The sequence below is a fragment of the Methylobacterium sp. Leaf100 genome, assembly GCF_001422845.1.
In the GTDB taxonomy this organism is placed as follows: Bacteria; Pseudomonadota; Alphaproteobacteria; order Rhizobiales; family Beijerinckiaceae; genus Methylobacterium.
On the sequence record NZ_LMMW01000003.1, the window covers coordinates 1 to 57,671 of the forward strand.

Annotated in this window: 48 protein-coding genes and 1 pseudogene (1 of these 49 running past the window's edge); 24 read left to right on the forward strand and 25 right to left on the reverse strand. The window is 68.3% G+C overall.

Annotation, left to right across the window (positions count from 1 at the left end):
- Positions 1–87 precede the first annotated feature (87 nt).
- From ASF25_RS23970 to ASF25_RS03720, 9 genes are all read right to left on the reverse strand, one after another.
- Complete coding sequence (locus tag ASF25_RS23970) at positions 88–591, reverse strand: toll/interleukin-1 receptor domain-containing protein (protein ID WP_348271321.1); 504 nt, start codon at positions 589–591, stop codon at positions 88–90.
- 269 nt (positions 592–860) lie between these two features.
- Complete coding sequence (locus tag ASF25_RS21755) at positions 861–1,598, reverse strand: tyrosine-type recombinase/integrase (RefSeq protein WP_210168819.1); 738 nt, start codon at positions 1,596–1,598, stop codon at positions 861–863.
- Between the two features lie 893 nt (positions 1,599–2,491).
- Positions 2,492–3,361, reverse strand: coding sequence for a DUF4336 domain-containing protein (locus ASF25_RS03695; protein ID WP_348271322.1), 870 nt, complete (start codon positions 3,359–3,361; stop codon positions 2,492–2,494).
- A gap of 94 nt (positions 3,362–3,455) precedes the next feature.
- Positions 3,456–4,283, reverse strand: a complete 828-nt coding sequence (locus ASF25_RS03700; protein WP_082502467.1) for a WecB/TagA/CpsF family glycosyltransferase — start codon at positions 4,281–4,283, stop codon at positions 3,456–3,458.
- A gap of 83 nt (positions 4,284–4,366) precedes the next feature.
- Positions 4,367–5,935: a GumC family protein gene (locus ASF25_RS03705; protein ID WP_056303337.1), complete on the reverse strand. Its 1,569-nt coding sequence runs from the start codon at positions 5,933–5,935 to the stop codon at positions 4,367–4,369.
- A 188-nt stretch (positions 5,936–6,123) separates the two neighbouring features.
- Positions 6,124–6,948 carry a polysaccharide deacetylase family protein gene (locus ASF25_RS03710; RefSeq protein WP_056303339.1) on the reverse strand — a complete coding sequence of 275 codons (825 nt, stop codon included), beginning with the start codon at positions 6,946–6,948 and terminating at the stop codon, positions 6,124–6,126.
- Between the two features lie 4 nt (positions 6,949–6,952).
- Positions 6,953–7,102: a hypothetical protein gene (locus ASF25_RS23060; RefSeq protein ID WP_162238659.1), complete on the reverse strand. Its 150-nt coding sequence runs from the start codon at positions 7,100–7,102 to the stop codon at positions 6,953–6,955.
- A gap of 200 nt (positions 7,103–7,302) precedes the next feature.
- On the reverse strand, positions 7,303–8,259 hold the full coding sequence (locus ASF25_RS03715; RefSeq protein ID WP_056303341.1) for a DUF6492 family protein: 957 nt from the start codon (positions 8,257–8,259) through the stop codon (positions 7,303–7,305).
- Positions 8,260–8,336: 77 nt separating this feature from the next.
- On the reverse strand, positions 8,337–9,698 hold the full coding sequence (locus ASF25_RS03720) for an oligosaccharide flippase family protein (protein ID WP_056174568.1): 1,362 nt from the start codon (positions 9,696–9,698) through the stop codon (positions 8,337–8,339).
- Between the two features lie 204 nt (positions 9,699–9,902).
- Between ASF25_RS03720 and ASF25_RS03725 the strand changes: the two genes are divergently transcribed.
- Genes ASF25_RS03725 through ASF25_RS03735 form a run of 3 tightly spaced genes read left to right on the forward strand, consistent with a single transcriptional unit; the run spans position 9,903 to position 13,362 of the window.
- Entirely contained in the window at positions 9,903–10,994 is a 1,092-nt protein-coding gene (locus ASF25_RS03725; protein WP_056303343.1) for an endo-1,4-beta-xylanase, read from the forward strand.
- The gene (locus tag ASF25_RS03730) at positions 10,991–11,947 is read left to right on the forward strand and encodes a glycosyltransferase (RefSeq protein ID WP_244472886.1); all 957 of its coding nucleotides are present in this window, start codon (positions 10,991–10,993) and stop codon (positions 11,945–11,947) included. The genes ASF25_RS03725 and ASF25_RS03730 overlap by 4 nt, the downstream gene beginning before the upstream one ends.
- Positions 11,944–13,362 (forward strand): O-antigen ligase, encoded by a 1,419-nt coding sequence (locus ASF25_RS03735; RefSeq protein ID WP_244472887.1) that lies wholly within the window; start codon positions 11,944–11,946, stop codon positions 13,360–13,362. Before ASF25_RS03730 ends, ASF25_RS03735 begins: the two co-directional genes overlap by 4 nt.
- Positions 13,363–13,477: 115 nt before the next feature.
- On the opposite strand, the gene ASF25_RS03740 is transcribed toward ASF25_RS03735, so the two are convergent.
- The 4 genes from ASF25_RS03740 to ASF25_RS03750 form a co-directional block, all read right to left on the reverse strand.
- Positions 13,478–14,665 carry a glycosyltransferase gene (locus ASF25_RS03740; protein ID WP_082502470.1) on the reverse strand — a complete coding sequence of 396 codons (1,188 nt, stop codon included), beginning with the start codon at positions 14,663–14,665 and terminating at the stop codon, positions 13,478–13,480.
- A 53-nt stretch (positions 14,666–14,718) separates the two neighbouring features.
- Positions 14,719–15,672: a hypothetical protein gene (locus ASF25_RS03745; RefSeq protein ID WP_244472888.1), complete on the reverse strand. Its 954-nt coding sequence runs from the start codon at positions 15,670–15,672 to the stop codon at positions 14,719–14,721.
- A 545-nt stretch (positions 15,673–16,217) separates the two neighbouring features.
- Entirely contained in the window at positions 16,218–16,430 is a 213-nt protein-coding gene (locus tag ASF25_RS22520; RefSeq protein ID WP_156368852.1) for a hypothetical protein, read from the reverse strand.
- 512 nt (positions 16,431–16,942) lie between these two features.
- Positions 16,943–17,362 carry a hypothetical protein gene (locus ASF25_RS03750; RefSeq protein WP_056303344.1) on the reverse strand — a complete coding sequence of 140 codons (420 nt, stop codon included), beginning with the start codon at positions 17,360–17,362 and terminating at the stop codon, positions 16,943–16,945.
- A gap of 182 nt (positions 17,363–17,544) precedes the next feature.
- Between ASF25_RS03750 and ASF25_RS03755 the strand changes: the two genes are divergently transcribed.
- The 3 genes from ASF25_RS03755 (at position 17,545) to ASF25_RS22525 (ending at position 19,585) form a co-directional block, all read left to right on the forward strand.
- The gene (locus ASF25_RS03755; RefSeq protein WP_056303346.1) at positions 17,545–18,675 is read left to right on the forward strand and encodes an HWE histidine kinase domain-containing protein; all 1,131 of its coding nucleotides are present in this window, start codon (positions 17,545–17,547) and stop codon (positions 18,673–18,675) included.
- A complete protein-coding gene (locus ASF25_RS23485; protein WP_244472889.1) occupies positions 18,657–19,145 on the forward strand; it encodes a response regulator in 489 nt (162 codons plus the stop codon). The genes ASF25_RS03755 and ASF25_RS23485 overlap by 19 nt, the downstream gene beginning before the upstream one ends.
- A 164-nt stretch (positions 19,146–19,309) precedes the next feature.
- Positions 19,310–19,585 (forward strand): hypothetical protein, encoded by a 276-nt coding sequence (locus ASF25_RS22525; protein ID WP_156368853.1) that lies wholly within the window; start codon positions 19,310–19,312, stop codon positions 19,583–19,585.
- A 54-nt stretch (positions 19,586–19,639) separates the two neighbouring features.
- On the opposite strand, the gene ASF25_RS03770 is transcribed toward ASF25_RS22525, so the two are convergent.
- The 4 genes and pseudogenes from ASF25_RS03770 to ASF25_RS23490 form a co-directional block, all read right to left on the reverse strand.
- Positions 19,640–21,418, reverse strand: a complete 1,779-nt coding sequence (locus tag ASF25_RS03770) for an ABC transporter ATP-binding protein (protein WP_056303350.1) — start codon at positions 21,416–21,418, stop codon at positions 19,640–19,642.
- 323 nt (positions 21,419–21,741) lie between these two features.
- Positions 21,742–22,185, reverse strand: coding sequence for a hypothetical protein (locus tag ASF25_RS03775; protein WP_056303352.1), 444 nt, complete (start codon positions 22,183–22,185; stop codon positions 21,742–21,744).
- A gap of 98 nt (positions 22,186–22,283) precedes the next feature.
- Positions 22,284–22,793, reverse strand: a complete 510-nt coding sequence (locus tag ASF25_RS03780; RefSeq protein ID WP_056303354.1) for a CinA family protein — start codon at positions 22,791–22,793, stop codon at positions 22,284–22,286.
- Positions 22,790–24,113: pseudogene (locus ASF25_RS23490) on the reverse strand (bifunctional 2-C-methyl-D-erythritol 4-phosphate cytidylyltransferase/2-C-methyl-D-erythritol 2,4-cyclodiphosphate synthase). The gene ASF25_RS03780 and the pseudogene ASF25_RS23490 overlap by 4 nt, the downstream one beginning before the upstream one ends.
- Before the next feature lie 142 nt (positions 24,114–24,255).
- Between ASF25_RS23490 and dusB the strand changes: the two are divergent.
- The 6 genes from dusB to ASF25_RS23865 all read left to right on the forward strand — a co-directional run bounded on the left by dusB (position 24,256) and on the right by ASF25_RS23865 (position 30,008).
- Positions 24,256–25,332, forward strand: a complete 1,077-nt coding sequence (gene dusB, locus ASF25_RS03795) for a tRNA dihydrouridine synthase DusB (RefSeq protein WP_056303360.1) — start codon at positions 24,256–24,258, stop codon at positions 25,330–25,332.
- Positions 25,329–26,468, forward strand: a complete 1,140-nt coding sequence (locus tag ASF25_RS03800) for an ATP-binding protein (protein WP_056268354.1) — start codon at positions 25,329–25,331, stop codon at positions 26,466–26,468. The genes dusB and ASF25_RS03800 overlap by 4 nt, the downstream gene beginning before the upstream one ends.
- A gap of 9 nt (positions 26,469–26,477) precedes the next feature.
- Entirely contained in the window at positions 26,478–27,938 is a 1,461-nt protein-coding gene (ntrC, locus tag ASF25_RS03805; protein WP_056174598.1) for a nitrogen regulation protein NR(I), read from the forward strand.
- Between the two features lie 198 nt (positions 27,939–28,136).
- Entirely contained in the window at positions 28,137–29,483 is a 1,347-nt protein-coding gene (locus ASF25_RS03810) for an adenylate/guanylate cyclase domain-containing protein (protein ID WP_082502473.1), read from the forward strand.
- A gap of 145 nt (positions 29,484–29,628) precedes the next feature.
- On the forward strand, positions 29,629–29,886 hold the full coding sequence (locus tag ASF25_RS03815; RefSeq protein WP_056174601.1) for a hypothetical protein: 258 nt from the start codon (positions 29,629–29,631) through the stop codon (positions 29,884–29,886).
- Positions 29,880–30,008, forward strand: coding sequence for a hypothetical protein (locus tag ASF25_RS23865; protein WP_277996228.1), 129 nt, complete (start codon positions 29,880–29,882; stop codon positions 30,006–30,008). The genes ASF25_RS03815 and ASF25_RS23865 overlap by 7 nt, the downstream gene beginning before the upstream one ends.
- Positions 30,009–30,092: 84 nt before the next feature.
- On the opposite strand, the gene oxlT is transcribed toward ASF25_RS23865, so the two are convergent.
- The 3 genes from oxlT to ASF25_RS03830 form a co-directional block, all read right to left on the reverse strand.
- Positions 30,093–31,367 (reverse strand): oxalate/formate MFS antiporter, encoded by a 1,275-nt coding sequence (gene oxlT, locus ASF25_RS03820; protein ID WP_056303362.1) that lies wholly within the window; start codon positions 31,365–31,367, stop codon positions 30,093–30,095.
- A gap of 73 nt (positions 31,368–31,440) precedes the next feature.
- The gene (locus ASF25_RS03825) at positions 31,441–32,313 is read right to left on the reverse strand and encodes a class I SAM-dependent methyltransferase (RefSeq protein ID WP_056303364.1); all 873 of its coding nucleotides are present in this window, start codon (positions 32,311–32,313) and stop codon (positions 31,441–31,443) included.
- Between the two features lie 58 nt (positions 32,314–32,371).
- Complete coding sequence (locus tag ASF25_RS03830; protein WP_056303366.1) at positions 32,372–33,970, reverse strand: gamma-glutamyltransferase family protein; 1,599 nt, start codon at positions 33,968–33,970, stop codon at positions 32,372–32,374.
- A 131-nt stretch (positions 33,971–34,101) separates the two neighbouring features.
- Between ASF25_RS03830 and ASF25_RS03835 the strand changes: the two genes are divergently transcribed.
- From ASF25_RS03835 to hflX, 6 genes are all read left to right on the forward strand, one after another.
- The gene (locus ASF25_RS03835; protein WP_056174609.1) at positions 34,102–34,368 is read left to right on the forward strand and encodes a hypothetical protein; all 267 of its coding nucleotides are present in this window, start codon (positions 34,102–34,104) and stop codon (positions 34,366–34,368) included.
- The gene (locus tag ASF25_RS03840; protein WP_082502474.1) at positions 34,365–34,787 is read left to right on the forward strand and encodes a type II toxin-antitoxin system VapC family toxin; all 423 of its coding nucleotides are present in this window, start codon (positions 34,365–34,367) and stop codon (positions 34,785–34,787) included. The genes ASF25_RS03835 and ASF25_RS03840 overlap by 4 nt, the downstream gene beginning before the upstream one ends.
- Before the next feature lie 118 nt (positions 34,788–34,905).
- Positions 34,906–37,254: a PAS domain-containing sensor histidine kinase gene (locus ASF25_RS03845; RefSeq protein ID WP_056268343.1), complete on the forward strand. Its 2,349-nt coding sequence runs from the start codon at positions 34,906–34,908 to the stop codon at positions 37,252–37,254.
- A complete protein-coding gene (locus ASF25_RS03850) occupies positions 37,251–38,621 on the forward strand; it encodes a sigma-54 dependent transcriptional regulator (protein ID WP_056268340.1) in 1,371 nt (456 codons plus the stop codon). The genes ASF25_RS03845 and ASF25_RS03850 overlap by 4 nt, the downstream gene beginning before the upstream one ends.
- A 249-nt stretch (positions 38,622–38,870) precedes the next feature.
- The gene (hfq, locus tag ASF25_RS03855; protein WP_056268336.1) at positions 38,871–39,134 is read left to right on the forward strand and encodes an RNA chaperone Hfq; all 264 of its coding nucleotides are present in this window, start codon (positions 38,871–38,873) and stop codon (positions 39,132–39,134) included.
- Between the two features lie 345 nt (positions 39,135–39,479).
- Positions 39,480–40,892: a GTPase HflX gene (hflX, locus tag ASF25_RS03860; RefSeq protein WP_056268333.1), complete on the forward strand. Its 1,413-nt coding sequence runs from the start codon at positions 39,480–39,482 to the stop codon at positions 40,890–40,892.
- Positions 40,893–40,924: 32 nt separating this feature from the next.
- On the opposite strand, the gene ASF25_RS03865 is transcribed toward hflX, so the two are convergent.
- The 3 genes from ASF25_RS03865 to uvrA all read right to left on the reverse strand — a co-directional run bounded on the left by ASF25_RS03865 (position 40,925) and on the right by uvrA (position 47,928).
- Positions 40,925–43,162 carry a fused MFS/spermidine synthase gene (locus tag ASF25_RS03865; RefSeq protein WP_056303368.1) on the reverse strand — a complete coding sequence of 746 codons (2,238 nt, stop codon included), beginning with the start codon at positions 43,160–43,162 and terminating at the stop codon, positions 40,925–40,927.
- Positions 43,163–43,449: 287 nt separating this feature from the next.
- Complete coding sequence (locus tag ASF25_RS03870) at positions 43,450–44,421, reverse strand: transporter (RefSeq protein WP_056174619.1); 972 nt, start codon at positions 44,419–44,421, stop codon at positions 43,450–43,452.
- A gap of 528 nt (positions 44,422–44,949) precedes the next feature.
- Complete coding sequence (uvrA, locus tag ASF25_RS03875) at positions 44,950–47,928, reverse strand: excinuclease ABC subunit UvrA (protein WP_056303370.1); 2,979 nt, start codon at positions 47,926–47,928, stop codon at positions 44,950–44,952.
- Between the two features lie 914 nt (positions 47,929–48,842).
- On the opposite strand from uvrA, the gene ASF25_RS03880 reads away from it, so the two are divergent.
- The 5 genes from ASF25_RS03880 to ASF25_RS03895 all read left to right on the forward strand — a co-directional run bounded on the left by ASF25_RS03880 (position 48,843) and on the right by ASF25_RS03895 (position 53,304).
- Positions 48,843–50,000, forward strand: coding sequence for a Gfo/Idh/MocA family oxidoreductase (locus ASF25_RS03880; protein ID WP_056303372.1), 1,158 nt, complete (start codon positions 48,843–48,845; stop codon positions 49,998–50,000).
- 22 nt (positions 50,001–50,022) lie between these two features.
- On the forward strand, positions 50,023–51,885 hold the full coding sequence (locus ASF25_RS03885; protein ID WP_244472890.1) for a glycoside hydrolase family 15 protein: 1,863 nt from the start codon (positions 50,023–50,025) through the stop codon (positions 51,883–51,885).
- Positions 51,886–52,060: 175 nt separating this feature from the next.
- Complete coding sequence (locus ASF25_RS03890) at positions 52,061–52,558, forward strand: ferritin-like domain-containing protein (RefSeq protein ID WP_056174624.1); 498 nt, start codon at positions 52,061–52,063, stop codon at positions 52,556–52,558.
- 163 nt (positions 52,559–52,721) lie between these two features.
- Positions 52,722–52,871: a hypothetical protein gene (locus ASF25_RS22530; RefSeq protein ID WP_156368854.1), complete on the forward strand. Its 150-nt coding sequence runs from the start codon at positions 52,722–52,724 to the stop codon at positions 52,869–52,871.
- Positions 52,872–52,902: 31 nt separating this feature from the next.
- Positions 52,903–53,304 carry an STAS/SEC14 domain-containing protein gene (locus tag ASF25_RS03895; protein ID WP_056303375.1) on the forward strand — a complete coding sequence of 134 codons (402 nt, stop codon included), beginning with the start codon at positions 52,903–52,905 and terminating at the stop codon, positions 53,302–53,304.
- 54 nt (positions 53,305–53,358) lie between these two features.
- On the opposite strand, the gene ASF25_RS03900 is transcribed toward ASF25_RS03895, so the two are convergent.
- Positions 53,359–53,607 (reverse strand): hypothetical protein, encoded by a 249-nt coding sequence (locus ASF25_RS03900; RefSeq protein WP_056303376.1) that lies wholly within the window; start codon positions 53,605–53,607, stop codon positions 53,359–53,361.
- Between the two features lie 713 nt (positions 53,608–54,320).
- On the opposite strand from ASF25_RS03900, the gene ASF25_RS03905 reads away from it, so the two are divergent.
- The gene (locus ASF25_RS03905; RefSeq protein ID WP_056303559.1) at positions 54,321–56,372 is read left to right on the forward strand and encodes a nitrate- and nitrite sensing domain-containing protein; all 2,052 of its coding nucleotides are present in this window, start codon (positions 54,321–54,323) and stop codon (positions 56,370–56,372) included.
- A gap of 255 nt (positions 56,373–56,627) precedes the next feature.
- Here the strand turns inward: ASF25_RS03905 and ASF25_RS03910 are convergent, their stop codons facing one another.
- Positions 56,628–57,671: the 3' portion of a hypothetical protein gene (locus ASF25_RS03910; protein WP_156368855.1), read on the reverse strand. It continues 42 nt past the right edge of the window; only the last 1,044 of its 1,086 coding nucleotides appear in the window; the start codon falls outside the window, past its right edge — the gene reads right to left on this strand; the stop codon is at positions 56,628–56,630.

The window sequence follows — 57,671 nt, forward strand, 5'->3', positions numbered from 1 at the left end:
ACCGAAAGCCAAAACCCTTCGTCTGGACCAAACCCGCCGCCGCTATCTTCGACGCCCTCAACCGAGCCCCTGAACCATCTGTCTGAGTCAGTGCACTAGCACTAGGCCGATGCGCGAGTTCGCCAAGCCCCTATCGATAGCGCGCATCAATGGCACGCCAAGACTTATATCCTTTTCGCTGAACCAAACTTTAACCCCCCGTGCCTCAAGTAAATCATGCAGTTCTTTAGCCGGACCGTTCCGGTCATCCCACGCGTGACAAAGAAAGACGTCGCGGAGATCGAGAGCTGCTTGTTTTTCCACGCTATCGCGGATCGGTGAAAGCGCCTGCATCTGGACAGGGGTGTAAGTGACGGTGGAGCCGAATCGCGACCACCGTGGCCTTGTACTGCTGGATCCGCCACCACTACGCGCCCCCCCCGCTGATTCCCGACGGTGCATAGGATGGAGAGTAGGACGGCGGCGAATACGACCCGTAGCTGCTACTTGAGCGGCCAAAGCGACCGCGTCCACGACATGCAGGGCACGCTGCCGCCGCAGATGCGGAGCGATGACCCTCTTTTGGTGCTGTGCATCTAGCCATGACGCCATTATTGGTTGTGTTACCTTCTTACGGGAAGAGGCATCACTTATCTGGCTTCATTTTCTGTGGATAACTTATTCTTCCTAACAAACTATCGGGAGGCTTCATACACAACCAAATGTTGATGATGATCGAAAACCCGTCCCGGAATTGCTTAAACTGCTAGTTTCCACATAAGCATAATTATCTAGCGTCGGCCGCAAACAAAAGATACTCCAATTAGATCAGTAATACCAATATAAATCTATATTATAATACTAATATAAAAGTAATGAGATCAATAGCCGATCTCATCAACCCACCGTTTTAATACGTTCATTTGATGCCCCCTGCCGTAGCCACTTGCAACTGTAACCTCTTCGTGACCAAGCAACTCGTATTGTACCTCCAAAGGACATCCGGCAGCTCTGAGTTTGTCTTTCGCCCTGTGTCGCAATGAATGGATAACCTTGGATGGATCACCTGTTCCTTTAGAACGATCGTAACTAATACCTAACTTCCTTAGAAAATACCGTATCCTCTTTCCGGCAGTTTCCGCATTACCTTCAAATAAAGGCTTGGTTATCGAACTTTGAGCGAATGAAAGGACAGACTCGGGTATGGGAACACGCCTTAAGCTACTTTGTGTTTTCTTTCCTACTATTACATATCGAATACCATTTTCAATCTTATCATTTGTAATATGGAAAGGCTCGTCCAATCTCATACCAGTAGTAGCTAGCCAAACCCACAGATGCTGATCGGACACCCTAAGCAAATCAAATGATGCACGAACACAATTCATATCGCTATCATCGAGTGGAACCCGACGAAGACTATCATCAATTGATGGAACAACATCCTCAAAAGGATTGATTGCTATCTTACCTTCTTGTTTAGCTATATTAAAAGCAGCCCTCAGGTGGCCAATCTTCTTCTTAGCAGTCTTGCTAGTCAAACCTTGAGCGATTAACTCCTGAGCGAGCAGCCGTCCATCGGCTCGAGTGAGCTTTTCGTAAGGCTTGTCTTGTGTCAACCGTACCAATAAACTCCATGCCTGCTCAGCATCACTTCTGACGTACTTTGTTATGCTTCGATGGTCGAACCATGTCTTCAAGATGGAGAACCCATTGCGAGCAGGCCGGGAGACCGTAAGATAACTATCAAGTATCTTTATGTCGTCCTCAGATCGAATTATAGGTTCATGCATTACAATGTTTCTATTCGGTCTTTGCTCCGTCATTCTACCGGACGAGTCAAGGAATATTAGCTCAGTTTCGGATGCATATACGCTTGTCCCATCATCGAGACCGTGCAACTTACCGGCTTCGAATTCTTTTTGGAGAGTATAGTTGCTTTTCAAAGCGTTCTGCTTATTCCAGAACCGAAGCCTTCAATGCTCGAGTATTCTTTCATTCGCTCGGATAAGAGCAAGATCGCGATCCGGCGTCTTGAGTGAACACTCATATTTCTTATGGAATACGCCGTTAACACTCGTATTCTGCAACCTCAGCCACCAGTTCGCTGAGCCCTTCCGCTTAAACAGGTAATCGCCCTTGCGAGACATGTCGGTCCTATAGCGACATCGGATAGCGACATTCGATTAGCGGCAGTTATAGCGACAGTCCATATCAAAGATATCAATCAGTTAGGGATGTGTCTTACGTGTGGTGCAGATTCCCGCCGTCCGCACCATTTCGTAGACATCGTGACAGCCACTCTGGGAAGCCAGGCTGACGCAGGTCGCGGGACGATGACGTCCGACGATCCTTGTTTAGACGGAGACCTCAGGGTCGTACGAGCGTCGAGACTCGAAGTCGATCCGTGTTCGTTGTACGGGCGGCGCGACGACATTCCACGCATCGCGCGTCGGGAACATGCGCGGGGTGTCGGGTGGACGAACGGGCGTCGTCGGGGCGGTCGACCACCTCAGCGACGCCTGCGGTCCGCATAGACCAGCGCGGCGATCATCCCGACGACGGCGACGCTCGCCAGGACCGTGGAGATCCTCGGTGCGGGGCTGTGCGCTGCGGGGGAGCCGGAAGTCCGCGCCGGGCCGCTCGCTTGTCCGAGGGCCCATCGCAGTGAACGCCGCAAATCCCCTGCCGCGTCGTGGCGGAACCACTGCCCGTGCGCGAAGATCACCCGGTCCGGTTCGAAGGCCACGAGCCGCTGGGCGGCCCGCGCCACCGCGCGGCGGTTCGCGCCGAGAAGCAGCCTGAGGTAGAGCGGCGCCCGGCCATCCGGCGCCACGATCCCCAGGGCATGGGCGAGGGGGCGCACCGGGATCGGGAGTAGATCGGCCTCCAGGTTGATCACGAGGTCGGTCAGAAGCAGCGTCCGGCTCGGACGGTGGAACAAGCAGATCTCCCGGAACACCGGCCCGGCGACCAGGACCTGGTCGATTTCGCCCGCCCAGACGCGGGGTGGGATGTTCGACAGATCGGCATCGATCCGGACGCCGGAGCGGCGAACCTGGCCCCGGTCCCGGAGGCCGGGCACTGCCCAGGTGACGGCGTTGGGGCACGCCGCCTGCCAGTTTTGAAGGAACATCCAGTGGCCGACGCTCGGGGCGACGAGATGTCCGATGCGCCCGAGCCGTTCCAAGGCGCGCTGGAGGAGCGGATCGTGGGGAACCGGCGAATGCAGCAGCAGCTCACCGCCTGCGAGGCGCAGCACCGTCATGCGGATCGGCAGCGGCATGCCCCCCGGATGGACGGGCGGCGCGTCGACGATCCAGACGCCTTCGGCGACCTGTTTGGGCGTGTTCAGCGGCGGATAGCTGATTTCGTGCGCCACGCGTCAAGACTCCCGTCGACGTTCCCGGTCTTGAAGAAACGTGGGCTCGCGCCGATGGCTCCGCCAAGCGGCGAAACCCGGCAACGAAACCCGGTCAGGGAACGCGCCCGAGGCTCGGTATGCGGGCGATCACGGCGCGATACAGGCCCGTGCGCGCCCGCAGGAACGGCCGGCTGTGCGCGATCATCAGGAAGATCGCGTGCGGGTTCGTGGTGACGTAGCGCCAGAAAAGCCGCGACGGCTCCTCCTTGATTCGCCAGAGCCATTCCAAGCTCCAGCGCTGCATCCAGTGTGGCGCGCGCGTGCGGCTCCCCGACAGGAAGTTGAACAGCCCCCCGGAGGTCTTGATCATCCCGACATGGATGAGCAGCGGGCTGAACTCGTAGACGAAAAGCTGCTCGCGCGGCACCCCGAGGGCGAGCCAGAGGATGTCCGGCCTGAGGGCGTCGATCTCGCGGACCTTGTCGCGGAGCGCTTCGCCATGGAGATACCCGTGCGAATGTCCGACGATGCGGATGCCGGGATGGCGACGCCGGACGTTCTCGACGGCGCGTTGGTTCTCAGCCTCGCTCGATCCGAACAGGTAGAAGGTCAGGTTCCGGCGGATCGCGCCCACGGCGACGCTGTGGAAGAGATCCGTCGTCGCCACCCGCTCCGGGAGGGCATGCGTCCCGATGAAGCGGGACGCCACCACCATGGGCTGGCCGTCGGCATTGATGAGATCGGCCTGCGCCATGATGCGGGCGAAGTCGCGATCCCGGGCGAAGCGCGACAGGACCTCGCCGTTGGCCGAGGTCAGAAAAAGCGGAAGGTTCGGGCGCGGGCGTCCCTCGGCGGCGGTGAGCATCAGCTCGGCCGTTTCCGCCATGCTGAGGACGGCGATCGGCATGCCGCCCAGGGGGGTCGTCTGCACCACTTTCATGGGATCCGTCGCCAGATCCGGTGATGGGTCGTCGGACAAACCGGGGGCCGGGCCGGTTGCGTACTGTGCCACGGGATCGGTTCTCACGGGTGACCTCCGACCGCGGCGGACAGCCGCTTCGTACCGGTGTCGGTGATCGCCCGCGCCGTCGGCGGACGCTGCCGCGCGACCGTGATCGCGTCGAGGGTACCCGGTTCGGCCTCGGCGGGCGGGCGCATCTCGCCCTTCAGCCAATCTCCCCCGAGGGTGAGGGCGACGCCGACGAGAAGCCCCGCGACGAGCCCGAACAGCGCGAGGGTGATGGCCGGCGGCGGATAGCTTCGGTAGATCGGCTTGACGGCCTGCGTGATCACGCGGGCATTGCCGACATCGAGGCGGGCCTGCTGGCCGATTTCCCGCGCGCGCAGCAGGAATGCCTCGTAGACCGCGCGGCTGGCTTCGACCTCGCGGTCGAGTTCGCGCAGCCGGATCGATGCCTGGGCGAGGCCCACGGTGTTGCCCTTGGCCGCATCGAAGCTCCTCTCCAAGGCGGTCACCGTCGCGAGGGCGCGGGCGAGATCGGTGCGGGCGGCCTGTCCGTATCGCGTGATCTCCTGTTCGATGAGCTGGCGCGACAGCCGGATCTGCGAGGCGATGGAGGTGACCTGGGGGTGACGGGGCCCGAGGTCGTTGGCGAGTTCGGCCTGCTTGCGCGAGAGTTCGGCATACTGGGCACGCAGGGCGGCGATGGCCGGGGAGGCGAGGGCGGCTTCCGTCGCGCCAGCGTCGATGCGGGCTTCCTTCATGCGCTGGACCCCGTCGACGCGGGCCTGGGCGTCGGCGGCGCGCACGCGGGCTCCGGCGAGCTGGGCGTTGAGCTGCGTCAGCTGCTGGTCGGTCACCAGCACGTCGCGGGTGCCGATCAGGCCGTTCTCGGCCTTGTAGGCCTGGACCCGGCTCTCGGCCCGGTTGACGTCCTCGCGCAGCTCCACGAGCCGGGCCGAGAGGCCGGCGGTGGCGCGGTTGGCCGCCTCGGCCCGGTTCGCGGCGCCTACGGCCAAGTAGGACTCGACCACGGCGTTCGCGATCAGGGCCGCCTTGGCGGCCTCGCGCGACGTGGCCTCGACGTCGACGATGAAGGTCTTGCCGGTGCGACGCACGGCGATGCGCTTCGTCAGGGCAGCGAGGGCGGGCGTGGCCCCGGTCTCCGCTTCCGGAGGGAGCGGGGAAGACAGCCCGAGGCCCTCGATCAGAGATCCGAACAAGCCGGGTGCCTTGCTGGTCCCACCGAATTCGGGATCGTTGTCGAGATCGAGCTTCTCGACGACACGGCCGAGCACGCTGCTCGACGTGATCACCTGTGCCTGGCTCTCGACGATGGTGAGGAGCCCGGCGGAATCCTGCCCGACCGTCGTCAATTCCTTGTCCAAGAGGCGCAGTTCGCGCGGGTCGATGTAGATCTGCGCCACCGCGGTGAAGCGGGGCGTCGCCGCCTTGCCGACCGCGAAGGCGAGCAGGGCGCAGACCAGAGCGCAGCCGGCGATCGCCAACGCCCTCCGGCGCAGCAGGGCGTAGACGTGACGGACGGACAACGGACGGCCACCTGCGTTGCCGGCTTGGCTTCGCAGCGCAGGCCGGCGGTCGCTCGGATGATCTTCGTCGTAGACCAGCATCGAAGGGCTCCGTCGAGACCGGCCGCGGAACATGTCCCGCACCGGATTGCCGGTGTCATTCCCGGACCGATCCGACCCATTCCGGGACGGAAGCCGTTCTCGGGGGATGTCTCACCGAAGAGGTCGCAACCGGCGCACCATCGGATGGAAAGGAGGGCGGCCGGCCCGACCATCGTACCTCGGCCCGGTTAACGGGTCGGGTGCGTGGGGCGCGGGGATCGGTCGGCGGGCGAAGGGGCGGGGAGGGCGCGGCGCAAGCCCTCCGCGACGGTGACGCAGGGGATGCCGCGAGCCGCGGCGAGGCGCAGGGCCGCCGAGAGGAGGCCCGGCGTGCATCCGTAGGGACTGGGACGGTCGACGACGTCGTGTCCGTAGAAGATCAGCCAGGCACGGCGGGCCAGAGCCGCATCCATCAACCCGGCGATCCGCGCCGGATCGGTCCAGACCTCCATGAGCGGGTTCGCGCGCAGGAACTGCAGGTCCGTGCGACCGACGTTGAGGCCCGGCACGATGCCCCGGCTCGAGCGGTAGAGGCCCGCCAGGGTACGCTTGGCCGTCACCGATCCGAATCCGTAGGGGAACGCGAAGCTCTCCAGGGGCAGGCCCGGCACGGTGGCCCGCAGCCGATCGCGGTTGCGGCGGGATTCGGCGACGAGCGCGGCTCGGTCCAGGCCCGGCACGAAGGCGTGACCGTAGGTGTGGCTGCCGATCTCATGGCCGTTCGTGTGCAAAGCCGCGATCTCGGCGTCGTCCGCCACGGTCCAGTACCGGTCGCGCTGGCCGATCAGCCCGCCCGAGATGTAGTAGGTGCCCTTGGCGCCATGGTCGTCGAGCATCGCCGCCCCGGTGGTGCAGGCGCAGGTCGGGGCGTCGTCGAAGGTGAAGCTCACCAGCGGTGTATCTGGGGCGACCAGGGCCGGGGCCGTCCGCAGATGCCGTGCGAGGCGCTGCTGCAGACGCGTGCGCACGCTGGCGACGGGTTCGACGGTCCCATCGGGCAGAACCGAAAGCATGGCGCTAGACCGCCGCATGCGGACCGCCCTGCCTGCGCAGGACGAAATCGTCATCGCCGTATCGCGCATTCGTCGGATTCAGGATTTCGGTATCGAAGGAGAGGTCACAGGCGGCAAGTCGTGCTTCGCCTGCCGCCGCCATGATTTGATTCACCGTCCCCTCCGTCGTCGTACAAAGCCTGCCCTGGAATGGGACGACTCCAGGGCCGCCGCGTCCCCTTCCGGACAGATGCCCCACCGTCATTCTTTCCAATGGGGTAGTCATACCCTAAAGGTGCCCAACGGGATTATGCACGACTCGTGGGATAGTTTTACAACTCTCTTTTCTCTGTGACTGATTCAGGGATATTTTACTCACACTTCTACGCTGTTATGCTTAATATCGTTCTGTTTTTCCGTCGCCTCGGCATAGAACGTACTCAGTGCCGCTCGAATCGTCGCAACCGGTGTCGAGCCGAACGACTGTATACAGAACGCCCGCTCGCGCGGGGTCGAAGTCCGCAGCATTGCGAGGATGTCGGGAAGGCTCAGTTCATCGGCTTCCCAGTGGGTCCGCGTGAAACTCTCGTGCGTGACCGCGTGGCGCGATCCGGCGATGGCCGACGCCGCGACGAAGGCGCCGTAGATCATGTACTCCGAGAAATCCCGGTCCCGGCACATGGCCGCCACCCAATCGCGGCGCGACACCGTCTCGATCCGGGCGGTCATGTCCCGAACGGTGGCCTGATCCCAGACGATGATCTGATCGATGTAGTCGTCGGCGGGCAAGGCGGGCACCGGCGTCGCCAGGAGGCGGGCGGCGGTGGCGACCCACAGCTTGTGCCGCGGCCGATTCTCCGTAACTCCGCCTGCATGGACATGGAACGGCGTCGGGTTCGGATGCGCGATCCGGCCGAGGTCGAAATCCTTGAAGAAGCAGACATCGGAATCGATGATGCAGAAGCGTGCCTCAGGGAGCGAGCGTGCGGCCTCGATCTTCACGAATTGTTGGACGTGCCAGCCACTGACCGGCCGACCGTGGAGGGACCACCAGTAGCGGCGCCCGCGCCAGCGCAGGCCGAAGATCGGCCGCAGCCAGGAGGGCATGAACTGCGATTTGGGCAGGATCTGCCGATCGGCGCGGGCACAGGGCGCGAAGAGCTGCAGGTCCTCGTCATCGACGATGACGTAGTGCCGGCCGCGTCTCGGCATATGACGGTCGATGCTGTCGAAGAGCACGGTGCAGCGATCGAGATCCCCGCGGTGGCTGATGGTGATCAAGCCGACCGATTCGGGCCGTCCGGGAATGGCGACTTCGCCTTGGTCGCGCATATGTGCCTCCGTCGAACCCGCCCTGCAACCTCGGGCTGGCCCCGTCTCGGAGACCGGGGGCCTCCTGCTCGCGATCATCATGCGGCGTTCCGAGTCAACAAGCCGTACACGGCGAGGAACGAGAGCCCGTAAATCAGCGCGGAGGCCGCATTCAGCCCCAGGGTCCAGGATTCGGGGGCCGGGAACAGGGTGATGAGGGCCGCAACAGAGAGGGCCTTGATCAGCACGAGGGTGCCGGTGATGGCCGCGCGCAGGCCGAGATTGCCGAAGCCGAACAGCAGTTCGCTGTGGAACTCAAGAAGGTTGCGCACCGCCGGTACCACGAGGACGACCGTGAGCATTCCGTAGGCGGCCGAGACGTTGGTCCCGAGAATGTTCGGCCAGATCGACAATAGGGCGATGAGGGCGAGGAGGCCGCCGGTGGAAATGCCGGCGATCACCACCTCGATCCGCATGCTCTCCCGCAGCAGGGCCTTGGTGACCCGACCGGCCTGAATGAGCTTGCGCGAGTACATCATGTACATCGGACGCAGCGGCACCGCGGTGAGATCGATGAGCCGGATGGTGATGGCGTAGATGCCGGCCATGCGCTCGCCCGCCAGGGACAGGATGATGATCTTGTCGATCTCGCCCTGGGAGAGGAACAGGAAGTGCGACAGGGTATAGTACAGCCCGTCGCGGAGCTTGCCCCGCACCAGCTTGGGCCGCAGGCGCATCCGGACGCGCGGATGGAAAACCACCACCAGCACGACGACGGCGACGAGGTTGCCGACGAGATAGTACAGGCTCCACCTCTCGGCATCGCCGCCGCCCATGGCCCAGAACGCCACCGCCGCGGCGGCGCGAAAGCCGACCGGCAGGGACACCAGGGTCGAGGCGGCCCCGAATCGGCCCAGACCGCTGTTGACCTGGACGAGGAGCTCGATCTCGCGCCACAGGGCGATCTCGACCACGATGATCGCGAGATAGCCCGGCAGCGCGATCACCTCGCGGAAGAGCACGAGGTAGAGCAGGCCCGCCAGCGCCAGCATGATCGGCAGGGCGAGGGCGGAGCAGGCGTAATAGGCGGCGAGATAGCCGCCGAGGGACGAACGCCGGCGGGCCGCCGCGCGCATCACCGCGGATTGGAAACCGAAGCCGGCGAGGCATCCAATCAGAACGCCCGCCGCCGAGACGGTGGCAAACACCCCCATGTCGGCGAGACTGAGGGTGTTGGCGAGCAGGAAGAAGTACAGCACCTGCAGGACGAGGCGGCCGCCGGATCCCGCCAGCAGCTGGAAGTAGCCGAGAACGGCACCCCGGTGCGTCGCGAACCGGGACAGTGCGCGACGTCCAGATCCGGGACCCTGCCCCGGAATGGGATTTTGTCCCGGGATGGGACGGCCAGGCGGTACGGCGGGCCCGGCCAGTGTCGGATTGTGAGACAGGGTGGCGGTCATGGGCCGGATGTCCGCAGGCGCCGTGCCAGGATATCTCTGCTCCGATCGAGCGCGTGCCGGGTACCGCGGGGAGGGGTGGCCGCCCCGGCTCGACATTCCCCGCCTGATTTCCCCCGCCTGATTTCCCCCGCCTGAATTCCCCGGCACGACGTCTCGGACCCGAACTTGCAGCTCCGTGGGCTTGGAAGCCACCGAGGTTTCACGATGACACAGTTCCGTCCCACACGGCGGACGATGATCGCTGGCGCATTGGCCGGATCGGGCCTGCTCGCCCGCGATCCGTCGGCCCGCGCGGCCCCGGGGGGGCCAGCCCGCATCGAATCGGTGCGCGCCACCTACGGGGCCGCCGTACGGGGCGATGCGCTGGCGAACGACCCGGCCTATGCCCAGGCCCTCGCCGAGCGGTGCCGCCTGATCGTGCCGGAAGGCAGCTTGAAATGGCCGGTGATCCGACCGAACCGCGAGACCTTCGACTTCGCCGATGCCGACCGCATCGCGGCGTTCGCGAGCCGCCTCGGCATCGGACTGCGCGGACACACCCTCGCCTGGTACGGCGCCATGCCGGCGTGGACCGACGCGATCACCTCCCGGGCCGAAGCCGAGCGGGTGCTGACGCAGCACATCGAGCGGGTGGTCTCGCGCTACGCCGGACTGATCACCTCCTGGGACGTGGTGAACGAGGCGGTTCCGGACGACCCCGCCGCGGCCGGCGACCTGCGCCCCTTCGTCTGGAGCAACACTTTGGGGGCGGATTACATCCCCATCGCGTTCCGCGCCGCCGCCGCGGCCGATCCGGCCGCCCGCCTCGTCCTCAACGAGTACGATCTTGAATACGTCGGGGCGCGCTTCGAGAGCCGGCGCGCCGCCCTGCTGCGAATCGCGCGCCGCCTGGTCGAGTCCGGCGTGCCGCTCCACGCCATCGGTCTCCAGGCGCACCTCTTCGCCGATCGCCGGATCGACCGGGACGGACTGCAAGCTTTTCTTCGTGAGATCCGTGCCATGAACCTCGATGTTCTCGTGACGGAGCTCGACGTGATCGACGCCAGCCTTCCCGGCGACGTGGAAACCCGCGACCGGCGCGTGGCCGAGACGGCCCGGACGTTCCTCGCCGCGGTGCACGAGGTCGTGCCGCCGAGCGCGATCCTCACCTGGGGCATCAGCGACCGCTACACCTGGGTGCCGACCTACTTCACCCGGTCCGACGGATTGCCGAACCGGCCGCTCCCCCTCGACGCGAGCATGCGGCCGAAGCCCTTGATGGCCGTCCTCGAAGACTTCACCCGGAGTGCCGCGTGAGCCCGAACCGCTCCGTGGATGCCGCCATCGACATCGTCGTGTGCGTTCCGACCTTCCGTCGCCCGGACTGGCTCGCACGGACCCTCGATTCCCTGGTCGCGCAGACCACCCATCGCCCCTTCGCCGTCGTCGTCGTCGAGAACGACGCCGGGGCGCGGCAGGGGGCTGACGTGGCGGAGGCGTACTTCGCGTCCGGCCGCCTGCGCGGGCTCGCTCTGGTCGAACACGCGCAAGGCAATTGCCACGCGATCAACGCGGCCTTCGGCACCGCCCTCGGGGCCTACCCGACGGCCCGGTTCTTTCTGATGATCGACGACGACGAATGGGCCGAGCCGACCTGGCTCGAAGCCATGGTGGCGACCGCCGAGCGCACCGGCGCGGGCGTCGTCGGCGGTCCGGTCATGCCGCAGATCGCGCAGGGCGGCCCGCCCGCCCTCGCGCGCCATCCAGCCTTTCGCCCGGCCTTCGACACCAGCGGCCCGGTCCCTGTGATCTACGGCAGCGGCAACTGCCTGATCGCCCGCTCGACTTTCGTGCGGCTCGGGCTGCCGGCCTTCGACGTCGCCTACAATTTCCTCGGTGGCGGCGACACCGACTTCTTCATGCGGGCCCGGCGAGCCGGTATCCAATTCCAATGGGAGCAGGAGGCCGTGATCAGCGAGACCGTCCCCGTCGCCCGTACGACCTTGCGATGGCTCGCGGCGCGGGGCCTCCGAATCGGTGCGATCAACTACAGGATCGACCGCAAGCACAGGCTGGGCGGGATCGGAGGGGTCGTCATCGCGATGAAATCCGCGGTGATCCTGAGCCTTTCGGTGGGGCGTAGCCTTCGCATCCTCGCCAAGACCCGCCAGCTGACCTTCGCACTTCATCCCATTGCCGTTGCGGTGGGGCGATGCCTCGCCAGCATCGGCATCGAGCCTCAGCCCTATCGCGCGGCCACGCCCAAATGAACATTACGCGGCCCGCATTCGGCCAGCGTGACGCGTCCGAGGGGCGCCGCGGGAGCGACGCTCACCACGCCCGGGCCGATGCGGCCGTGCCCGGCGAGGCGGCGGTGTCGGCGTCCGACATGGCCAAGCACCTGCAAGAGCGCATCGCGAATCTCTCCGTGCCGCGCCTGCTCCGCCAAACGGTGTTCCTGGCGACGCTCCTGCTCGCCTGGATCACGCTGAAGCCGTTCGCGGACCTGTCGCGCCTCGACGCGGCGGACCTCGTGACCGGGCAGGAGACCGTCACCTACGCCACCTACGGCCTCCTGGCCCTCGCGGGCTTCCTGCTCGTGGTACGCGACCACGGCCGGGCACTGGCCTCGCTGGTCCTGCCGACGCACGTCGCCCTCGTCGGTTGGCTGGCCCTGAGCGTGATCCTGTCCCAGGATCCCACCACCTCGATGAAACGACTGGCGCTGACCGCGGCGGTGATGCTGCTGACCGCGAGCCTTCCGCTCCTGGCGCAGACCCGGGCGGAGTTCCGCACGCTCCTGGCCGTCGCGACCCTCGGCCTCCTCACGGTCTGCTACGTCGGATTGGTGGTCGCCCCCGATCTCGCGATCCACCAGCCGCGCGACCTCATGGAACCCGCCCTGGTCGGCAACTGGCGCGGCGCCTTCGGCCACAAGAACGCCGCGGCCGCCGTGATGGCGATGTTGCTGTTCGTCGGCCTCGCGGTGATGCGGACCGGAGGGCGCGTCTCCGGTTTCGCGATCCTCGGCCTTGCCTGCGTGTTCCTGGTGGGCTCGGAGGGCAAGAGCGCCTTCGCGCTCAGCCTCCTGGTGTTCGTGCTGACCGGGGCCTTCGCGGCGATTCGGAGCTTTCGCGGGCGCCTGCTGATCACGGTCGGACCGATCGTGCTGATGAACCTGTTCACCGTCGGGACGGTGATGAGCGATGCCATCGCGTCGATCGTTGGCGCATTGCCCATCGACGCGACCTTCACGGGCCGGACGGACATCTGGCGGTTCGTTATCGAGAGTATCGCTGCGCGCCCCATCGCCGGCCACGGCTTCGCGGCATTCTGGGGCACCCAGACCCTGCGCGACCTCTCGGACGACGGCGCCACCTGGGCCGGGTACGCCAGCCACAGCCACAACGGCTACCTCGACACCACCCTGACCCTCGGCGCCATCGGCCTCGTGCTTCTAGTGCTGGTCTTCGTGATCGGCCCGCTGCGCAACTATCACCGGCTGCAGACGGAAACCGGAAATGCCGGGCCGTTCGCCACGATGTTCCTGCAGATCTGGTTGTTCGGGCTGCTGCTCTCGACCATGGAGAGCTTCTTCTTCGATCGTGGCGACCCGATCTGGCTCATGTTCCTGTTCGCGGTGTTCGGGCTTCACTATCTGGCCCGCTTCCGAACGCGCCGGTGAACGCGGAGCCGGCGCCAGCCGGGTCCTTGGATATCAGGATCCCGCGATCCCAAGATTCCAACACGATACTAAGCCAGGCGTCTTCGCGGCCGGGCTCGTCGTAGGGCCCTGAGCGTCAGGTCTCAGACGCGCCGCGCCGCCGGCGGCCACGGTCCGGCATCCGCGCCCGCAGGCCGTCCGCCGCGTCCCGGAACCAGGCGGCGCGGTCGATCTCCGGCAATCGGGTCGGACGGGCGCGCGCCCCGAGCACCGCCTCCGCGTAGGCCTCCGCCGGCGCCCCGCGCGGGACAGGCAGGATCGCGCCCGCCGCGAGGAGTTCACGGTAGCGGGGATGATGATCGAACTCGTCGGCGCGCATCGGTGCCGTGACGACCACGGGCCGGCCGGCCTGGACGCAGGCGAGCACGCTGGCGCGCCGCGCCGTCAGCCCCTCGGGCAGGACGTACGCGAAGGCGTCGACGGTCTCGAACAGGCCGAACAGTTCCTCCGCCGAGGCGACGTAGCCCGAGACGACGACCGCGTCCTCCAGCCCGAGTGCGGCGACCTTGGCATCGAAGACGCCCTCGATGCCGTCCGAGGCCTTGATGAAGGATCCGATGAACACGAGGAGGGGGTCTTCGCCCCGCGCCGCGAGGGCCGCCGCGATGTCGAGCACCGCCTCTGGCTGCTTGCCCGGGTAGATCGACCCGAAATGGCCGAGGACGACGCGGCCCGCCCGCCGGGCGGCGAGGAGGCGCTGGCGCAGGGGGCTGTCGGCGATGCCGGCCGGGCGGCTCAGGTTCGGCGGCACCGGCATCAGGGCGGCGCGCCGCGCCAGGAACCCCACGAGGGGATCGGCGGCGAGCTCCTCGCGCACTTGCGGCGAGACGAGGAAGATCGTGTCGGACAGGAGCAGCAGCGGCCGGAGCACCAGGCGGCGCAGCCGGTGCAGTCCGGCCCATTCGTGCAGGATCGTGAGGCAGGCGCGCCGGCGCAGCTTGGCCAGGGCGTAGACCGCAAGGGGCCCGAACAAGGCCCGCTTCCAGGCGACGACGGGGAAATTCGCCACCACCGCATCCGCGCGGCCGATGGCGGCCCAGGTTTCGGCGAGCCGGAACTGGCGGGGCTCGATGGTCAGAGCGTTGTGCACGCCGGGCTCGGCCGCCCGCAGCGTGTCGAGGAGAAGCTGGCTGAAATCACCGATGCCGCAGGGCGGGTGTCCCGCTCCGAGCAGGTGCAGGCTCGCGACCGGTGTGGCCGACCGATGGGGCACAGGCTCGGACGACGCCGCGAAGGCACCGGCGGGCGACGGAGGCAGGGTCACGGATCGCTCGCGGTTGGGGGTTGGAACCGTGCCCGATGGGGCGGAGGCCGCATTCACGCGCCGAACAGCACGCGCTCGGTGTAGCTCAGGTCGCCGATCGGAACGGGGTGCGGCCCGCGGGCGTAGCGGGGTTCGCGCCCGTGAAGGTAGCGGCCGACCACGCCCGGCAGCGGCCCGTTGGCGTCGAGCATCACGAACAGGACGCCGTGCCGAAGCAACAGATACCGCCCGATCGCGCCGAGCCATGCCGCCAGCGTATCCGGCTCGGGCGCAAAGACGATCTGATAACACGCCAGGGTCGGGCTCGCGGACCAGCGTGGCACGGCCTTGATTCGATGCGGCTGCAGGACGACGGCCCGCGCCGTCGTGGCGTCGCGGCACACGAGGACGAGGGAGCCGTAGCCGGCATGGTCCAGTGCGAGTCCGCGCTCCCGGGGCGACAGGATTCCCGCATGGCCCTCGGAGAAGAGCTCCACCCGTTGCCCCCGCTGCGGGCGGCTCAGGCTGGGCACCGCCAGCAGCTGCCCGCGCACGAAGGCCCGGAAGCCGCGCGCCTCGTGGATCGCACGCGTGTGCACGGACGCGGAGATGTTGAGATAGGTCACGGACTTGTCCTGCATCGCCCGCCCGTCGAGGAGCGTCGCCGCCGCGCGGAACTTCGGATCGACGTACCAGCTCGACAGGTTGCAGCGCAGGTGGGAGCCGGTGGCATCGGCGATGCGCGTGTAGAGCGTCAGCAGCACGCCGACCGCCACCCCGTCGTGATCGAGGAGATACCCGTAGCGCGGAACCCCGTCCGGCACGCCCCGCGCGACGTGACGGGCGAGGCCGTCGCGCCAATACGCCTGCGGCCGTTCGGGAAAGCCGGCCGCGAGCAAACCGACCACGGTGTCGAGATCGGTTTCCTCGATGGGGCGGCAGCGCAGGGCTCCCGGACGCGGCGCCACCGGTACGGAACCCGCGCCCGGACCCGGCGCGGGTTCCGATTCCGGGGAGGACGAAGTCATGGCCGTGCTTCCTTTTTGAAAGGATCTGCCACGTTGGATGATCCTCCCTTAGAATACCGGTCGCTAACACTTGGTTAGGGCGGGCGTCGCGCCGATGGCGGCGTCACACCCGGCCAAGCCAACTGGGACGCCCCGGACCCGAAGGCAGCGCGGGACCGGTCCGGGCCCTTGGCGAAGCGGTTCGATCGGACGGAGACCCTGCCTATCGAAGGTTTGCGGCGGCCCCTATCGCCGATCGCGGCAAACTCTCCCGGCGCTCAAACCCGCGATCATTGAATTCGGACACCGCGCGGACGTGTCGGACCGTCACGAGCGGTCCGACGGTGCAGCCTTCGCGGAGGTGGCTTGAGGGGGGCAGCGAACTACCAGGGGGAATGCCGCATGGGCGGGGTCCGCAGCGCAACGCCGGCCACGATGGGATCGTGCGCGATCATGGGAGGCGTTGGCCGAGACCTGTTTACCTCATCGTCACCGGGATATCCTTGCGTGCCCAACCGAGTACCCAGGCCAAATTCCAAATATCCGGTGGAACGCCTGGAAAGCTGTCAGGATGCATCGGTGTGCATGTCGACGAAAAATCCCTGATCTTCTTCGATGAGAATGGGCAGGACATACGTTTCGATCACACGATCGGCGGCTTCGATGACTAGAAAAATCAAAACCGAGACCAACGAAGCAACGGATAGAACGATAAGAAGACAAACCAACGAAAAACTTGCTTTGATTCCCCAGGCATGAGCGCGGCTGTCCTGGTTCATTATTTCGGCACCTGCCACAGGAAATATTCGTCGCGTCGAAATGCTCACATTTTTATGCTCAAAACAATATCGCATTTAGAGGAATTTTCTACTTAGGCCAGGATACCCACAGCGCGCCATCGTACGCCTTTCGGTGAAGACTATACTTCCGGGCGTCAGCCTTGAAAGAAAAAACAAATATTAGTCATTGAGTGGACAAACACCGTGCAGGGTGGGCCAGACACGATCGTGTCTCAGTGCCATCAGGTTCGATAGGCGTTGTAAAGCGAACGTATTCGTACCCTTGCGTCAGACGCCTATTTGCATGACGGCTTGCGTTCCAGCGAACCCAACGGTCTGAGCACAGAGCCCGTCTACAGGACAACGTTCGCGCTGGATCGCACGACGCTCGCCACACCATTGTGTTCAGGTTGCAGTCCCGCGGCACTGCCTCTGCCGGTCGAACCCATCGACCCGCAACGAAAAAGGGCCGCCTCTCGGCGACCCCGTTCTTGTGCGGCGTGTGACGAGGCTCAGTAGCCGTAATAGCCACCGCCGCCGTAGCCGTAGGCCGGAGCGTAGCCATAGGCGGGGGCGTAGCCGTAACCGACCGCGCGCGGGCCGCCGTAGGAATACCCGCCATAGGCCGGGTAACCGTAGCCGCCGCCATACCCGCCGCCGTAGGCGCCCGCCGCAATGGCGCCTGCTGCGAGACCGGCGATGCCGAGGCCCACAGCCGCGCCGGTTCCGATGCCGCGCCGTCCGTAACCACGGCCGTAGCCGCCACCGTAGCGACCGTAGCCGCCGCCATATCCACGGCCATAACCGCCGCCGTGACCGTAACCGCCGTGACCGTAGCCACCACCGTAACCGTAGCCGCGGGCCTCTGCGGGGGCGGCGGCGAGGAGGCCGAGACCGAGGACGGCCGTCGAGGCGAGTGCGAGCTTGCGCATGCGAGAGTTCCCAGAGTTGTGAGGATTGATGCAACAACCCGCCAGACGCGAGACCGTTCCGTCCTGCCTGTGGCGCCGGATGGCGAAGCTGTGGGAGGCGGGTCCCGGAACACGCGCAGCGTTGACGCGAACCATCCGGCAGTGCACGGCGTTGGCACCCGTTCCGTGGGAAGGATCCAGCCGTGCCGCAATCCCGGCAGCCCCTGCAATCGTCCGCCCTGGCTGCGGCTTCGCTCGCGACCCTGCGGCGCGGCGACCAGTTGTTCGAGACAGAGCGCCGGCTGAATGCGGTGCTCAACAACGCCTCGGTGTCGATCTTCCTCATGGATGACCGCCAACACTGCGTCTACATGAACCGCGCCGCCGAGCAGCTGACCGGCTTCACCCTCGCCGAGGTGCTCGCGCGCGATTGCCCGCTCCACGACATCGTGCACCACACCTATCCGGACGGCCGGCCGTTCCCCCTCGCGGAATGCGCCATCGACCGGGCGTTCCCCCAGAACAACCACGAGCGGGGCGAGGAGGTGTTCGTCCACGCCGACGGGCATTTCTATCCCGTCGGCTTCACCGCCAGCCCGATCCGCGACGACTCGGCCAACATCATCGGCACCATCATTGAGGTGCGCGACATCAGCGAGGAGAAGGCGGCGGCCGAGCGCCAGCGCCTGCTCCTCAACGAGCTCAACCACCGGGTGAAGAACACCCTGGCAACGGTGCAGTCCATCGCCGCGCAGACGTTCCGGGGCCAGGCCGAGGTCGGCGCTCGCACGGTGTTCGACGCCCGGATGGCGGCCCTGTCCACGGCCCACAACGTCCTCGTGGCGGACAATTGGGAGAGCGCCAGCCTGCGCAGCGTGGTCACGCGCGCCCTGGCGCCCCATCTTCTCGCCGAGGTCGACGTTGACCGGTTTCGGATGGACGGGCCGGATGCCCGGCTTCATCCGAAGGTGGCGGTGACCCTGTCCATGGCCCTGCACGAACTGATGACCAATGCGGCGAAGTACGGCGCGCTGTCGGTTCCCGAGGGCCGCGTCCACGTCACCTGGTCCCTCGAACCCATGGCGGACGACCGACAACGACTCGACCTGCTGTGGGAGGAACAGGGCGGCCCCGAAGTCGCGGCCCCGACCCGCAAGGGCTTCGGCTCGCGGCTGATCGAGCGCCAATTGCCCCTGGAATTCGATGGGCGGGCCGAGATCGAGTATCGTGTTGCAGGGGTGGTGTGCAGGCTCGAAGTGCCCCTGACCGCGTTGGGGTGGATGGGACAGGACGTGATCACCGGGCAGACCGCCCCATGGCAGACCGCCCCATGACGGTGCTGAATGGACGCCGCGTCCTTCTGGTCGAGGACGAGAGCCTCGTCGCCATGCTGGCCGAGGACATGCTGATGGACCTCGGCTGCGAGGTCGTTCTCGCCATGCGCCTCGACAAGGCCCTGGCGCTCGCCCGCACCGAGACGTTCGATGCCGCCGTGCTCGACGTGAACCTCGGCGAGGCCCGGAGCTACCCCATCGCCGACGTGCTGTTCGAGCGCAGCCTGCCGTTCCTGTTCGCCACGGGCTACGGCACGCAGGGGCTGGAGCGGGCCTACCAGGGTGTCCCGGTCCTGCAGAAGCCCTACCAGCAGGGTCCGATGGAACACCTGCTGCATCGTCTGCTGATTTGCGGCGAGCTGGCACAGAAGGGGTCCGAGCCCTGCATGCGGCCCGGCTGCACCTGCCAGGCCTCCCTGCGCTCGCCGTCCGGCAAAGGGACGGGGTTCCAGGCCGACAGCCCGGCCTGAGCCCTCCCCGGCGGATGCGATCGCCAGCGGGGGCCCGACCGCTCGACTGCCCGCTGCTTCCCATGGTCGCCTGCCAACATCCTTGCGAACCGCTATGGTCCGGGGCCTGACCGCACGCGACGCCGAAGGGCGACGTCCCGCGCGTGCCACGCATGAGTGCCCCCATGAGTGCCACCCTCCTCGGGGTCACGACCCTCGCCTTCCTGTTCCCCGCCCCGGCGGAGCGGCCGGCCTTTCCCGATCCGCCGCGCGGAACCGGATGGGCCATCGCGGCGGTGGCGGTGTTCCTCGGCCTCGTGACCCTGGTGCCCCTCAGCCTCGCCTTGGCCGACAAGTGGGTGATGGACGCCCGGGCGGCCGAGTGCCGGGCGACGGGCGGCCGGATCGCCTACGTCTCAGCCGAGGGCCGTGCCCATCGCTGCGAACACCCGGACAAGTGACCGCCGATCCGCAGGCCGGGGCATCGCCCGTCGCCGTAAGGTGAGGCGCCGTCCTCACGCACGCACGGCTGCTTGGGTCTCGAACAGCGCGCGGTACCGGCCCTCCGGCTCATGGATCAGGTCATCGTGGGGGCCGTCCTCGACGATGCGGCCGCGGTCGAACACCAGGATGCGGTCGAGGGACCGGACCGTGGAGAGCCGGTGGGCGATGACGATGGCGGTGCGCCCGCGCATGAGCCGCTCCATCGCCTGCTGGATCAGGGCCTCCGATTCCGAATCGAGGCTCGAGGTCGCCTCGTCGAGGATGAGGATCGGCGCATCGGCCAGGAAGGCGCGGGCCAGCGCCACCCGCTGGCGCTCGCCGCCCGACAGCTTCACGCCGCGCTCGCCGACCAGGGTGCCGTAGCCCTTCGGCAACCGGGCGATGAAGTCGTGCGCGTTGGCGAGCCGCGCCGCCCGCTCGATGGCCTCGGCGGAAGCGCCCGGCCGCGCGTAGGCGATGTTCTCGGAAAGCGACCGGTGGAACAGCACCGGCTCCTGCGGCACGATGGCAATATTCTCGCGCAACGAGGTTTGGGTGACATCGGCGATGTCGATGCCGTCGATGCGGATCCGCCCGCCGGTGACGTCGTAGAGCCGCTGTACCAACTTGACGAAAGTGGTCTTGCCCGATCCCGAGCGCCCCACCAGACCGACCCGCTGTCCGGGGGGAATCGTCACCGAGAGGTCGCGGTAGAGCGGCGCGGCGTGCCCGGCATAGTGGAACGTCACCGCCTCGAACCGCAGCGCCCCGCCCGTCACCGAGAGCCCCGTCGCGCCGGGCCGGTCGGCGACGCCGTAGGGTTCTGAATCGAGGGCGACGAGTTCCTCCATCTCGTTCACCGCCCGCTGGAGGTGGTTGATGTGCTGGCCGATATCGCCGAGGTAGCCGTGCACCACGAAGTAGGTGGTGAGCACGTAGGCGACATCGCCGGGCGTGGCGGCCTTCGTCCACCACAGCCACAGGGCGACGCCCACGATGGCGGTGCGCAGGGCGAGCAGAAGGCCGAGTTGCGCGGTGACGCTCCAGGTCACCCGCATCCAGGTGCGGCGGGTGCGCTTGTGCCACTTGCCCAGGATGTGCGCGAGGCGCGCATCCTCGCGGCCCTCGGCGCCGAAGGCCTTCACCACGGCGTTGTTGCCGATGGCGTCGGACAGGGTGCCGCCGAGCCGGGTGTCCCAGCCGTTGGAGAGTTGCGCCGCCGGGGCGATCACCTTGGTGGCGAGGCCGATGGCGGTGCCGACATAGGCCAGGGTGCCGAGCCCGATGACCGCCCCCATGGCGGGCCAGTGCCAGCCGAGGAGCACCATGGTGCCGAGCAGCACCACCACGGAGGGCAGCAGGGCGAGGAGCAGGGTGTCGTTAAGCCCGTCGAGGGCCCACATCCCCCGCGAGATCTTGCGGACCGTCGAGCCGGAGAAGCTGTTGGCGTGCCAGTCCGTCGACAGGCGCTGGACCCGGTGGAAGCCGGCCCGCGCCACGTCCGCCATGGTGCCGAGGGTGAGCGGCACCACGAGGGCCCATGCGACGTGGCGCAGGCCGATATGGACCGCACCCAGGGCCGCCATGGCGGCGAAGGCCGGCAACGCCGCCGCGAGGGCCGCGTCGCGGTCGTCCCCCGCGAGGGCATCGACGAGGCGACCGGCATAGAGCGGCAGGAACACGTCCGCGAGGGTGCCACAGGTGATGGCCGCGACGAGGCCGGCGACGAGGCCGAGCCGCGCGCGCCATCGGCGGAACACGAAGGCGAGGACCGCCCGATAGGCGCTTTCGCGCTGGTTACGAACAGACATGGGAACCTCGCGACGCGGATCGCGCGTCGTTCCGGAGGCCGCGGCACGGTGCGAAACCGGCGGCGGACAAAAGGACAAAAGGATCAGAGAAGGGGCGACAGACGGAAGCGGGGCGCCCTCGGGCGCGCGGCTGACGTCAGATCTGGCAGCCGAAGCGGCGGGCGCCGGCACGGACGGGAATCGCTACGATACGCATGCGGCCTCCCTCGTCGGCGCGGGAACAATCGGGCGGTGGGTTGAGCATGGCGCGCAGTGATTCGCAAGCCAACCCGAAGGGGCGACACGCGGATGGAGGCAGGGTGCGTCCCTCACCACCGAGGGCTTCAGGCGGTATTGACGAGACCTTGGAGCAGCGTCCGGTTCGCCGCGACGAGATCCCATAGGATGCGGGTGTTGCGATCGTCGTTCGCGTCCATCCACGCGTCCACGGCCGTCAAGGCAGACGGCGTGCGCCAGTCGCGCATGCCGATCTCGTAGGCCTGCCGGAATTCAGGGTGTGCCGCGTCGGCCTTCAGGATCGCCAGCATCGCGTTCTGACACGGAAGGGGCGTGGCTTCGAAGTAGGTCCATACGCCGGAGCGGACGCCCTGGGCGAACCACGTGAGACGCTCGACGAGACCGAACGCGACCTCCGGCAAGCCGTAGGTCGGCGCCTCGGGATCGTAGCGGCTGCACCCGGCGAGAATGCCGGCGATCCAGACGAGATCCTCGTAGGCCGGCGCCGCGAGCATCCGATCCAGGGTCGCGGACGAGAGAATGATCGGCATGGTCTGCCTCGGCGAGGGTTTCTGCCTCAGCGAGGGTACTTGCCTGGATCGCGCCTCGGAACCCTGTCGTCGCGGACACGATGCTCGGTGCCAACCCGTCAGGGCGCCGGATTCGGGCCGACGAGCCCTTCGAGCAACCCCAGCGCGTCCCCCACGGCCAGACGCCGGATCTCGCCCCGGCCGAGATCGCCGTAGCGCCGCTCCAGATGACGCGTCGGTTCGCCCGTGAGGGCCAGCCCGAAATGCACCAGTCCCACGGGCTTGTCCGCGCTGCCGCCGCCCGGGCCGGCGATGCCGGTGATCGCCACCGCCACATCGGCGCGGGCATGGGCGAGGGCGCCCTCCGCCATGGCGCGGGCCGTCGCTTGGCTGACGGCGCCGTGGGCGGCGATCAGCGCGGCCGGCACGCCGAGGGATTCGGATTTGGCGTCATTGGAATAGGTGACGAAGCCGCGTTCCAGCACCGCCGAGGAGCCCGGCACGGCGGTGAGCAGGGCGGCGGCGAGGCCGCCGGTGCAGGATTCCGCCGTGGCGATTCTCCGCCCCGCCGCCGCGAAGGCGGCGACCAGCGCCTCCGCGCGGGCGAGCAGGGCGGTGTCTGCGATCAAGACCGACGCTCGGACGTCTCGGAGGCGGTGTCGAGATCGATCTCTGGCAGGCGCACGGTGGCGGCGGCCTGGGCGGCGAGGCCCTCGGCCCGGCCGACGAAGCCGAGCTTCTCCGTGGTCGTCGCCTTGATGGAGACGGAGGTCAGCGACACGCCAGCGATCTCGGCGATGCGGGCGCGGATGGCTTCGCGGTGGGCGCCGATGCGCGGGGCCTCGGCCAGCACGGTGATGTCGAGGTGATCGATCTTGCCGCCGCGCGCGCGGACGAGATCGCAGGCATGCGCCAGGAAGCGGTCCGAGGAGGCACCGCGCCACTGCTCGTCGGAGGGCGGGAAGTGAGTGCCGATGTCACCGTCCGCGATGGCGCCGAGCAGGGCGTCGGTGAGGGCGTGGAGCGCCACGTCGCCGTCCGAATGGGCGAGCACGCCCCGGTCGGCCGGGATCTTGATGCCGCCGAGCCAGACGTGATCGCCCTCCGTGAAGGCATGGACGTCGAAGCCGGTGCCGAGGCGGGTGAGGTAGGTGGTCATGCGGGCTCCAGGCTGAGCGGGTTTCGTGAAAGCGGCCGACGCACGTCTCGCCTCAAAGGGAGACGGGGCCGGAAAAGTCGCGGTCGGCGTCGATGAGGTCGGAAGGCTGGGTGATCTTGCGATTGCGCGGGTCGCCCTCGAACACCACCACGGGGAGACCGGCCCATTCGGCGAGCGCCCCGTCGTCGGTGAAGCCGTCGAGGTTCTCCGCGCGCGCGGCGCGATGCGCATCCAGCAGCAGGCGAAAGGCGAAGGCCTGGGGCGTCTGCACGGCGCGCAGGGTTTCGCGGGCCGGCGTCTCGACCACACGGCCGATCCCAGGCGCGATGGTCTCGACGCGCTTGATGGTGTCGGTGACGGCAAGGCCCGGCACGGCGGCGCCGTAGGCGCGCCCGGCCGCCAGGGCGCGGTCGATGAGGGCGGTGTCGACATGCGGGCGGGCGGCGTCGTGCACGAGGACGAGTTCCGGCGTCGCCCCCGTCGCCAGGGCTTCGAGCCCGGCGCGGACGGAGAGCTGGCGCGTGGCCCCGCCCGGTACCGGCGCCCGGAGTTTCTCGCGGTGGGCCGGGTCGAGATCGGCGACGCATTCGTGGTAGAACGCCTCCGCGTCGGCCGCGATGACGGGCTGGATGCAGGTGATAGACTCGTGCGCGGCGAGCGCCGCCAGGGTCCGGGTCAACACCGCCTGGCCGCCGACCCGGCGATACTGCTTGGGCACATCGCCGCCGATGCGGATGCCGCGGCCGGCCGCGACCACCACTGCCGCCGCCTCGAACGCGGTGCCGGCCATGAAAACGCTCCCACCATCGCGTTGCAAGGCCTTGCGGATTGTAAGGGCTTGAACGAGCCCAGCGTTTAAGCGGGGCATGGCGTGAAATCAAATCGCCGGGAGCGCTTGCGCCCGCCGCGGTTTTGACTATTCCTTGAGCACAATGATCCATGATGATTATTTGAGCGTTCTGCGCTCGCCCTCTTCCCCGTCGTCCGCCGTCCCCAGGTCCATCCCGGCGCTGGGCGGTTCCGGCCGGCCGGTGCCCGTCCTGCTGGCGCCGCTCTCGGGCGTCACCGACGTGCACATGCGCCGGATCGCCCGGGCCTGCGGTGCCAGCGCCGTGGTCTCCGAGATGGTGGCGGCGGCCGAGTTCGCGCGCGGCAGCGTCGAGGCCACCCTGCGGGCCGAGGGCGGGGGCATCGAGCCCCACGTCGTCCAGCTCGCCGGCTGCGCGCCCGAGCCCATGGGTTTGGCCGCGCGGATCGCCGAAGAGAACGGCGCCGACGCGATCGACATCAACATGGGCTGCCCGGCCAAGGTCGTGACGGGCGGCGCCTCCGGCTCTGCCCTCATGCGCGACCTCGACGGGGCCACACGCATCCTCGCCGCCGTGCGCGCCGCCGTGTCGATTCCGGTCACGGTGAAGATGCGCCTCGGCTGGGATCATGCCAGCCTCAACGCCGCCAGCCTCGCCCGGCGCGCCGAGGGGCTCGGGCTCAACGCCGTCACGGTCCACGGCCGCACCCGCCAGCAATTCTACAAGGGCAATGCCGATTGGGACGCCATCCGCAGCGTCGTCGAGGCGGTGTCGATCCCGGTCATCGCCAACGGCGACATCACCACCCTCGACGCGGCCCGGACCTGCCTCGCCCGCTCGGGTGCGGCCGGGGTGATGATCGGGCGCGCCGCCGTGGGCCGGCCCTGGCTCGTCGGCGAGATCGCGGCCGGGCTCGCGGGCCGGGCGGGCCCGACCCTGACGAACGCCCGCAAGGCCGCCTTCGCCATCGCCCATTACGAGGGGATCCTCGCCCTCTACGGCGTCCGCATGGGCGTGCGCCATGCCCGCAAGCACCTCGCCGCCTATGCCGAGGCCGGCGGCGGCCTGTCGGCGGACGGGCGCACGCGGCTCCTCACCACCACCGACCCCGCCGTGGTGATCGCCCTGCTGGCTTCGGCGTTCGACGGGGAAGCCCGCGGCGGGGCGACGACGGACGCGGCGATGGAGAAGGCGGCATGACGGGCCCTGACGAGTCCCGCGGCCCGACCGTCGCGGCCCCCACCAGCGAAGCGGTGATCAACGCCCTGCCGCTGCCGGTGCTCACCATCGGGGTCGACGACCGCATCCTCCACGTGAACCACGCCGGCGAATCGTTCTTCGACCATTCCGCCCGGCTGATGCAGCGCCGGCGTCTCGCCGACATCATCCCGTTCGCCTCGCCCATCTCGGCCCTCGTCACAGAGGTCCGCCGCCGCCGGGCCAGCGTCAGCGAGTACGGGGTCGAACTCGTGCATCCGCGCTCGGGGCAGGAGCGCAGCGTCGACGTGTTCGCGACGCCGCTCGGCGACGACGGCGAGGCCGTGGTGCTCATGCTGCAGGAGCGCACCATCGCCGACAAGATGAACCGCCAGCTCACCCACCGGGGGGCGGCCCGCTCCATGGTGGCGCTCGGCGCCATGCTGGCCCACGAGATCAAGAACCCGCTGGCCGGTATCCGGGGGGCGGCCCAGCTCCTTGAGCAATCGGCCGACGACGAGGACCGCCTCCTCACCCGACTCATCTGCGACGAGTCCGACCGGATCGTCCGCATCGTCGAGCGCATGGAGCTGTTCGGCGACGAGCGCCCGGTGGAGCGCGTCTCCGTCAACGTCCACGGCGTGCTCGATCAGGTGAAGCGCTCGGCCCAGTCGGGCTTCGCCCGCCACATCCGCTTCGTCGAGACCTACGATCCGTCGCTGCCGCCGGTGCTCGGCAACCGCGACCAGCTGATCCAGGTGATCCTCAACCTCGTGAAGAACGCCGCCGAGGCCATCGGCGCCGACACGGTGGACGGCGAGATCACCCTGTCGACGGCCTTCCGCACGGGCCTGCGCCTGCAGATCCCGGGCTCGCGCGAACGCGTCAGCCTGCCCATCGAGGTGGCGGTGCGCGACAACGGACCCGGCGTCACCGCCGATCTGCTGCCGGACCTGTTCGACCCGTTCGTGACCACGAAGGCGCAGGGGTCCGGCCTGGGACTTGCTTTGGTGGCCAAGATCGTCGGCGACCACGGCGGCATCGTCGAATGCGATCCCGCGCCGCGCCGCACCACCTTCCGCCTTCTCCTTCCCATGTCGAGCGCCCGTGACGGGCGCGAGTCGAGCGCGGAGCTGTAGAGTCGCTGCATGCCCAACGGCCACATCATCGTCGCGGACGACGACGCCGCCATCCGCACCGTCCTGAACCAGGCGCTGTCGCGGGCCGGCTACGAGGTCCGCACCACCGGCAATTGCGCCACCCTCTGGCGCTGGGTCGCCGAAGGGGAGGGCGACCTCGTCATCACCGACGTGGTGATGCCCGACGAGAACGTGTTCGACCTGCTGCCCCGCATCAAGCGGGTGCGGCCGGAGCTGCCGATCATCGTCATGAGCGCGCAGAACACCTTCATGACGGCGATCCGCGCCTCGGAGCGCGGGGCCTACGAATACCTGCCCAAACCCTTCGACCTGAAGGAGCTCATCGCCATCGTGGGGCGCGCCCTGTCGCGGCCGCGCGGCACGCCGGCCCCCGGCGCCGACCCCGGCAACGAGGATATTCCGCTGGTGGGCCGCTCGCCCGCCATGCAGGAGATCTACCGGGCGCTGGCCCGCCTGATGCCGACCGATCTCACGGTGATGATCACGGGCGAGTCCGGCACCGGCAAGGAGCTGGTCGCCCGCGCCCTGCACGATTACGGCCGCCGCCGCACGGGCCCGTTCGTGCCCGTCAACATGGCGGCGATCCCGCGCGACCTCATCGAGTCCGAGCTGTTCGGGCACGAGAAGGGCGCCTTCACGGGGGCGCTGTCGCGCTCGGCCGGCCGGTTCGAGCAGGCCGAGGGCGGCACCCTGTTCCTCGACGAGATCGGCGACATGCCGATGGAGGCCCAGACCCGGCTGCTGCGCGTGCTGCAGCAGGGCGAGTACACCACCGTCGGCGGCCGGGTGCCGATCAAGACCAACGTCCGCATCATCGCGGCCACGAACAAGGACCTGCGGGTCTCGATCCAGCAGGGCATCTTTCGCGAGGATCTCTTCTTCCGCCTCAACGTCGTGCCGCTGCGCCTGCCGGCCCTGCGCGAGCGCTCGGAGGACGTGCCCGACCTCATCCGGCACTTCTTCGTCATGGTGGAGCGCGAGGGCCTGAGCCGCAAGCAGCTCGACGGCGAGGCCATGGAGCGATTGAAGCGCTACCGCTGGCCCGGTAACGTCCGCGAACTGGAGAACCTCGTCCGGCGCCTCGCCGCCCTCTACCCGCAGGAGACCATCACCGGGCCGGTGATCGAGGCGGAGCTCGACACCCTGCCGCTCGCCCAGAGCGCGCCCGCCAACGGCACGGCCCGCAAGGCCGCCGGGGAGGGCGAGACCCTGTCGGGTGCCGTGGAGCGGCACTTGGCCGAGTATTTTGGCAATTATCGCGATACCCTGCCGCCGCCGGGCCTCTATCACCGCATCCTGCGCGAGATCGAAGGCCCCCTCATCGGCGCGGCGCTGGCGGCCACGCGCGGCAACCAGATCCGCGCGGCGGAGCTGCTCGGGGTCAACCGCAACACCCTGCGCAAGAAGGTGCGCGACCTCGACCTGCAGGTGTTCCGCAACGCCCGGTGACGCAGGCGCGGGGGGTGGGACGAGGGACCGGGACTTGACGATGCCGTGAGGGAGGGACGCGCGGCGGATGATCGGGGCATCTGCATGCGTTCACGACGCATGCGCCCACGACATCGCTCGCGTCGTCATGCGGCGTTGGCCCGGTCCGCGCCCTGTGGCCTAAGACCGGCCAGCCCGAATCCCTCCTGCCGGAGTCTCATGCCCCCGTTCACACGCCGCCCGCCCCACGGCGACCCCACCGTCATGCGCCTCATCCAGACCGCTTCGGGGCGGCGCTCCCTCGTGCTGCACCTCGTGATCGTGCTGGTGCTGCTGGCCACCGCCAAGGGCTTCGACGGATCGAGCCACACCGCCAACCATTGGATCGTGCTCGTCGTCTACGCCGTCTGCTCCATCTGCCTCGGCCTCGCCGACTGGCGCGAGGCCCATCGCGGCCGCCGCCGGGAATACGGCGGCACCGATCCGGACAAGGCGGCCGACACGGAATGGCTCGCCTGGACGGCGACGCTCCTCAATGCCGGCGTCGCCCTGTTCCTCGTGGTCGAGCACATGCTCGTCGGCGCGGTGGAAACCGAGGAGACCGCGACAGCGGTGAGCCGGCTCCCCGCCTTCCTGCTCCTGCTCCAGACGGGCTTGAGCATGCGGGTCCTGCACACGGCGGTGTTCGCGGGCCTCGTCAGCCTCGCCTGGGGCAGCACCATCCTGTTCGCCTCCGCATACCCCGAGAGCGCCCTGCTCGGCCCGCACGTCACCCTCGACGAGGAGGTGCCGGGCCTGCTCACCTTCATGGCCGCGAGCCTCGTGGTGATCGACGGGGTGCGGCGCCTGCGCTCGGCCGTGACCACCGCCCTGCGGATGGAGCGCGAGCGCACCACCCTGGCGCGGTTCGTCCCCACCCGGGTGGTCGGCGAACTCGCGAGCGCGGGCCTCGAAGCCGTGCGCTCGCGCCATGCCTGCCTGTTCGCCCTCGACCTGCGCGGCTTCTCGGCCTTTACCCGCGAGCATGCGCAGGAGGAGGTGGTGCGCGCCCTCCTCGATGTCCGCGCCCTGACCCACGTGGCGGTGACGGAGCACGGCGGCATCGTCGACAAGTACGTGGGCGACGGAATCCTGGCGCAGTTCGTTGTCGGGCGCCCGCAGGCCCAGGCCCATGCGGCGCTGGCCTGCGGGCGCGCCATCGTCGCGCGCCTCGCAGCCCTCAACGCCGAGCGGGCCCGCGAAGGGCGGCCGACCCTGCGCATCACCATGGCGCTCCATTGCGGCGAGGTGCTCGTCGGGGTGTTCGACGACGGCCACCGGGCCGAGTTCACGGTGCTCGGCCAGGCGATGAACACCCTCGCGCGGATCGAAGCGCGGGCCAAGGCGGCGGACCTGACCCTAACCGCGTCGGACGTCTTCCTGCGCCTCCTCGGCCCGGCGATCCGCTCGGGCCTGACCCTTTCGGCCATGCCGCCCTCGGAGTGCCGCGACACCCGCGACCTGGCGCTCTACGCGGTGGCGTGGGCCGACGCGCCGGCAGAAACCGCACTGAATCCGGCCGCGTGACGCGAGAGAAGCGCCTGTGCTTAATCCGCGATGCCGCGTGCGTCGCGACACGTCGTATCCGGCAAAGGCACCCTATATCAGTATCAGACGCAACGGAAACAGACCGTACCGCCGGACTGTACTGATCAGGAGCTAGTAGACCATTATGATGACCCGTATCGCCGCCGCCACCGCCGCCCTGGTCCTTGGTGTTGCTTCGATCTCGTCCGCGATGGCCTTTGATCGCCCGGCCCGCTACACCGGGTTCGCCAACGACACCGAGACGACCGGCACGCTCTACGGCAACCCGCAATCCCGCTCGCCCGCGAATTGCCCGGTGAGCTCCGCCGCCGAGGGCAACGCCAACCAGCAGAACTTCCCGGTCAAGCAGTACGGCCAGACCGCGGGTGGCAACCGTTGCTGAACCGGTCCCTCAAGGCGGTCTCGCTGATCTGGAACGGGTTCTCCTACGCCATGGCGGTCGCCTTCGTGGGCGGCCTGGTCTTCACCCTCATCGGCGCATCCCAGGCCCTGCTCGGCCTGTAGACGCCCCGGGGCGATGGGAAACGAAGAACGGCGGGGCTCGGGGCCCCGCCGTCTTTCGTTCTCGTTCCGCGACTGCCCGCGGGCTCACGCCAGGGCGGGCTTGCCCACGGCCACGGGCGCGCCGCCGAGCCCGAGCCACTCGCGCCGCATGGGACGCAGGACGAACCAGGCGAGGGCGGCGGTGAGGAGGTCGAGGCCGATGGCGATGCCGAACACCGGGATCCACGACCCTTGCGCGGCGTAGATCATCGCCGCAACGGGGCCGCCCAGCAGCGAGCCCACACCCTGCGCCATGTACAGGAAGCCGTAATTCGTGGTGGCGTGCTTGGTGCCGAAGGTGTCGGTGAGGAGCGACGGGAACAGGGAGAAGATCTCGCCCCAGGCGAAGAACACGACGCCCGACAGCAGGGCGAACGCGTAGGCGTTCTCGCGGAACACCAGCATCAGCGCGATGGCGACGGCCTCGGCCGCGAACGCGATGGCCATGGTCTTCTCCCGGCCGATCCGGTCCGAGACCCAGCCGAAGAACGGGCGGGTGAGGCCGTTGGTGATCCGGTCGAACGTCAGGGCGAAGGGCAGGGCGGCAAAGCCGAACACGATGGCGTCGGCGACCCCGAAGTCGCGGGCGAAGGAGGCGAACTGCGCCACCACCATCAGGCCGCCCGTGGACATCATCGTCATCATCACGAACATCAACCAGAACAGCGGCGTGCGCAGCATCTCCTTCGGCGCCGTGTCGTGGGTGCAGGTCGAGAGGTTGCGGGCCGGCGCCGGCAGGGCCTCGCCGGGGCGCGGGGCGCGCAGGCCGAGGGCCGCCAGCACGCCGACGATGCCGAGCACGATGCCGAAGGTGTTCAGGGTCTCGCGGTAGCCCGAGGCCGCCATCATGTTGGTGATGGGGAAGGTGGTGAGCAGGGCGCCCATGCCGTAGCCGGCCGCAACCACGCCGACGGCGAAGCCCCGCCGGTCGGGAAACCATTTCACCATCAGGCCGACGATGCCGACATAGACGATGCCGGTACCGAGACCGCAGAACAGGCCGTAGGTGGCGTAGAGGCCCCACAGGCTGTCGATCCGGGCGGCGAGCACCCAGCCGAGGCCCGAGAGCGCGGCGCCCAGCGCGATCATCACCTTCGGGCTGAACCGCTCGATGAGGTAGCCCTGCACGGGCGAGAAGAACGTCTGCAGGACGATGACGATGGTAAAGGTGACCTGGATGGCGGCCAGCGTCGCGCCGGTGGTCGCCATCAGCGGCTTGGTGAAGAGGGTCCAGACATACTGGGGACTGGAGATCGCCATCATGGCGACGAGGCCGAGGCCGAGTTGCAGCCAGCGCTGGCGGGAGACGATCGTATCCATAATTCACTCCTGAGGCGGAGCGCCCGAAGCATACGCCGTGCCAGGATGTCCGGTGTCGTCTGGTCGTTCGGCGTCAACGCACGGCCGTGACCAGCCAGCACGCCGCTCCGAGCCGCACCGCTTCGTTCGAGACCCTCTCCGCGAAGTCGCGCAGGACGATCGCGTGGGCGCGGCTGCGGATCTCGGGGGTCTGATCGCGGACGAGGCGGGAAGCCGGGCCGAGGTCGAGGGCGAAGTTCGCCGCCGCCTCGGCCGCTTCCCGGGGGTCGCCGGCCTCGGAGTGACCGAGCACGAGGGGCTCGTCCACGGGCATGAGGGCGATGTCGCGGAACCCGGCGGCGGCCAGGATGCCGGGCAGCCGGGCCGGATCGGCGAACCGGAACGGGCCGGCGGCGTCGAAGGGCGTCGGCTCCGGCTCCGGCAGCAGGGCGCGGACGAGGCCGAACGGGTGGTCGATCCAGGCGTTCTCGGCTTGGGCTCGCCAGCACAGCATCGTCAGCCGACCCTCCGGCCGCAGGGCGCGGTGGAGGTTGGCGAAGGCGGCGATCGAATCGTCGAAGAACATGATCCCGAAGCGCGAGATCAGGTGCGTGAACGCCGCGTCCGCGAAGGTGTGCGTCTGTACGTCGGCTTCCACCAGGACGATGGGGGCGCCGCCGGGCGGCCGGGAAGCGGCCCGGCGCGCGGTGACGGCGAGGAGGGGCGCCGAGACGTCGGCGGCGGTGACGCGGCCGGACGGACCGACGATGTCGGCGGCCCGCAGGGCGGTGGCACCAGCACCGCACCCGACATCGAGCACGGCGTCTCCGGGGCGCAGGGCGGCGCCCGCGAACAGGCGTTCGGTCAGCGGCGCGAACACCCGATCGAAGGTCGCCTGATGGCGGGCCCAGCGGGCGCCCGCGTCGCCGTTCCAATAATCGCTCTGGGTCTGCTCGGATGCCGCCATGGAGTTTGAACCGCTCTGTGCCTGATGCTCTGGCGCGCGAAACGCGCCGGGCCGGCTTCTACAGCCCTTCGGACCCGCCGTCCGAGCGCGGATCGTGCACCGCCTCGATGCGGCAGTTGCCGGGGTGACGGATCAGCATGCCGGCATGGCCCAGCGAATCGATGTAGGCGCCGCCGAGTTCCTCCACCGTGTGCCCCATGGCGCCGAGGGCGGCGATGCAGGCGGGGTCGAACCGGTCCTCGACCTTGACGGTGAGGGATTCCGCCCCCCAGGTCCGGCCGTAGAGCAGGCGCGGCGCGTCCACCGCGGCGGCCGGGCTCATGCCGTAATCGGCGTAGCGGGCGAAGATCTGGGCCTGGAACTGGGGCTGGCCGTCGCCCCCCATGGAACCGTAGGCCATCACCCGGCCGTCGTCGAAGGCGGCAAGCGCCGGGATCAGGGTGTGGAACGGGCGCCGGCCCGGCTCCAGGGGATTGACGGCGTTGGGGTCGAGGGAGAACGACGTGCCGCGGTTCTGCCAGTGGATGCCGGTCTTCGGCAGCACCACGCCGGAGCCGTACTCCCAGTAGATCGACTGGATGTAGGAGACGGCGAGGCCGTCCTTGTCGATCGCCCCCATCCACACGGTGTCGCCCTCGCCGGGGTTGCGCAGGGGCAGGGTGGCGGCGCGGCGCATGTCGATGGCGGCGGCCTCGCGGTCGAGGCGGGCGGGGTCGAGGAAGCGCGCGGGATCGACGCTGAGGCGGTCGAAATCCGTGACGATGCGGTCACGGATGGCGAAGGCGCGCTTCGTCGCCTCGATGAGCCCGTGATAATGCGCCGTCGTCTCGGGCCGGGTGACGCCGAGGCGGTCGAAGATCCCGAGGATCAGCAGGGCGGCGATGCCTTGGGTCGGGGGCGGGAAGTTGTAGAGGGTGGCGTCGCGCCGGCGCAGGCTGAGGGCCTGGCGCTCGCGCGGCGCGTAGGCTTCGAGATCGGCCCGGGTCACGGGCGACCCGAGATCGGCGAGGTCGGCGGCGATCTCGCGGCCGAGATCCCCCCGGTAGAAGTCGTCGAGGCCCGCATGGGCGAGCTGCGCCAGGGTGTCGGCGAGGCCCGGCAGGCGCCGGATCGCACCGGCCGCATACGGCTTGCCGTCGTCGAGGAAGGTTTCGGAGAAATTCGGCTGGTCGTGGAGGGTGTCGATCTCCTTCGGCACGTAGCGCGCCTCCGAGGGCGAGACGGCGACGCCGTCGCGGGCATGCCCGATGGCGTCGGCCAGGAGGGTCTCCAAAGGCAGGCGCCCGCCCAGCGCCTTGGCGAGATCGAGGGCGAGCCTCCAGCCGCCGATGGCACCCGCCACGGTCAGGGCCGCGTCGGCGCCGCGCGACGGCAGCACGTCGTAGCCCTTGCCGCGGTAGCGGGGAATCGTGGCCAGCGCGCCGGCCGGGCCGCAGGCTTCGATGCCGCGCACCCGGCCGCCGCGCTCGCGGACCAGCCAGAACCCGTCGCCGCCGATCCCGTTCATGTGCGGGTAGACCACCGCGATGGTCGCCGCCATGGCCGCCATGGCCTCGATAGCGTTGCCGCCCTGCGCCAGGACGTGCTGGCCGGCGCGGGCGGSGAGCCGATGGGGCGCGGCCACGGCGGCGGTCGCGAAGACGGGTGTGTCGGGCATGGGGGTCTCTTGACTGGGATGGCGCGAGGATAATGAATTTTGGTCACGGGTCGATGGCGGGGCGCAAGGCAGGGTTCGTGCCCTGCCCAAACCAGCTTGCTCGATCCATCGATGTTGACGAGACTGATCGAATGCCACTGCGTTCCTCTCAGGACAGCCTCACGATTCGCAACCTCGATCCGGGGTTGAAGGAACGGCTACGCGTCCGCGCCGCCCGGAATGGGCAATCCATGCAAGCCGAGGCCCGCCATATCCTCGAAGGCGCCCTCGGCGAATCCAATGACCGTCAGGCCGGCAATCTCTACGAGCGCATACGGGCGCGGTTCGCTCCCCTGGGAAGCATCGAGATCGACGTGCCCGCACGCGGGCCGCCCCGCGATCCGCCCGTGCTCGAGTGAAGTTTCTCCTGGATACCAACGTCCTGTCCGCCATGATGACAGGCAGGGGCACTCCGGAGGTGGCGGCGTGGATTGCGATCCGCAGCACAGAGAGCCTGTTCACGGCGTCCATCTGCGAAGCCGAGATTCTCGCCGGTTTGGCCATCATGCCTGACGGGCGCCGGCGTTCGGCGCTTGAATTGTCCGCCCACGCCATGTTCGCGGAGGATTTTCGTGGACGGGTCTGGGCCTTCGACGCTGAGGCCGCACGAAGCTATGCCGGCATTTTCGCGGCGCGGCGGCGAACGGGCAGGCCCATTGCGACGATGGACCTGATGATTGCAGCCATCGCGCGCACGAGAGACGCTGTCGTCGTCACACGCAACGTGGCGGATTTCCTCGATTGTGGGCTGACGATCGAGAACCCATGGTTGCCCTGACGTCGACCGATCGCTCGCCCGCCCTCGTCGTCGGCGCCATGACCATCCGCCGCTTCGACGGCTCTTCCCGGCCCAATTCGTATTAATTTCGCCACACTGTTGTGGCGATGCATCACGCATGGCGTGGCTGCGGCGTTTCAAGGCATCGAAGGGTTCTGGGGAGGCGTCCGGCACGGCCGGAACGCCGCCGGATTCCGATGCGGCTCCGTTGAAGCCGCCGCCGCGCGGACCCGGCTGGGTCGGGGCCCTGGTGGTGGTCACCGCCCTCGTCTCGGCCATCGCCACCTTCCTGATCCTGGCCGGGGTGATCCGGGTGACGCCGACGCCCACCGTCGGGCTGACACTGCTCGGCATCAACGTCGTCCTCGTGCTCGGTCTCATCGTCATCATCGCCTGGGAGGCGCGGGTCTTCCTGCACGCGCGCCGCACCAACGCGGCGGTGGCCCGGCTCCACACCCGCATCGTCGGCCTGTTCTCCCTCATCGCCATCCTGCCCACCGTGCTGCTCGCCGTGGTGGCGGCCGTGACCATCGACCGGGGCCTGTCGCTGGGCTTCACCGACCGGGTCCGCGACGTGGTGCTGAAATCCGTCGAGGTGGCGGATGCCTATCAGGAGAACCAGTGCCAATCGCTCGCACGCGAGATCCGGATTCTGGCCGACGACCTCACCCGGGCACGGCCGAACTTTGACGTGAACCGGCAATGGTTCGAGAGCTTCCTCACCACCCGCGCCACGGCCCTCGGCCTGCCCGTCGCCGAGATCATGCGCGGCCCCGATTCCGTGGTGGCGCGCGCGCAGATCGATCCCTTGAAGGACCGGCGTCTGCCCTCGGCCGCCGCCTTCGAGGACGCGGCGAAATCCACCGACCCCATCTGCCTCGTGCCGAGCGAGGGCCGGATCTTCGCCGCCCTGTTTCGGATGACCGCCTATGACGGCGCCGTGCTGCTGGTGCAGCGCGAGGTCAGCCAGCTCGCCGTCGAGTTCCCCGGCGTGTCGCGGGCGGCGGCGGCCGAGTACCTCACCTACGATTCCCTGAAGCGCTCGATCCAGATCAGCTTCGCCTCCGTCTTCGTGCTCATCGCCCTCATCGCCCTGCTGTCGGCGGTATGGTTCGGGTTGAACTTCGCCAACCGCTTCGTGGCGCCCATCCGTCGGCTCATCAACGCCGCCGATCAGGTCGCGTCGGGCAACTTCTACGCCCAGGTCCCGGCCCGGAAGAGCGACGGCGACCTCGCGCACCTGTCCGAGAGCTTCAACAAGATGACGCAGGAGCTCAGGCGCCAGCACGACGGGTTGATGGCGGCGAGCGACCTCATCGACCGGCGTCGGCGCTTCACCGAGGCCGTGCTGTCGGGCGTCTCGCCGGGCGTCATCGGCGTCGATGCGGGGGGACGCGTCACCATCGCCAACCCCTCCGTGGAGCGCACCCTCGGGCTGACGGCGGACGCCATCGTGGGCCAGCCCCTGATCCAGGCCGTGCCCGAGCTGGCGCCGCTGTTCCCCGAGGGCGGCGAGGGCCGTCAGCGCGCCCTTCAGCAGCAGATCCAGCTCACCCGCGACGGGCGCGAGCGCACGGTGACGGTCCGGGTCACCAGCGAGCAGGCGCAAGGCGGCGCCCGCGGTTTCGTGGTGACGCTCGACGACATCACCGACCTCGTCTCGGCCCAGCGCACCTCGGCCTGGGCCGATGTGGCCCGCCGCATCGCTCACGAGATCAAGAACCCGCTGACGCCGATCCAGCTCTCGGCCGAGCGCATCCGGCGCAAATACGGAAAAGTGATCGTCGCGGACAAGGACGTGTTCGACCAGTGCACGGCGACGATCATCCGCCAGGTCGACGAGATCAAACGCATGGTCGACGAGTTTTCGTCCTTCGCCCGGATGCCGAAGCCGGCCATCGCCCAGAACGATCTCAGCGAGATCACCCGCCAGAACCTGTTCATGATGCGCGTGGCCCACCCGGACATGGAGTTCGGCTTCTCGGAGGCCGGGACCGAGCGGGTGCTCGCGGCCTTCGACATCCGTCTTTTGTCCCAGGCCATCACCAACATCCTCAAGAACGCCGTCGAGGCGGTGCAGGCGGTGCCGGAGGCCGATCTGGGCAAGGGGAAAGTCGACGTGCGCCTCATCCTCGAGGAGGGCTTCGCCGTCATCGAGGTCACCGACAACGGCAAGGGATTTCCCGCCGAGGGGCGCCAGCGCCTGCTTGAGCCCTATATGACCACCCGCGAGGGTGGGACGGGACTCGGCCTCGCCATCGTCAGCAAGGTGCTGGAAGAGCACGGCGGCGGGATCGAACTCAACGACAACCCCGAGGGACGGGGCGGACGCGTGCGGATGCGCGTGCCGCAAGTTCCGCAGGAGAAGGCCCCCCCGGGGCAGACGACGCCGGAGGGCCAACCCTCCGCGCAGGATGAGAAGGGCGCCGCGCGGACGGCCCCCCCAATCGCGGAGATGCAGTCATGAGCGCCGATATCCTGATCGTCGACGACGAGGCCGACATCCGCGACCTCGTCGCCGGCATCCTCGACGACGAGGGCCACCGCACCCGCACGGCCGGCGGCTCCGACGAGGCCCTGGCGGCCATCGAATCGCGCCGGCCCCACCTCGTCTTCCTCGACATCTGGCTCCAGGGCTCGCGCCTCGACGGGCTGCAGGTGTTGGATCAGATCAAGGCGGGCCACCCCGATCTGCCCGTCGTGATGATCTCGGGTCACGGCAACATCGAGACCGCCGTGGCGGCCATCAAGGCGGGCGCCTACGACTTCATCGAGAAGCCGTTCAAGGCCGACCGGCTCATCCTGGTGGCCGAGCGCGCCCTGGAGGCCTCCCGCCTCAAGCGCGAGGTGCGCGACCTCAAGACCCGCTCGGGGCAGGCGAGCCGCCTCGTCGGTGCCTCCGTGGTGTGCAACCAGCTGCGCCAGACCGTGGAGCGCGTGGCGCCCACCAACGCCCGGGTGATGATCCTCGGGGCGCCGGGCTCCGGCAAGGAGCTCTCGGCCCGCACCCTGCACGCCACGTCGACGCGCGCCAACGGCCCGTTCGTGGTGATCAACGCCGCCACCATCACCCCCGACACCATGGAGGCCGAGCTGTTCGGCGTCGAGGCGGGGGAGGGGCGGGCGCGGCGGGTCGGCGCCCTGGAGGAGGCCCATGGCGGCTCGCTCTACATCGACGAAGTCGCCGACATGCCGCGCGAGACCCAGAACCGCATCCTGCGGGTCCTCGTCGACCAGAACTTCCAGCGCGTCGGTGGCACCACCCGGGTGCACGTCGATGTCCGCATCATCTCGTCGTCGTCGCGCGATCTCGCCGAGGAGATCGCCGCCGGCCGCTTCCGCGAGGATCTGTTCCACCGGCTGTCCGTGGTGCCGATCCGGGTGCCGGCCCTGTCCGAGCGCCGCGAGGACGTGCCCGAGCTGATCGCGTTCTTCATGGAGCAGATCTCGGGTGCCACCGGCCTGCCGCGCCGGCGCATCGCCGACGACGCCATGGCGGTGCTGCAATCGCACGACTGGCCCGGCAACGTGCGTCAGCTGCGCAATAACGTCGAACGCCTGATGATCCTCACCCACACCGACCCGGAGCAGGAGGTCACCTCCGAGATGCTCCCGACCGAGATCGGGGCCCTGGTGCCAACGACGCCCAACGGCTCGGGTGGCGAGAAGCTCATGAGCCTCGCGCTCCGCGAAGCCCGCGAGATCTTCGAGCGCGAGTACCTCGTGGCGCAGATCGCCCGATTCTCGGGCAACATCTCGCGCACGGCCGAGTTCATCGGCATGGAGCGTTCGGCCCTGCACAGGAAACTGAAGTCCCTCGGCATCGGCCCCTGAGGCGCGGCACGGACGATGCCGGGCGCATGGCCGGCAGACGGGCTTGCCAACACGGGCTGCCAACACGGGCTTGCCGAGCCTGACTTTTGGAGCCGGACTCTCCGAGCCGGACTTGCATCGCTGCGCCGATGCACGTGTAATGGTGTCCGCGGGGGGCACCGGATCAAGTCGTCGCTCCAAACACCCCGCACCCGACTGATGAGAACCCGTCATTCGCGGCGGGCGGCAGTTTGATCAAGGATAAGAACAATGGCGGGCGAACGCGCTCAAAACCTGCAGGACACGTTCCTGAACCACGTTCGAAAGAACAAGATCCCGCTCACCATCTTCCTCGTCAACGGGGTCAAGCTTCAGGGCGTGGTGACGTGGTTCGACAATTTCTGCGTCCTCCTTCGTCGCGACGGCCATTCCCAGCTCGTTTACAAGCACGCCATCTCGACCATCATGCCGGGCCATCCCGTGCAATTGTTCGAGCCGGACGAGACCGCCCCGGTGGAGAAGGCGCTGGCCTGAGCGATTGCGGGGACGCTTGAGGAAACGGGCGTCTCCTGCGCAGTGTCATCCCGGGGCAGCGCAGCGGAACCCGGGATCCAGAAACACAAGGTCCGCCGAATTTTTCCGCAATCTGCAGATCTGGATTGCACGCCTTCGGCGCGGCCGTCCGGGTTGGCTCAGCGCACGCCCCGGAACGACGGTGGTGTGGCCTGCGATCGCTTCGATCTCCTCCGATGGAAGGGGTCCGTTTGATCCGAGGAGAGTCGAAGGCCTGTTTCCCCGGATTAGCACCCCGCGCCCTTGTCTGGCGTGTCCGCGCGCCCAATGTCCTGAGATCACAGGACAGGGTCTGACGCGTAGCCTATGACGGAAATCATGACGCCCGGCGAAGCCCGGCTCCAGGCGATGGCCGCCCCCGAGGGCGACATCGCGGCCGCGACCCACACCCTCGTCGTCGGGCCGTATCTCGGCCGGGTCGCGCAGCGCAGTGTCGGGAGCGTCCACAACACAGAGATCCTGCGCTCCAACGAAGCGCGCCTCGACGAGGCCTCGGGCCTCGCCGCCGCCATCGAGCTCGACGTGGTCGAGGCGATCTTCGCGCCGGTGCAGCGCATCCGGCCGTCGACCTATCTCGGCAAGGGCCGCGTCGAGGAACTCGCCGGCGTGATCAAGGCGCGCGAGATCGGCCTCGTGGTGATGGATTGCGCCCTGTCGCCAGTCCAGCAGCGCAATCTTGAGAAGGAGTTCGGCTGCAAGGTCATCGACCGCACCGGCCTCATCCTCGAGATCTTCGGGCGCCGCGCCTCGACGCGCGAGGGCACGCTGCAGGTCGAGCACGCGCATCTGGCCTACCAGCGCAGCCGCCTCGTGCGGTCCTGGACCCACCTGGAGCGCCAGCGCGGCGGCTTCGGCTTCCTCGGCGGCCCCGGCGAAACCCAGATCGAAGCCGACCGCCGCATGATTCAGGAGCGGATGACGAAGATCGAGCGCGAACTCGACGGCGTCACCCGCACCCGCGGGCTCCACCGGCAGGGCCGGGCACGGGTGCCGTATCCCATCGTTGCCCTCGTCGGCTACACCAATGCCGGCAAGTCGACCCTCTTCAACGCCCTCACCAAAGCCCAGGTGATGGCGCAGGACATGCTGTTCGCCACCCTCGACCCGACGGCCCGCGCGACCAAGCTGCCGCATGGCGAGACGGTGATCCTGTCCGACACGGTGGGTTTCATCTCCGAGCTGCCGACCTCCCTCATCGCGGCCTTCCGGGCCACGTTGGAGGACGTGATCGAGGCCGACATCCTGCTCCACGTCCGTGACGTGTCGCACGGCGACAGCGAGGCCCAGGCCGAGGATGTCGGCGCGGTCCTGCGCGAACTCGGGATCGAGACTAGCGCCACCCGGATCATCGAGGTCTGGAACAAGGCCGACCTCCTGGATCCGGCCGAGCGCACGCGCCTGCTCAACCTCAGCGCGCAGGGGCGCACGGATCGGGACAGCGACGCGCCGGTCCTCGTCTCGGCCCTCACGGGGGAGGGGCTCACGGCGCTCACCAGCCGGATCGAGGCCCGCATCGCGCGCCAGCGCTCCACCTTCGCGGTGGTGCTGCCGCCCGAGGACGGGGCGTCCCTGCACTGGCTCTACGAGAACGGCGAGGTTCTGGACAGGCGCGAGGAGGAGGGCGGCACCATGCACCTCGCCTTCCGCATCGCCCCCGAGAAGGAGCCACGCTTCCTCAACCGGTTCGCCGGCGCGCGCCGGCTTAACCGGGTCGGTTAGCGGCCCCGCTCACGCACCCCGCGCCGCCGGCATCAATCCCGCAGCGGCGCGGCCTTCGTGTGCCCGAGCTTGTCGAAGAACGCTTCGAGGACGTTGACGTAGTCGTCGGTCCAGGGCCGGCGCGTCATGTCGGGGGCGACGGGCGTCCAGCCCAGCCGCACGGCTTCCCGTTCGACCACCGGATCGCGGGTGGCGATGACGACCAGGGCGGGCGCGCGGTAGTGGGCCTCGAAGGGCTCGTCGAGCCGGTCGAGGCGCTGGAGGAGGGTCAGGCCCTGCTCGGCGGCGACGCGCGCCAGGGCCGGCCGCAGATCGAAATGGCGGTTGGAGATGTGGAGCGCGAGGACGCCCTGCGCGTCGAGACGGCTGCGGTAGAGCGCCAGGGCCTCACCCGTGAGCAGGTGCATCGGGATCGCGTCGGACGAGAACGCGTCGACGATGAGCACGCGTACCGAACCGGTCTCGGCGGCGAGGGCCAGGCGGGCGTCGCCCTGGACGATCCGGGCCGAGGGCGTGCATTCCTGGAGGAAGCGGAACCGGGCGGGGTCGGTGGCGAGGCGGATGACCACGGGATCGATCTCGTAGAACGTCCAGGCTTCCCCGGGTTCGGACTGGCAGGCGAGGCTGCCGGCGCCGAGGCCGACCACGGCCACCGCCGACAGGGGCCCGTGCGCCGCGCGGCCGACCGCGAGGACATCCGCGATGGCGTTGCCGGGCGCGTAGTAGGTGGTGGATTCGGGCCGCCCGAGGGCGGGCCCGCCATCGTCCGCGCGGATGCGGATGGCGCCGTGCAGCGTGGTTCCGTGCGTGAGCAGGCGGAAGCGGCCCGACGCATCGGTCTCGATGCGATGGACCCCGAAGAAGCTGCGCCGGCTCTCGTAGTCCCGGGCGACGAGGTGCGGCATCGCCAGGCCGAGGGCGCAGAGCAGCGCGGCAAAGCCGACGACCCGCCGCGGCGCGCGCCAGCTCACCAGAAGCCCGGCCATCAGAACGATCATCGCCAGGTGGGGCGCGAGGCCCGGGACGCACCATCCCAGCACCCCGACGATTCCGACGACCGCGCCGGCGAGCAGGGCCGGGCGCAGCCGGTGCCGCAGGTCGGGGCGCACGCGGCGCAGGCCCGCGAAGGTGCCGGGGCGGCAGGCCAGGGCCGCGACGAGCAGCAGCGGGTATTCCGCCACCGTCGGGAACAGCCGCGGGGCGATCAGCGCCGCGAACAGGCCCCCGAGCATGCCGCCGAGCGACGTGAACAGGTAGAACTCGGTCAGGCGTCGTGCGGACGGCCGCAGCCCGTAGACGGCCCGGTGGGCGACGAGGCTCGCGACGAAGCCGAGCCCGAGGCTCAAGGGCAGATCGATCAGGAACGGCAGGCGTACGATGACGGCGACGCCCAGGACCACGGCCGTCCCGGCCGTCAGCAGGACGGCGAGGGGGCGGTCCGGCCAGGTGGCGAGGGGCCGGAAGGTGATGACGAAGGTCAGGAGATAGAGGGCCAGCGGGATGACCCACATGAGGGGGATCGCCGCCACATCGGTGGTGATGTGGGCCGTGACCGCGACGAGCAGGCCCGACGGCACGGCCGAGAGGCCGATCCAGGCCAGGCGCCGGGACGGGCCGATGGACTCGGCCTCGGCCTCCGGCGCGCGAACCGGCCTTCGCGCCGCCCGCATCACCGAGAGGGCGCAGGCCGCCAGTGCGCAGGCCCCGAGGCCGTAGCCGACCGACCACAGCCGCGTCTGCTCGGCGAGGCCCAGCATCGGTTCGATGGCGAGGGGATAGGCGAGGAGGGCCGCGAACGATCCGAGGTTCGAGGCCCGGTAGAGGAAGTACGGGTCCGCCGCCGCCGGGTCGTCCGAGCGGGCGAACCAAGCCTGAAGCAGGGGCGCGCTCGCCGAGAGGGCGAAGAACGGCGCGCCGACGGAGGCGAGGAAGAGGCCGACCAGCCACAGGGCCTCGTCGCCCGTGCCGACGCTCCCGTATCCGGCGGCGATCCCGATGGGCAGGAACGCGGCGCCGCCGAGCAGCACGAGGCCGTGCACGGTCGCGGCGATCCGGAACGGCAGCCACCGAGTGAGGGCGTGGGCGTAGGCGTAGCCCGCGAGCAGCAGGGCCTGGAAGAACACCATGGCGACGGACCACACCCCCGGCGTGCCGCCGAGGACGGGCAGGATCCGCTTGGTGAAGATCGGCTGCAGGCTGAACAGCAGGAAAGCCGCCAGCATCAGGGTGCCGGAGAACAGCGCCACCTGCGTCAGGCCGCGGCCGGGCAATCCGCGCTCCGGACATGACGCCCGGGCGGACCCGTCGGGTCCCATCGCGCCGGTCTCGCTGGCTTGCATCGGTCGGGTCTCGCGTCGTTCTAACCGACACCTTGGACCAGGAGACTTAAGGAGTGGCTGACGGCCCCCCCGCGGTGACCCGAGTTTCGCGCAAGCCTCCGGCGGTCGACGCCAGCGCCGAGGGCGCCAAAACAAAAAACCGTCCCTCCCGGGGGAGGAACGGCGTGTTGTGTCCGGGGACCCGCGGACCCGTAGGTCCGCGATCAGTCCTTGTCGGATCAGTACTTGCGGATGATCGGAGCCGGTGCGGCAGCGGCAACGGCGGTGGGCGAGTACAGCGGAACGATCAGGCGGAACCAACCTTCGACCGTGTCGGTGCGACGGTTGACGTTGGCATTGGCGACCGTGGTGGCGACGTAGGCCTGGGCGGTGACGGGCCCGAAGTCGTAGCCGATGAGACCACCGACCGAGAAGTTGCCACGGTTGCCGGCGGCGAGGCTGGCAGCGCTGATGTCGAAGTTCATCGTGCCGTAACCGATGACACCGATCTCGAACTTGCCGAACTTCTTGGTCGCGGTCAGGTCGAGGTTGAGCGAGTCGGAGATGATGAACGGACCGCGGGTGCCGAAGGTATTGTTGCCACCGAACGAGGCCGGCGAGTCGTAGATGTTCGCGGTCAGGTTGGCGGTGAGGTTGTAACCATCGCCGGTGTAGCTGGCGGCGACGCCCATACGGTAGGTGTTGGAGGCGAGGAACGGCAGGACCGGCGAGCTGGCCGTGGTGCCGGCATTGTTCACGAGGACGCCGCGACCGGCATTGAGCTCGTTGAGGTACACGCCGCCGAGCAAGCTGACGCCGAAGTTGTTGCCGAGATCGAAGGCCCAGATGCCGCCGACGAAGGTGCCGACGTTGATGGACAGGTCACGCGAGCCGTTGGCGCCGCCGTTCTTGCCGAAGGCGAACACGGTCGGGGGAGCGACGAGGAGCTCGACGCGGCCGCCGAACGGCACGAACGGGGTCGACCAGACGAGCACGGGGACGTTGACGGCGACGTCGACGGCGCCGGGGCCGGTGTTCTCGTTGCTGCGGTAGACGAAGGTGTTGAGGGCGTAGATGCCCTCGGGCAGCGGCGCGCCGGTGGCGAGGCCGACCTGCTCACCGGGAACCGTGGTCGTCTGGGCGAAGGCGGCGGTGGCGGACATGCCGACCGAAAGCGCCACCGCTCCGGCGGCGAGCCAGTTCTTCATCATGTGTCTGTCCTTCCCAAGGATTTCAGGCGGGCGCCGCGTAGCCTTCCGCACCATTCTGCCGGTCCGCTGCTTTGGAGCAGCGTGTTCCCGTTGGTTTGGAAGGCCCCCCTTGCGGCCCGAATTCGTGTCTCAACGAGGGGAACTATTCTACAGCTTGGCCCGGAAGGACAGCGCGTTGCACTGAAACGGGGCAGTTCCAAACTGACCGTTGCGCAAAAGCCGCAATTTTGCCGCGGTGCAACAGCGCGGTTCGTTAACCATTGTGGCGCGGCGCACGCGGGTCCGTTCGGACGAACCGGAACGATATCGCTGACGGCGCAAGCGTTTGTCGCTCCCGCACGGACCGGGCAAAACCGGAAAGACGCCTTCGGCGATTGCGCAAGCGTTAACCTTTGGCGCCGGGGGCCTTCGACCGCTCCCGCGATGCGGGGCCGCCCCGAATGGCCAAAAAGCCTTGGCGGCCCAGCGAATCACCCCGAAGCGCCACCGATCCGCGTCCGAGGGCCGGTTCGGAGGGCCGCCCGATCCCTAAACGGCGGCCTTGCGGCCCTTGGCGACGACGGGCGCGGGCGGCCGGCGAGCGAGGACGTCGCGCAGGAAGCGCCCGGTATGGCTCTTTTTCGATTGGGCGATCTGCTCGGGCGTCCCCTCGGCCACGACCACGCCGCCGCCGTCGCCGCCCTCGGGGCCCATGTCGATGACCCAGTCGGCGGTCTTGATGACTTCGAGGTTGTGCTCGATCACCACCACGGTGTTGCCCTGGTCGACGAGCTCGTGGAGAACCTCCATGAGCTTGGCGACGTCGTGGAAGTGCAACCCGGTGGTCGGCTCGTCGAGGATGTAGAGGGTCCGGCCGGTGGCCCGCTTCGACAGCTCCTTCGACAGCTTCACCCGCTGGGCCTCGCCGCCCGACAGGGTGGTGGCCTGCTGGCCGACCTTGACGTAGCCGAGCCCGACGCGGGCCAGGGTCTCCATCTTCTCCCGGATGGTCGGCACCGCTTTGAACAGGTCGGCGGCCTCCTCGACGGTCATGTCGAGGACGTCCGCGATGGAGCGGTCGCGGTACTTCACCTCCAGGGTCTCGCGGTCGTAGCGGCGACCCTTGCACACGTCGCAGGTGACGTAGACGTCGGGCAGGAAGTGCATCTCGATCTTGATGACGCCGTCGCCGGAGCAGGCCTCGCAGCGCCCGCCCTTGACGTTGAAGGAGAAGCGCCCGGCCTGGTAGCCCCGCGCCTTGGCCTCGGGCAGGCCGGCGAACCAGTCGCGGATCGGCGTGAACGCGCCCGTGTACGTGGCCGGGTTCGAGCGCGGGGTCCGCCCGATGGGCGACTGGTCGATATCGATGACCTTGTCGAGGTTCTCCAGGCCGTCGAGGCGCTCGAACGGGGCCGGGTGCTCGTGCGCGCCGTTCAGGGTCTTCGCCACGGACTTGTAGAGCGTATCGATGATGAGGGTCGACTTGCCGCCGCCGGAGACCCCCGAGACGCAGGTGAAGGTGCCGAGCGGGATATCCACCGAGACGTTCTTGAGGTTGTTGCCCCGCGCGCCCACGAGGCTGAGCTTGCCCTTCTTCGGCTTCCTCCGGGCGGTGGGCACCCGCACGCTCATCTCGCCGGTGAGGTACTTGGCGGTCAGCGAGGCGGGGTTCTTCAGCACCTCCGCGGGCGTACCCTGCGCGATGATCCGCCCGCCATGGATGCCGGCCCCGGGGCCGACATCCACCACATAATCGGCCTGCAGGATCGCGTCCTCGTCGTGCTCGACGACGATAACCGAGTTGCCGAGATCGCGCAGGCGCTTGAGGGTGCCGAGCAGACGCTCGTTGTCGCGCTGGTGCAGACCGATGGAGGGCTCGTCCAGCACGTAGAGCACGCCCGTCAGCCCGGAGCCGATCTGGGAGGCGAGCCGGATGCGCTGGCTCTCGCCGCCCGACAGGGAGCCCGAGCCCCGCCCCAGGGTGAGGTAGTCGAGGCCGACATCGATGAGGAAGGTGAGCCGGTCGCGGATCTCCTTGAGGATGCGGAAGGCGATCTCGTTCTGCTTGTCCGTGAGTTTTTCCGGGAGCTCGGAGAACCACCTGTGCGCGTCGCGCACGGAGAGAGACGTGATCGCGCCGATGTCCTCCATGGCGATCTTCACGCACAGCGCCTCGATCTTGAGGCGCTTGCCGGTGCAGGTGGCGCACGGGGTGGCGCTCATGAACCGGGCGATCTCCTCGCGGGCGGTGTCGCTCTCCGTCTCCTTGTAGCGCCGCTCCAGGTTCGGGATCACGCCCTCGAACGGCTTGTTGACCTCGTAGGCGCGCATGCCGTCGTCGTAGGCGAAGCGCACGGAGTCCCGGCCGGTGCCCTGCAGGATCACCGTGCGCGCCGTCTCGGGCAGCTCGGCCCACGGCACGGTGGTCTTGAACTTGTAGTGCCGGGCCAGGGCATCCAGGGTCTGGCCGTAATAGGGCGAGGTCGATTTCGCCCACGGGCCGACGGCGCCGCGCTTGAGGCTGAGCTTGGCGTCCGAGATCACGAGTTCGGGGTCGATGCGCATCTCGTGGCCGATGCCACCGCAGGTGGGGCAGGCGCCGAACGGGTTGTTGAACGAGAACAGCCGCGGCTCGATCTCCGCGATGGTGAAGCCCGAGACCGGACAGGCGAACCGCGACGAGAAGGTGATGGGCTCGCGCGCGGCCTCGCCCTCGGGGGTGTCGGCGAATTCGATCAGCGCGATGCCGTCGGCGAGATCGAGGGCGGTCTCGAAGGAATCGGCGAGGCGCGCGGCGATGTCGGCCCGCACGACGATGCGGTCCACCACCACGTCGATGTCGTGCTTCACCTTCTTGTCGAGGGCCGGCACGTCGTCGATGGCGCAGTACTCGCCGTCGACGCGCAGGCGCTGAAACCCCTTCTTCTGGAACTCGGCGATCTCCTTGCGGTACTCGCCCTTGCGGCCGCGCACCACGGGCGCGAGCAGGTAGAGCCGGCTCTTCTCCGGCAGGGCGAGCACCCGGTCGACCATCTGGCTCACGGTCTGGCTCTCGATGGGCAGGCCGGTGGCGGGCGAGTATGGAATGCCGACCCGCGCCCACAGCAGGCGCATGTAATCGTAGATCTCGGTGACGGTGCCGACGGTGGAGCGCGGGTTCTTCGAAGTGGTCTTCTGTTCGATGGAGATCGCCGGCGAGAGCCCGTCGATCTGGTCGACGTCGGGCTTGCCCATCATTTCGAGGAACTGGCGGGCATAGGCCGAGAGCGACTCGACGTAGCGGCGCTGGCCCTCGGCGTAGATGGTGTCGAAGGCGAGCGACGACTTGCCCGAGCCCGACAGCCCGGTGAACACCACGAGCCGGTCGCGCGGGATCGTCAGGTCGATGTTCTTGAGGTTGTGCTCACGCGCGCCGCGCACGGAAATCACGCGGGCGTCCCGGGCGCCGTCGAACAGCTTCTCGATGTCGGCCTCGACCTTCTCGACTTCCGCTTGCCGGGCGGCGGCTCTGGCTTTGGCTTTGGCCATGGAATCTCTTCACGCTTCGGGTCGGTTCGACAGGCTTCGCATCCGCCGGCCACCCGCATGTCGGGCGTCGGGTGTCCAAGACAAGGTGCCGCCACCGGCCGTGCAAGTCCGGCCGGTGGCGGGCTGGACGGGCAGAAACGCCGACCGGCATCGACCGCAACGGTATCATTCGGAACAAACTGAGTACACGAACGCGGCCGTGCCTTGAAGTCTCCCCGAACCGGCGAGGCATCGACTGGCACGGCGCTCACGGTCAGCGCGACGCAGCGTCGGTCCCCGGAAAGTTCGGGCCGGTGTTCCTCGGCATGTGTCCCTCTGCATGTGTCCTTTGGCGTGTGTCCCTCGGCGTGTGTCCCTCGGCGTGTGTCCCTCGGCGTGTGTCCCTCGGCGCGGCGTGTGTCCCTCGGCGTGTGTCCCTCGGCGTGTGTCCCTCGGCGTGTGTCCCTCGGCGTGTGTCCCTCGGCGTGTGTCCCTCGGCGTGTGTACGCTGGCATGTGTTTCCGGGACGGAAGACCGGGATCGCACCCCCTTATTCCTAGGTCGCCGATACACAGGTCCGCGCCCCAGACACACGGAACAAGTCCCCTTGGTAGGAGGGACGAGGGTGGTCGGGGGAAACCCGGGCTCCGGAACCTCTCGGCGCGAGACCGGATCCGCGACGGCCCCCAGGGTCGGAGCCACGTCGTGTCGAGGCGGGCGGCGGCGATGAGCGCGAACGCACGGGCGTTGGCGGCAGGATCGGCAGCATCGGCAGGCGCCCTGAGGCGGATCGTATCCCCCTGCAACGATCCATGGGGCGCTCCGTTGACAGCTCATGCGCCGCCTTCGGCGGTCGCGGCGGCCCGTGCAGGCCGTGTGCGATGCCCAGGCCGGCTCGATCCCCACGCTTCGCTCGCCCTCGTTTGGAGACCCGCATGAGCATCGCCTCGGCCCTCGGTCTGACCTCCGGCAAAAAGGTCCGCTACGCCTTCGTCGCTCTTGGTGACATCACCCAGGAAGCCATGCTGCCCGGCGTGGCCCACACGGGCAATTCCGAGGTGGTGGCCTTCGTCACCGGCGACCCCGAAAAGGCGTCCGGCGTCGGCAAGCAGTACGGCGTCACCGCTTCCTACACGTACGACCAGTTCGACGAACTCCTCGCCTCTGGGACCATCGACGCGATCTACCTCGCGACGCCGAACTGGCGCCATGCGGAGTTTGCGATCCCGGCCCTCAAAGCCGGTATCCATGTGCTCGCCGAGAAGCCCCTGGAAGTGTCTACGGAGAAGTGCCGCGCCATCCTCAACGTCGCCGAGACCTCGCCGGCCAAGCTGATGGTGGCGTACCGCCTGCATTTCGAGCCCGCCACCCTGGCGACCATCGATCTTATCCGCTCCGGCAAGCTCGGCGACCTCCTTACCTTCTCCTCGACCTTCACCCAGATGGTCTCGCCGGAGAACCACCGGGCCCGGAACGGCGTCGAGGCCGGCCCGATCTTCGACATGGGGCCGTATCCCGTGAACGCCGCCCGCTACGTCTTCGGCGACGAGCCGACGGAGGTGGTCTCGGCAGTGGGCGTCCGGCACCCGAATGCGGGCTTGGGCGATTTCGACGACACCGTGGCGGTCACCCTGCGCTTTCCCGGCAACCGCCTCGCACAATTCGTCCTGTCCTATTACGGCAACACCCTCGACACCTACGCGGTGGTCGGCACGAAGGGCAGCGTCGAGGTCAATCCCGCCTACATGTACGGCAAGCCCCTGGAACACACCGTGACTCTCGGCGAATCGAAGAGCCACGCAAGCTTCAAGAACACCGACCATTTCGGCGGGGAGCTGAAGTACTTCTCCGACTGCATCCTCGAGGATCGCGAGCCGGAGCCGGACGGCGAGGAGGGCTACGCCGACGTGCGGGTGCTGGAGGGCATCGTCCAGGCCCTGAAGACCGGCGGCCCCGTGGCCCTCGAACCGTTCACCCGCACCAAGCGCATCGATACGAAGGCACAGGAAGAGACCTTGCGCGCCCAGAAATCACCGGCGCTCGTCAACACCTCGAACCCGGGCAAGGGCAAGGACAAAGTCCCGAAGAACTGACCGCCCCCCGCAGACCCCGATGATGACTCTGGAACGCGATTCGGCCATGCACAAGGGAACGAGCGGCGACCTGGACCGCGCGGATGAATCAGGGCGGAGTTCCGGCGCTGAGGTTCCGATCCAGGACTACGCCGCCCTCGGCGACGGCCGGTCCGTGGTCCTCGTGGCGCCGGACGGGACCGTCGCGTGGTGGTGCGTGCCCGAGATGGACTCGCCGCCGCTGTTCGACAGCCTGCTCGACCCGGAGGCCGGGGGCTACTTCCAGATCACTCCCGAGGGCGCGACCCGCGTCGCACGGCATTACCGCCAGGACAGCAACGTACTGGAGACGGTGTTCGCCTCCGACACGGGCCGGGCGCGGCTCACCGAGTCGCTCAACAGTTCCACGGCCGGACGCCTGCCCTGGTGCGAGCTCGCCCGCCGCATCGAGGTGCTCTCAGGCACGATGACCTTCCGCATCCGCGCGGTGTTCGGCACCCGCGGCGACACCGCCTCGCCCTGGCTGCAGCCGACCCCCAACGGCTGCGTGTTCCATGTCGGCCCGGTCCTCGGCCTGTTCCGGTGCAGCGACAACGTCACGATCACCGAGGAGGCGGATCGCACCATCGCGGCGACCGTGACCCTGACGGCGGGCGAGCGCGCCACGGTGGCGCTGCTCGCCGGCGAGGACGAGCCCCTGAGCGTGCCGGCGATGGACGAGATCGACCGGCGCATCGACATCAGCGACGGTGCCTGGCGGGCCTGGGCCGAGAGCCTGCGCTACGCGGGTCCGTACCGCGACGCGGTCCGGCGCAGCGCGCTCGCGCTCAAGCTGCTGCTGTACTCGCCGAGCGGCGCCATCGCGGCGGCGGCCACCACGTCGCTGCCCGAGCGCATCGGCGGCCCGAAGAACTACGATTACCGCTACGCCTGGATCCGCGATGCCGGCTACGCGGTGAACGCCTTCCTGCGGGTGGGCGCGATGCCGGAGGCCAAGGCGGCGTTCTCGTGGCTGATGAACCGCCTCGACCGGCACGGCCCGCAGGTTCTCTACACCCTGTGCGGAGATGTCGGCCCCGAGGAACAGACCCTCGACCTGCCCGGCTATCGCGGCTCCCGTCCGGTACGGGTCGGCAACGGCGCCGCGCTCCAGCACCAGCACGGGATCTACGGCGACATCTTCGAGACTGCGGCCCTGTTCGTCGCCGACGGCAACATCCTCGATCAGCGCAGCGCCATGGTTCTGTCCGGGCTCGCCGACCAGAGCGCCGACCGCTGGCGGCAGAAGGATGCGGGCATCTGGGAACTGCACGAGCCGCAGCACTACACCATGTCGAAGATCAGCGCCTGGCAGGGGCTGGCGCGCGCCGTCGAGCTCGCCGAGGCCGGGCACCTCCCCTCGACCTGCGTGCCGCGCTGGAAGCGCGAGCGCAACCGCATCGCCGCCTGGGTCGAGGCGCATTGCTGGTCGGAGACGCGGGGCGCCTACACGTTCTATCCCGGAACCGAGCGCCTCGACGCCTCCATCGCTCTGGCCGTGCGCTTCGGCTTCGACGGGCGCGACCGGCTGTCGGCCACCCTCGACGCCGTGCGGGCGGAACTCGGGCATGGCCCGTTCCTCTACCGCTACTCCGGGGCGGAGCGGGAGGAGGGGGCGTTCCTCGCGTGCTCGTTCTGGGTGGCGGAGGCCCTGGCCGAACTCGGGCGCCAGGACGAGGCCGAAGCCGCCTTCGCGGCCGTCCTGGGGGCCCTGCCGCCCGGCGTCGGCATCCTGAGTGAGATGGTCGACCCGGTGACGGGGGACGGCCTCGGCAACACGCCCCAGGGCCTGAGCCATCTCGCCCTGATCCACGCCGCCTGCACCCTCGGGGGCGACCGGGCGGACCCGGTCCGGTTCCGCCTGTGAGGCATCCGGATGTAGGACAAATTCACTTAGACATAGGTTAAAGCAGGCAAGCGAGGCTTTATCGATCCGCGGCGTCGAACAACGCAGCAATCAAAACACGTTGGAGAAGGCCGTTTATTGCCCGGAACGTTCGCGGACCGATGCGGTTGATGGAGGAAACCAAGGGAGATTCCTCATGTCGGCACCCAGCAGCTTGAAAGACGTCTATCTCGACGAATTGAAGGACAGCTGGTCGGCGAACGACCAGATGGTCCGCGTCGTCCAGCAGCTCAGCCAGAAGGCCAGCGACGGGACGCTGAAGCAGATGCTGGACGGGTCGGTCGACGGCATCAACAAGCACACGGGCATTCTCAAAGCGCTCATCGAGCAATGCGGCGGAACCGTCGAGCCCGAGCATTGCAAGGGCATGGAGGGTCTGGTCAGCGAGGCGCGTAAGCACGCCGGCGAAGAGGCGCCGCAGGACGGCAAGCTGCGCGATATCGTGATCATCGCGCAGTATCAGCGCATGGCCCATTACGGCCTCGCGGGTTTCGGGTCCGCCGCCGCCTACGCCAAGGCGCTGGGCAAGTCCGACGACGAGGCCAAGCTCAAGCAGGCCGTTTCGGAGATCTACAAGGGCGACGCCTTCGCGAGCCACCTTGCCGAGAGCTTGCAGGGGGTCGCGACCGCCTGACGATCGCCGTCGCGGTCGCCCGGGGTCATACGTCACGAATGGGGTCGGGCCCGACGCCCGGCCCTTCCGGCGTTCGGCCCCTGCCGTGTCGGTCACGGGCGAAAGCCGGGAACACACCCGAGCGTCGCGGCTTGGTCTCTGCATTTCAGCGGGAGAGAGCACCATGAGCCCAGGCGAGACCCACGACGCGTCCGAGACGAAGTCGGACCAGACGCAGCCCACCCCCCAGCAGCCCCCCAAGGGCGAGCCGCATCCGGCGATCCCGCAGGAGGACGATCCGGAGATCGAGAAGACCGAAGAACAGCCGAGCTGACGCCCCCCGCCCGAAAGACGAGGCAGAGTTCATGAACAGTGCACCGGACGGTTCGGTGATCCGGCGTGAATCACCGCGCCCGGATCTTCTGGCTTTCGAGATCAAGGACCGGATCACAAAGGCGGATATCGAGTGGATGTCGGCCGTCACCGACGAGGCCATGAAGAGCCTCGACACCATCGACATGCTGATCGTGATGTCGAACTACGAGGGCTCCGACCTCGGCGCGACCTTCGACGGCTACGCGGCGAGCGTGAAGGCGCGCTCGCTGGCGCACATCCGGCGCTACGTCGTCGTGGGTGCGCCGGCTTTCGCAAAGGCGATGATCGACCTGTCAGGCTTCGTCATGCCGGTGGAGACGAAAACCTTCGATCTCGCGGACGAGGGGGCGGCTTGGGCCTGGCTCGCGAACGCGCCGACGACCAAGGCGTAGACGCTGCCCCTCAGACCCGTCCGGTGCGCGTCGGACCGCGCATCGGATGGGATTTTAGCGAGCGGCGGTCGCCTCGGCATCCGCCACGATCTGAATGGTGCGCGCGGCGTTGAGGGGCTTTGCCACGACCACGAGGTTCGGCGTGGTGGTGAGGTCGCTGACACGACGCACCTTCTGGGTGTCGCGGGCCTGCTCGCGGAAGAGCGGCGGGGTCAGGTACGTCGCCTCGCCGGCAACGGCGGCGCCCGACACGAAAGCGGCCGACACGAGGGTGGCGAGGGTGAGGGCGTTCATGGCGCGCATGGGAAAATCTCCGTTTGGGCAGCTCGATGCCGCCCGATGGAGTGATTAAACCACGCTTTTGTGCGGTGCGGCATGCTGTTTTTGCAGCGCACTATAGCGCCGAGCCGGGGTCGCGGATCAACTATAGCGCCGATCCTATATTGCAGAGCACAGGAGAGATTGGTTCGAGCCATGCTCCCCGCGCATTCCCCAGGTTTTCGTTGATTTCCAATGCAAAAATAACTTGGTCGAGGCGAAAGTTTTTCTTCTCAGAGGCGGCAAATCCCAGACTCCGGTAACCCGATCGGCATTTTCGGGCCGGTCGACCGGACCGACGGGTCGGGCCACTGGCACGCGTCTCCACCATCGCCGGTCGCGGCGACGTCTGCCCCGGGAGGCACGCTGCGATGGTCCGATCGGCCACGCTCGGTCCGCACGGCCCCGTGGGTGGTCCTCCTCGGACCTTGGCCGCACGCCATCCGGGAGTCGCGGGCCATCCCCACCCGCATGGCTACCAAGGTTCATCACTGAAACCGCACCGCACGCAATCATGTGGCGAGTCAAACCCATAGATCACAACTAAAACGCAGTATCGGTTCGCTGTATTGTTCGCCTCGACGTGCGATGAAGTTTGCATCAATTAGGATTAAAAATTAGGCATTTCATCGTGCACAAACACGACGTTTACATTCGTAATGCAGTCAGAGCGGGACTTCTTCTTCTGGGTTGCTCCGATGCTCGGTTCCGTTCTCTCGTCCCTCCGCGGCCGAATTCTCCTCGTCGCCCTGGCGCCGTGCCTCGCCTTCGCCGTGGTGGCGAGCATTGCGCTCTCCGGGCGAATCGAAGAGCGCGGCCGTATGGTCGAGGTGGAGCGCCTTCTCGGCCTCGCGGGTCATGTCGGCGGTTTCGTGCACGAGGCCCAGCGCGAACGCGGCGCCTCCAGCCTGTATCTCGGATCGAAGGGTACCCGGTTCCGCGCCGAACTCGACGCCCAGCGCGGCCGCACGGATGCAAGCCGCGAGCGTCTCATGACGAGCTACGCCTCGATGGAGACGGGCGCCGCCGGCGGACTCGCCCTAAGGGGCAGAACCCTCGCCACCGCCCTTGAGGGTCTCGCCGCGCACCGTCAGGCGGTGGACACCCTCGCCCGCAGCCCGGCCCAGAACCTCGCGGCCTACACTGATCTCATCGGCAAGGCCCTCGACCTCGTTCGGGACATGTCCCAGGTCGCGGACGACGCCGCCCTGAGCGCACGGGTCTCGGCCTACTCGTCGTTCCTGTCCCTCAAGGAACTCGCCGGCCAGGAGCGTGCGACCGGGGCCGCCGTCATCGGCAGCGGCCAGCTCGATCTGCCGGGGTTCTCAAGGCTGACGGCCCTCGGCGCCGGTCAGGCGATCCACGAAACCCTGTTCCGCCTCGCCGCCGATCGCGTGCAGGCCGAACTCCTCGACGCCGTCGCCACGAGCCCGGCGGCCCGGGAGGTCGAGCGCCAGCGCGCGATCGTCCTGGCGACGATCCCGGGCCAACCCCTCGGCATCACCGATGCACCGGGCTGGTTCACCGCCGCGACCCAGCGCATCGACGCGCTCAAGGGGATCGAGGATCGACTCGTCGACGATCTCGGGCGCGCCGCGGCAGCGGCACGTTCGGGCGTGGAGCGTAGCGCCGTCCTGTGGTTGAGCGCCAGCGTGGCGACCCTCGCCCTGTCCTGCCTCGTCGCCTTCGGCTTCGGCACCGCCATTGCCCGTCCGCTCACCCGGATCGCCGATGCCCTGTCGGCCATCGGGCGCGGCGCGGATGCCGGCCCGCTTCCCACGAAAGGCCCCCGCGAGGTCCTGGCCATCGCTCGCGCGGCCGCCGAGTTCCGCGACAGCCTGAGCGAGGGCCGGCGCATCCGTGCGGAGTCCGAGCAGTTGACGCACGCTTCGGCGGCCGAGCGGCGCCAGGCGATGCTCGCCCTCGCCGACGGGTTCGAGGCGCGGGCCGGCGGCATCGTCGAAGCGGTCTCGGCGGCCTCGGCCCAGCTCGAAGGCGCGGCCTACGCCCTGTCGCAGGCGGCCAACGATACCTCGACCTTGAGCGGCGCCGTCGCCAGCACCTCGCGGAATGCGGCACTCAGCGCCGATACGGTTGCGGCGGCGACGGAGGAACTCAGCGCCTCCGTGCGCGAGATCGGCACTCGCGTCGAGACCTCCGCCACGGTGGCGGCCCAGGCCGAGCGCGACACCGCCCGCATGGGCGAGGACGTGCGCCGCCTCGCGGCGGCGGCCGGCAGCATCGGCGAAATCGTCGGGCTCATCTCCAGCATCGCCGGCCAGACCAACCTGCTCGCCCTCAACGCCACCATCGAGGCCGCGCGGGCCGGCGACGCCGGCCGAGGTTTCGCGGTGGTCGCCGCCGAGGTGAAGGAACTCGCCAACCAGACCACCCGGGCGACCGAGGAGATCGCCGCCAAGGTCCAGGAGATCACCGCCTCCACCTCGGCGTCCGTCGAGACCATCGGGGGCATCGCCACGGTGATCCAACGCCTCAGCATCCTGTCGCAGGACATCGCCGCGGCGGTCCAGCAGCAGGACGCGGCCACCCAGGAGATCGCCCGCACCACGATCCTCACCTCGGACGGCACCCGCCAGGTCTCGACCCACATCGCCGGCGTCAGCCAGGCGGCGGAGTCCGCCCGCACCGGTTCGGACCAGGTGCTGACCGCGGCCAGCGACCTAGCCCGCCAGGCCACGAGCCTGCGCGCCGAGGTCGACGGGTTTCTCGCCACCGTGCGGGCGGCGTGAACCGATCGGGAATGATACGCTTTCCGCTTGATCAGTTCGGCAGGGTGGTGAAACGCGGGTCCCCTTTCCTGGAAGGAGAGGGAGCACCGACGCGACCGTTCGATCCGAGATGATCAACCGGAGGCGGTATGAGACCCCGTGCCGAGAATTGGCTGCTCGGGAGCTCTCGATCGACGTCCCGATCCTTCGATATCCCAGATCGGGGGCCTTCGGCACGTCGAGGGCCGAGACCCAGGGTCGGGTCTCAGGTCCGCGTCAAGGGGCCTGGAAGACTTCTTCGACCCATCCTGTGCGGAGCCAGGCCGGCATGCGGGCGTGGCAGCGGAACCCACGGTCGCGGGCGAGGTCCGCGACGACATTCTGGCGGTGGTCGCCGTTCTGGACGGCGGATTCCTGATTGATGCTGAGGAACAGGCCGCCGGGGCGGATACGGTCGAGGTAGCGTCCGGCATCCGCCGGCGCCATCTCGGGCATGCTGTCGATGTTGATCACCACATCCCAATCGGCAAACCGGTCTGCGCCTCCCGCGTAGGCGTTTACCAGGGCGATACCGGGCTCGGTTCGGTGGCCGAAGCCGACCGCGTCCGCTCCGAACGCGGTGACGAGCAGGATGTATTGCGGCACGAGGACCGGCGGCAGGTCGATGATGGCGAACCGCTCGCAGCCCATCCGCCGGGCGTAATAGGCGAGGTGGCCCGAGCCGCCACCGATCTCGAGGAGTGCGGGAGACCGAATCCCGAAATCGCGGGCGATCCGGTGGGCGCGCAAAGCCCCATAGATCCCGTCGAAGTGCCGATCGGAAAACGTGCCCTTGGCGAGTTGGACGCCGAACAGTTCGCCGGCCTGGCGGGGCGGGGTCAGGTCGCTCCCGATCCGATCCTCGATGGCTGCGAACAGGGCATCGAGTCCGTCGAGGACGAACTGCGTCTGGCCGTGCTCACGGCTCTGGACCCGCCCGGCACCGACGGCCTCCGAGAGGCGTACGAGCCGGTCGAGGATGATCCGTCCGACATGAAGGCGCGCCGCCGGATTGGACGTGAGGGATTCGTGGACCATGTGGCCCTGGAGGAAACCATGGGTCAGGGGCGTCGCGTAGAGCCGTTCCTCCACACGCGCCGCACGCACCGGGTCGTCGCCGGCGAGGTCGGCGAGACTCTCGCCGTAGAGTTCGGCATAGTCGCTCCAGAGCGAGGCATCGAGTCGTGCGGCCGGTGCCAAGCTCCGAACGTACGCCCGAAGTCGCGCCTGCGGACCCGGATCGAGGCCGACACCGGTGCCGAATCCGAAGAGCTCGTCGCA

What these genes read in the sequence shown, in the direction of transcription:
- ASF25_RS23970 (WP_348271321.1), bottom strand. Translation starts at nt 591, where the DNA reads ATGGCGTCATGGCTAGATGCACAGCACCAAAAGAGGGTCATCGCTCCG.
- ASF25_RS03700 (WP_082502467.1), bottom strand. Translation starts at nt 4,283, where the DNA reads ATGAAAGTGGTGCAGACGACCCCCCTGGGCGGCATGCCGATCGCCGTC.
- ASF25_RS03705 (WP_056303337.1), bottom strand. Translation starts at nt 5,935, where the DNA reads ATGCTGGTCTACGACGAAGATCATCCGAGCGACCGCCGGCCTGCGCTG.
- ASF25_RS03710 (WP_056303339.1), bottom strand. Translation starts at nt 6,948, where the DNA reads ATGCTTTCGGTTCTGCCCGATGGGACCGTCGAACCCGTCGCCAGCGTG.
- ASF25_RS03715 (WP_056303341.1), bottom strand. Translation starts at nt 8,259, where the DNA reads ATGCGCGACCAAGGCGAAGTCGCCATTCCCGGACGGCCCGAATCGGTC.
- ASF25_RS03720 (WP_056174568.1), bottom strand. Translation starts at nt 9,698, where the DNA reads ATGACCGCCACCCTGTCTCACAATCCGACACTGGCCGGGCCCGCCGTA.
- ASF25_RS03725 (WP_056303343.1), top strand. Translation starts at nt 9,903, where the DNA reads ATGACACAGTTCCGTCCCACACGGCGGACGATGATCGCTGGCGCATTG.
- ASF25_RS03735 (WP_244472887.1), top strand. Translation starts at nt 11,944, where the DNA reads ATGAACATTACGCGGCCCGCATTCGGCCAGCGTGACGCGTCCGAGGGG.
- ASF25_RS03745 (WP_244472888.1), bottom strand. Translation starts at nt 15,672, where the DNA reads ATGACTTCGTCCTCCCCGGAATCGGAACCCGCGCCGGGTCCGGGCGCG.
- ASF25_RS22520 (WP_156368852.1), bottom strand. Translation starts at nt 16,430, where the DNA reads ATGAACCAGGACAGCCGCGCTCATGCCTGGGGAATCAAAGCAAGTTTT.
- ASF25_RS03750 (WP_056303344.1), bottom strand. Translation starts at nt 17,362, where the DNA reads ATGCGCAAGCTCGCACTCGCCTCGACGGCCGTCCTCGGTCTCGGCCTC.
- ASF25_RS23485 (WP_244472889.1), top strand. Translation starts at nt 18,657, where the DNA reads ATGGCAGACCGCCCCATGACGGTGCTGAATGGACGCCGCGTCCTTCTG.
- ASF25_RS22525 (WP_156368853.1), top strand. Translation starts at nt 19,310, where the DNA reads ATGAGTGCCACCCTCCTCGGGGTCACGACCCTCGCCTTCCTGTTCCCC.
- ASF25_RS03770 (WP_056303350.1), bottom strand. Translation starts at nt 21,418, where the DNA reads ATGTCTGTTCGTAACCAGCGCGAAAGCGCCTATCGGGCGGTCCTCGCC.
- ASF25_RS03775 (WP_056303352.1), bottom strand. Translation starts at nt 22,185, where the DNA reads ATGCCGATCATTCTCTCGTCCGCGACCCTGGATCGGATGCTCGCGGCG.
- dusB (WP_056303360.1), top strand. Translation starts at nt 24,256, where the DNA reads ATGATCCATGATGATTATTTGAGCGTTCTGCGCTCGCCCTCTTCCCCG.
- ASF25_RS03800 (WP_056268354.1), top strand. Translation starts at nt 25,329, where the DNA reads ATGACGGGCCCTGACGAGTCCCGCGGCCCGACCGTCGCGGCCCCCACC.
- ntrC (WP_056174598.1), top strand. Translation starts at nt 26,478, where the DNA reads ATGCCCAACGGCCACATCATCGTCGCGGACGACGACGCCGCCATCCGC.
- ASF25_RS03810 (WP_082502473.1), top strand. Translation starts at nt 28,137, where the DNA reads ATGCCCCCGTTCACACGCCGCCCGCCCCACGGCGACCCCACCGTCATG.
- ASF25_RS03815 (WP_056174601.1), top strand. Translation starts at nt 29,629, where the DNA reads ATGATGACCCGTATCGCCGCCGCCACCGCCGCCCTGGTCCTTGGTGTT.
- oxlT (WP_056303362.1), bottom strand. Translation starts at nt 31,367, where the DNA reads ATGGATACGATCGTCTCCCGCCAGCGCTGGCTGCAACTCGGCCTCGGC.
- ASF25_RS03825 (WP_056303364.1), bottom strand. Translation starts at nt 32,313, where the DNA reads ATGGCGGCATCCGAGCAGACCCAGAGCGATTATTGGAACGGCGACGCG.
- ASF25_RS03835 (WP_056174609.1), top strand. Translation starts at nt 34,102, where the DNA reads ATGCCACTGCGTTCCTCTCAGGACAGCCTCACGATTCGCAACCTCGAT.
- ASF25_RS03845 (WP_056268343.1), top strand. Translation starts at nt 34,906, where the DNA reads ATGGCGTGGCTGCGGCGTTTCAAGGCATCGAAGGGTTCTGGGGAGGCG.
- ASF25_RS03850 (WP_056268340.1), top strand. Translation starts at nt 37,251, where the DNA reads ATGAGCGCCGATATCCTGATCGTCGACGACGAGGCCGACATCCGCGAC.
- hfq (WP_056268336.1), top strand. Translation starts at nt 38,871, where the DNA reads ATGGCGGGCGAACGCGCTCAAAACCTGCAGGACACGTTCCTGAACCAC.
- hflX (WP_056268333.1), top strand. Translation starts at nt 39,480, where the DNA reads ATGACGGAAATCATGACGCCCGGCGAAGCCCGGCTCCAGGCGATGGCC.
- ASF25_RS03870 (WP_056174619.1), bottom strand. Translation starts at nt 44,421, where the DNA reads ATGATGAAGAACTGGCTCGCCGCCGGAGCGGTGGCGCTTTCGGTCGGC.
- uvrA (WP_056303370.1), bottom strand. Translation starts at nt 47,928, where the DNA reads ATGGCCAAAGCCAAAGCCAGAGCCGCCGCCCGGCAAGCGGAAGTCGAG.
- ASF25_RS03880 (WP_056303372.1), top strand. Translation starts at nt 48,843, where the DNA reads ATGAGCATCGCCTCGGCCCTCGGTCTGACCTCCGGCAAAAAGGTCCGC.
- ASF25_RS03885 (WP_244472890.1), top strand. Translation starts at nt 50,023, where the DNA reads ATGACTCTGGAACGCGATTCGGCCATGCACAAGGGAACGAGCGGCGAC.
- ASF25_RS03890 (WP_056174624.1), top strand. Translation starts at nt 52,061, where the DNA reads ATGTCGGCACCCAGCAGCTTGAAAGACGTCTATCTCGACGAATTGAAG.
- ASF25_RS22530 (WP_156368854.1), top strand. Translation starts at nt 52,722, where the DNA reads ATGAGCCCAGGCGAGACCCACGACGCGTCCGAGACGAAGTCGGACCAG.
- ASF25_RS03895 (WP_056303375.1), top strand. Translation starts at nt 52,903, where the DNA reads ATGAACAGTGCACCGGACGGTTCGGTGATCCGGCGTGAATCACCGCGC.
- ASF25_RS03900 (WP_056303376.1), bottom strand. Translation starts at nt 53,607, where the DNA reads ATGCGCGCCATGAACGCCCTCACCCTCGCCACCCTCGTGTCGGCCGCT.
- ASF25_RS03905 (WP_056303559.1), top strand. Translation starts at nt 54,321, where the DNA reads ATGCTCGGTTCCGTTCTCTCGTCCCTCCGCGGCCGAATTCTCCTCGTC.